This is a genomic window from Olsenella sp. AGMB03486 (genome assembly GCF_040884255.1).
Classification (GTDB): Bacteria; Actinomycetota; Coriobacteriia; order Coriobacteriales; family Atopobiaceae; genus Olsenella_L; species Olsenella_L kribbiana.
The window spans coordinates 1-46233 of sequence record NZ_JBEVTM010000019.1; the positions used below are offsets into that span (position 1 = coordinate 1).

Below are 46233 nucleotides of genomic sequence, written 5' to 3' on the forward strand. Positions count from 1 at the left end.
ATCACGATTGCGCTCGATGAGCGCCTGGCCAATCCCGGCGATTCCGTGCCCCAGGTCGGGCATGTGGATATCGACGGCTATAGCCTGGGCGACCATGACTTCGAGCTGCCGGGCGGCTTCGACTACGATGTCGTGCTGACGAATGCCGGCGAAGGCATACTTCTCACGGGCATCTTGAAGGCTCATGTCGTGGGAACCTGCGACCGCTGCCTCGAGCCTGCTGAGTTCGATGTTGCAGGAGAGGTGGACGAGTACTATCTCTTCAAGGCTCCGGACGATGCGGCCGAGCAGGTGAGCGAGGACGAGGATGGGGAAGAGGCAGGCGTCGACTATGCGCTCGTCTCTGACGATTCCACGGTCGATATCACCGATGCCCTCATGGGCGCGCTTCTGATGGATACGCCCTACGTCGTGCTCTGCAAGCCTGACTGCAAGGGCCTCTGCCCGACGTGCGGCGCCAACCTGAACGAGGGAGACTGCGGCTGCGCGAAGAAGCGCGAAGAGGAAGAGCTTGCGCAGAACCCGTTCGCCGTTCTGAAAGATCTCCATCTGGACAAGTAGCACCGAATAGGTCCAAGATGTAGAATTGCTGTTCGCGCGCATCGATAGCATGTGCGTGGTATAGTGTCTTATTGTGTGTTTCTGAGGCAAGACCGCCGGTATGCACTCCGGCGTCAGAAGGTCAAAGAGAGGTCAAGATGGCAGTACCTAAGCAGAAAAAGGGTCGCGGCGCCACGCACACTCGTCGTTCGGCCAACAGCAAGCTCGCCGCTCCGGCTCGTTCCATTTGCCCACAGTGCGGTGCACCTAAGCTTCCGCATCACGTGTGCCCGAACTGCGGCTACTACAAGGACCGCGAGGTCGTCGTCACCGAGTAGTTCGCGCTATCCAACAGAGACGTGGCCTGGGAGGCCGGCCCTTCTGGGGCCGGCCTCCTTCCTTATGGGGCCAGACAAGAGATGGGAGCAGACATGACAGCCATCTGTGTCGATGTGATGGGCTCAGACAAGGGGCCCGAAGTCGTCCTCGAAGGCGTAGCGCAGGCGCTCGCCGCTGATTCCGATCTGACGGTCCTTGTGGCTGGAGCAGACGAGTATGTCACGCCGTTCTGCGAGAAGCATGAAGGGGCACGTCCGCTGGTGACGACCGAGGTCATCCATATGGACGAGCATCCTGCCAATGCCATCCGCACCAAGAAGGATTCAAGCATCGTGCGCGCATCTGCAGCCGTGCATGCAGGCGAGGCAGAGGGACTCTGCTCCTTCGGCTCCACGGGCGCCGTCCTTACGGCTGCCACCTTTGGTATTGGTCGCATCAAGGGCATCAAGCGCCCGGCGCTCGCATTGCCGTGTCCCGGCGTCGGCGGCCACAAGACCGTGATGCTCGACCTTGGCGCGAACGCTGATGTGAAGCCTGAGGTCATGGTCCAGTTCGCCCATATGGGACGTGCCTATGCAAAGGTGGCGCTCGGCACCGACAATCCGAAGGTGGGCCTCCTCTCGAATGGCTCCGAGGATACGAAGGGCTCCGAGATGGCGCTCGCATACCATGCGGCGCTTGCCGAGGGCAATTGCGGCTTTGTCGGCAATGCCGAGGGCACGGATATCCTGAACGGCACGTTCGATGTGATCGTCACGGATGGCTTCACGGGCAATGTGGCGCTCAAGAGCATCGAGGGCACAGCCAAGTTCCTCGTCGCGCAGATCAAGGAGCAGGCGGGCTCTTCCAAGAAGACAGCCATCGGTGCCCTCCTCATGAAGCCCGCCCTCAAGGCTGTGGCATCGGAGCTTTCCGGTGACCGCTACGGCGGTGCGGTCCTTCTGGGCCTTCGCGCTCCTGTCGTGAAGGGCCATGGCTCCTCGAATGCAGCAGCTGTCAAGGCAGCCACGCTTGCCTGCGCAGAGGTCGTGCGCGCCCGTCTGCCGCTCGAGATCCAGCAATCCTGCAGCCTCACGAATGACCGGGTACAATAGGCCTCGTATATCCAGACAAGAGAAAGGCGGAGCTCATGACCCGCGATGAGATTCTTGCAAAGGTGAAGGACATCGTCGCCGACACGATCGACGGCGCCGATGCTTCGAAGATCACAGAAGCCACGACGTTCGAGGACCTCGGTGCAGATTCCTTCGACCGTCTCGAGCTTGTCACGGCCTTCGAGGAAGAGTTCGACGCAACGCTTCCCGACGAGGTGCTTGCGAGCATCGACTCCGTGAAGGATGCTGTCGACGCGATTGAGAAGGTCCTGTAGGTGCAAGAGAACAATTCAGCTGCATACGTAGACGAGCACGTCGCTGCTGCAGAGAAGATGCTTGGCTACCATTTCGAGAACCGTCAGCTCATCGTCTCTGCCATCACGCATCCATCGGCCGTGGAGAACGAGCCTATCTGGGCCTCGTATGAGCGCCTCGAGTTCCTTGGCGACTCCATCCTCGGCGCGATGGTTGCGACCGACCTCTTCGAGAAGTTCCCGAACATGGACGAGGGACAGCTCACGCGCCTCAAGATCTCGCTTGTCTCGGGAGCGACGCTCTCCGAGGTAGGCGAGGCTTTGGGCATCGGCTCTCTCATCATCTTCGGCGAGTCTGAGAAGGGGACGGGTGCCCGTGGCATGCACTCGGCGCTCGAGAACGTCTACGAGTCCATCGTCGGCGCCCTCTACCTCGATGCAGGGTATGAGCGGACGCACACGTTCGTGCGCGATACGCTTTCGCCCTACATGGTGGCAGAGCGTGCACAGCGCCCGCTCTCTCCGAAGAGCAGGCTCCAGGAGGTCACGCAGAAGGACCTCAAGTGCGCTCCGGTCTACAAGCTCGAGAGCGAGGAAGGGCCTGCACACAATCCGACCTTTACGAGTGTCGTGCTTGTGCAGGGCAACCGCATCGGACGTGGATCCGGCTCCTCGAAGAAGGAGTCCGAGACAGCAGCAGCAGAAGATGCACTGCGCCGTCTCAAAGAGAACTTCCGCAAGCCAATCCAGTAGCAGTCCTTTTCCTCCCGCATCCGAAAGGCTTTCCCACCCGTGTACCTCAAGTCGCTGACCCTCAAGGGCTTCAAATCATTTGCCGACAAGACCAGCATGACATTCGACCCAGGCCTGAATGTCGTGGTGGGACCGAATGGCAGCGGCAAGTCGAATGTCTCCGACTCGATCCTGTGGGTTCTGGGAGAGCAGTCTGCCAAGATGCTCCGTGGCCAGGCTATGGAGGATGTCATCTTCTCCGGCTCCTCGGCCAGGCAGCCCGTGAGCATGGCAGAAGTCACGATCGTGCTCGACAACTCGGACCATACGCTGCCGATCGACTTCGACGAGGTGGGGATCACCCGCCGCATGTATAGGTCGGGCGAGTCCGAGTATCTCATCAACGGAGCTCCGGCACGTCTTCTCGATATCCAGGACATCCTCCATGACTCGGGTCTGGGCAAGGACACCCATTCGATCATCTCCCAGGGAAAGCTCGATTCGGTCCTCGCAAGCAGGCCGGAAGACCGCCGCGAGCTCATCGAGGAAGCAGCCGGCATCTCGAAGCACAGGAGGCGCAAGGAGAGAAGCGAGCGCAAGCTCAAGAGCATGGACCAGAGCCTGACCCGTGCCAAGGATGTGCAGCGCGAGATCTCGCGTCAGCTCCGTCCGCTCGAGCGTCAGGTCACGAAGGCACAGAAGAGCCATGAGATCCAGGACCGTCTCTCCGAAGTCACGCAGATTTTGGCAGTGGACGATCTTCGCCAGCTCCAGGCACAGCATGGAATGCTCCAGCAGCGCCAGAAGGAAGCTGATGCCGCCGTCGACCTCGGCAAGTACCAGCTCCAGAAGAAGACCGACGAGCTCGACCATCTCCAGGCATTGCTCGAGGAGAAGGGCCTTTTCGTAGGCGACCTCGGCGAGCAGCGCCGCCATATGCAGGACATCCAGTCCCATCTCGACTCAGACATCCGCATCCTGGAGGAGAAGGGCAAGAACATGGTCTCCCGCCTCTCCGAGATGAGGTCGAGCCTCTCGTCCATGGAGAAGCAGAAGGCAGATGCCGCACGCGAGCTCTCGGAGATGCAGGGAGACCTCTCCGATGCCCAGGTGCAGACAAACGAGCTCAAGCGTCAGGTACGTGAGCTCACGCCTGAAGTGCAGAACGCAGCCAACAGGCGCCGCGAGCTTGGAAACCGCCAGTCGAAGCTGGTGGGCGAACAGCGCGCAGCGCAGCGGGAATCCGACCAGGAGACCGTCGCCTATGCGCGTCTCAAGGACCAGATCTCGAATGCCGAGGTCGAGGACCAGATGTATGCAAGCAGGATCTCAAGCCTCGAAGAGACGCTCTCCGTCTGCGAAGAGACGCTTGCAGAGAGGCGCGGACGCAAGGCTGAGCTCGAAGAGGCGAGGACCGCTGCACAGGAACGTGCAGATGCAGCCCACGAGACGATCCGAAAGAGCCAGGACGAGGCAGCAGGTGCACGGCGTACCCTCGAGGATGCACGCCGCAAGCTCTCGCAGGCCGAAGCCTCGCTTTCGGCGCTTCGCTCGGTCGATGCTTCGCAGGAAAGTGCAAGCCCGCTTGCAGGTGCTCTTGCCAAGCGCGGCGATGTGAAGGAGAGGATTGTCTGCCGCCTGGGCGATGCGCTCGACGTGCCGCCTGAGCTCGACGACCTCGTGGAGCGCCTTCTGGGCGACGATATGGCAGCCCTTGTCGTGGAGGATGCTGAGGATGCTGCAACGGTAGCGTCGTCGGCTCTCGGGATCCGCGGTGCCAAGGGAACGGCGACGATCGTCTCGAAGAAGGCAGCAGCCACAGAGCTCCCTTCAACAGACGGCGTGGCAGGCACGGCCCTGATCGATTCTGTCCATGCACAGAAGGGTGCAGAGAAGCTGCTCTCCGCTCTTCTCGGCGATGTGCGCATCGTCGACACTGCGCGTGCGGCAATAGAGGCCCACGAGCAGTGGCCTGCCTATACCTTCGTCACGAAGGACGGCGTCACGGTGCTTCCGGACGGACGCTGCGTCGTCGGCTCTGGCCGTGGCGTCGAGCAGGGCGCCCTTGAGCGCAAGCGCCGCATCCGTGCCCTCGAGGACGGCATGGGAGCGCTCGAAGCGGCACAGAAAGAGGCAGAGACCAAGGAACGCTCGCTCGAGAAGGCGCTGTCCGGTGCCCGCGACAGCGAGGCCAAGGCAAAGGGCGAGCTTGCTCAGACCCGTGCCGAGCTCAGCTCCGTGACCTCTGAGATAGGACGCCTCGAGCAGCAGGCACGCCAGGCAGCGTCCGAGAAGGCAGGCGTCGAGAAGCGCCGCGAAGAGGCGAAATCGAAAGTCGAGAAGGCACGCTCCGAGGTGGAGCTCCATCACGGCAAGGCAGACGAGGCAGCTGCCCGCGTGAAGAAGCTCACAGAGGAGCTCGACGACCTCTCGAGCAAGCGCAGCGAGGCATCGCGCGAAGAGTCCGATCTCGAGCGCAAGCTCTCCGACGCGAAGCTCAGGCTCGCGACGGTCACGGAGCGTCTACGTCATCTCGAGACAAGGACGAACGAGCTCGAGAAGAGGGACAAGACGCTCACAGAGCGCATCGATGCCACAAAGAAGGCGGCAGAGGCGCTCGATGTGCTGCGCGATCGCGTGGACCCGCTCCATCAGCGCTACCGTACCCTCATCGAGGCAGCAGACGAGTGGGGACGTCGTCTCTCCGATCAGGCAAGCCTCGCCGAGGCAGACTCTGAAGACCTCAAGAAGACGATCCACGAAGCGAAGGCAGCAGTCGATGAGGCCTCCGCTGCGCTCGAACGCGCAAAGACCACGTCGCAGGACCTCAAGGTCGAAGGCGGCAAGCTCGAGGTGCAGGTCGAGAACGCGATCAATGCGATTGCACAGACAGGCGCCGTGCTCGAGGAAGCGCTCAATCTCCCTGAGCCCGAGGACAGGGGAGCGCTCGAGGAGGAGCGTGACTCCCTCAAAGCGCAGCTTGCCAAGATCGGCCCTGTGAACGAGGTCGCCATGGATGAGTACACGCAGCTCAAGGAGCGCGCAGACTATATCCACGAGCAGGTGGAGGACCTCGAGAGCGCACGGGCCTCGCTTGCGAAGATCACGGCTGCCATAGAGCGGAAGATGAAGAACCGCTTCCTTGCGGTCTTCGACCAGGTGAACACGAACTTCCAGGACATCTTTGCCATGCTTTTCCCCGGAGGCCATGCCCACATCGAGATGACGGACCCGGACCATCTCTCCGAGACCGGCATCGAGGTCGTGGCGCAGCCTGTGGGCAAGAGGATTGCGAAGATGACGCTCATGAGCGGCGGCGAGAAGTCGCTGACGGCCCTTGCCCTCCTCTTTGCGGTCTACAAGACCCGTACCGTCCCCTTCTATGTCTTCGACGAGGTGGAGGCGGCACTCGACGAATCGAATCTCGGGAAGCTGCTGATGGCAATAGATATCCTGAAGGAATCGACGCAGCTCATCGTCATTTCCCACCAGCGGCGTACGATGGAACAGGCGGATGTCCTGTATGGTGTATCCATGCAGGCGGATGGTGTGAGCCATGTCGTGTCGCAGCGGCTGGATCATGCTACAGGAAAGGTGGTCGATGCCTAAGATGGGACTTTTTGACAGGCTGAAGCATGGCCTCTCCCGCTCGCGCGAGGCCATGAACGAGCTCTTCTACATGGGCGGCGAGGTCGACGAGGAGTTCTGGGAGAGCCTCGAAGACACCCTTGTCATGGGCGACATGGGAGCAGAGGTCGCCATGAAGGTCACCGATGACCTGCGCGAGGAAGCGGCACGCAAGAACCTGAAGACAGCGCCTCAGCTGAGGGAAGCCCTCGCCAAGCGCCTTGCCCAGGAGTTTGCTCCTGTGGAGCGCGACCCCTTCACCGATCTTCCGTCCGTCGTCCTCTTCGTCGGCATCAACGGTGCCGGCAAGACCACGACTGTGGGCAAGCTTGCGGGAGATGCCCACAGGCATGGAAAGAGCGTCCTCATCGGCGGCGCCGATACGTTCCGTGCTGCTGCCATCGAGCAGCTTGAGGTCTGGGGCACAAGGGTCGACGTGCCGGTCATCACACGCGAGAGGGGAGCAGACCCGGCGTCTGTCTGCTACGACGTCGTCGATACGGCAGAGAAGATGGGGGCGCAGCTTGTCCTCATCGATACGGCAGGACGTCTCCACACGAGCCCCGAGCTCATGCGCGAGCTTGCCAAGATCGTGAATGTCACGAGGAAGCGGAGCTCCTATCCTGTCTCGGTCGTCCTCGTGATCGATGCCACGACGGGCCAGAACGGCCTTCTCCAGGCCAAGGAATTCAACGATGCCCTCGATGTGGACGGCCTCATCGTCACGAAGCTCGACGGCACGGCAAAGGGCGGCATCGCTGTCGCCATCTCTCATCAGCTGAACCTGCCCATCTACCGCATCGGCGTCGGCGAGGGAGCGGAGGATTTCCAGTCCTTCGATGCCCTGTCGTTCTGTCGTGCGCTTGTGGGAGAGAACGAAGGGAATCGATAGATGTTCAACAGCCTTTCTGACCGCCTGCAGGACACCCTCGACAAGCTGCGCGGCAAGGGCCGCCTGACCGAGGACGACATCAATGTCGCCATGCGCGAGATCCGCATGGCCCTGCTCGAGGCGGATGTCAACTACCGCGTCGTGAAGGACTTCGTTGCCTCCTGCAAGGAGAAGTGCCTCTCGGCCGAGGTCCTGGATTCGCTCACGCCGTCCCAGAACGTCGTGAAGATCGTCCTCGACCAGCTGACCGAGCTTCTCGGCACGACCGAGTCGAAGCTCACGCTTGCACAGAACAGGACGCCCAATGTCATCATGCTCGTCGGCCTCCAGGGCTCCGGCAAGACGACGGCGGCATCGAAGCTTGCCTACCTCTTGAAGGGCCAGGGCCACAAGCCCCTGCTCGCTGCCTGCGATACCCACCGCCCTGCTGCAGCAGACCAGCTCGAGACCTTGGGCAAGGAGATCGGCGTCCCTGTCTATCGCGGTGACGGCAAGGACGCTGTCAAGGTCGCGAAGGAGTCCATCAAGGCTGCTGTCGACGGCATGAACGACATCGTGATCGTCGATACGGCAGGGCGTCTCCAGATCGACGAAGAGATGATGCAGGAGGCTGTCGACATCAAGGACGCGGTCAAGCCCGATCAGATCCTCATGGTCGTCGATGCCATGACCGGCCAGGACATCGTGAACGTCGTCTCGACCTTCGCCGAGCGCGTCGACTTCGACGGTGTCATCATGTCGAAGCTCGACGGCGACGCCCGTGGCGGCGGCGCACTCTCGGTGCGTGCCGTGACCGGCAAGCCCATCAAGTTCGTGTCCATGGGCGAGAAGCCGGACTCCCTCGAGGTCTTCCATCCGGACCGCATGGCAAAGAGGATCCTCGGCATGGGCGATGTCGTGGGCATCATCGAGCAGGCCCAGAAGACGGCTGACGAGCAGTCCATTGCCGATGCCGAGAGGATGCTGCGCGAGGGCTTTACCATGGACGACATGCTGACCCAGATGCAGCAGATCCGCAAGATGGGCGGCGTCAAGAAGATCATCGCATCCCTGCCTGGTGGCGAGCGCATGCTCAAGCAGGCAGGAGACATCGAGGACGAGAAGCAGCTCAAGCGCATCGAGGCCATGATACGGTCGATGACAAAAGAGGAGAGGGCAAGGCCCAAGACCATCAATGGCCAGAGGAGAAAGCGCATTGCTGCCGGTTCCGGCAGGACGGTCCAGGAAGTGAACCAGCTCCTTAAGCAGTGGAGCGAGATGAACAAGATGATGGGCAAGATGCGCCAGATGTCTCAGCAGGCTTCCAAGAACGGCAAGATCTCCAATCGTCAGCTCCAGCAGATGATGAGGCAGGCACAGGGCATGGGCGGCATGCCTGGAATGGGCGGCATGCCCGGCATGGGCCGTGGCGGCAATCGTGCTTCCAGAAGGCGCGGCTGGTAGCTCGTACCTCATGCTCAACTGCATATAAAGCGTTTGGTCAGAGCCTCCCATGCTGGGAGGCTCTTCCTGTTAGATTCCCGACAGCGCGAATACCTATTTCTGTCTGGCTCATGGTTTAGAGTGCTGTATGAAAGCGGGACTCCTATCGATATGCCTACTGCAGCGGGTGATGAGGATGTCGGAAGAAGCAAAGGTACAGCATGTGCTCTCCAAACAGGCACGTTCCCTCTGGGGCAAGACAGGCGAGCCCAATGAAGAGGGCGATCCGACCTGGCTTCCACTTTCTGTCCATCTGAGCGATGCTTCTGGCATTGCAGGCAAGCTTTGGGATCAATGGCTCCCGAAATCGACACGCAAAGTCATTGCTGGGGCATTTGATGGAGACGAGCAGCTTGCGAGGGCTTTCGTCATCTTCATCTGCGGGGCTCATGATGTCGGAAAGGCAACTCCGATCTTCGAGGCGAAAACCGATCTGCGGAGCATGCCGGAAGAGGCTGGCCTGCATGTTCGAGAGACCTTACGAAATGAGAAAGATCCGACACACCCTATAGCCGGCGAGATTATCCTTGCCGATTACCTCGAATCCAAGGTCTTCGGCGAAGAAGAGCAGCAGGATTCCTGGCACTGCAAGAGACAGATAGACGCCATCGCAAGCATCATCGGTGCTCATCATGGCAACTTCCCCAGCCTTTCCCGCATCAGCGATGGAGAAGGCAAGCTGGTGGAGCTTGGATGGACAGAAAGCGCCGGCAATTGGAAGGAAGTCCAGAACGAGCTCATCGATCATGCCCTGAGCATGGCAGGTATCGATGAAGCGCATCTCCGGAGAATTGCCCATCACCATCTGACTGTGGCTACAGAGAGCCTGGTAGACGGTTTCCTCATCATGGCAGACTGGCTGGCAAGCAACCAGGACCTTTTCCCTACCTGCTCTGTCTATGACTCGATTGGCGATGAAAAGCTGAAGGGAAGAGTTGATAGAGCCTGGCAGAACGCATCGATACTTCCGTCATGGAATGAAGAGCCTCCTGTCGTGCAGCCGTTCGAAGAATACTTCGCATCGAGATTCAATCTTCCTGCAGGGGCGCATGCACGGCCTGTGCAGGTCGCTGCTGCAAAGATTGCTTGGGAGACGAAAGATCCCGGACTCCTCATCATCGAAGCTCCTATGGGAGAGGGAAAGACGGAGGCAGCTCTTGCTGCTGCAGAGCTTATGGCATATCGCTGCGGCATGGGCGGCGTCTGCGTGGCTCTGCCGACCATGGCAACGACCGATGCAATGTTTAGTCGTGTCGATGAATGGCTTGACCGTCTTCCTCAAGCAGAAGGAGGGGATGAGAAAAGCATCTATCTGGCACATGGCAAATCGCGGCTGAACGAGCAATTCCAGGGCATCATCAGAGAATCTTGGAGAGCGTCCCGCAAGGTCCATACAGACGATGATGGCAAAGCGGATGGTGTGACAATCTCTGAATGGATGCTGGGACGCAAGCGTGGCATGCTTTCAAACTTTGTGGTCTGCACGGTCGACCAGGTACTCATGGGAGCTCTCTGCATGAGGCATCTGTCCCTTCGCCAGCTTGCCATAACGAACAAGGTCGTCATCATCGACGAGTGTCATGCTTACGACCTCTATATGCGCCAGTATCTCGAACGGCTTCTGGAGTGGCTAGGATTCTGGCACGTGCCAGCAATACTGCTCTCAGCCACATTGCCTATTGGCCAGCAAGAGAGCATGGTCAGATCATATCTTTCTGGCAGAGGGGCAGCTGATGGGCCTGCAGATAACAAGTCCGCAAAACCGTTGCCTCCATATCTCAGGAAGAAATTGGCCTCTGCTGTTTCTGATGAATCAGCCGCTGCGGATGAACCTGCACTCGGCGCATATCCGCTTCTGACCTATACGGAGGGGCTAATAGAGAAGTGGACTGAAGTTCCAGCATCTGGACGCAGTGTCACCGTCAGTGCCGAGTTTATCGGAGACGATATCGAGACTCTTGCAGAGACATTGAAGCAGCTCCTCAAGGATGGAGGCTGCGTGGGCATCATCTGCGATACGGTAGGTCGCGCACAGGCGGCAGAGCGGGTGCTTTCTGGATGCTTCGGACAGGATGCAGTTGTACTGGATCATTCCCGGTTCATGGATATAGATCGTTTTGCAAGAGAGAAGAGCCTGAGGGATAAGCTGGGTCCCGAGGCAACTGTCGAGAATGGCATGAGACCTGCCCTTCTTGTCGTTGTCGGGACACAGGTTCTCGAACAGTCGCTCGATATCGATTTCGATGTGCTCATAAGCGATATTGCACCAATTGACCTGTTGCTGCAGCGCTTGGGCAGAACGCACAGGCATGCAAGAGGAGCTGCAGAATGCAGTCGCCCAGAGCCGCTGAGACGGGCACGGTGCCTCATCAGGGGCATTTCCGAATGGAGCGAGGATGGTCCGAAATTCGCATTGGGGGTAGCAAACGTATATGACCAGGCGACGCTGCTTGAAAGCGTTGCGATGCTGGGGATGGCAGATGAAAGGGCAGACACGGAAATTTCTTTGCCACATGACATACCGCGGCTGGTCAGGACTGCATACTCCGATGCAGTGAAGGCGCTCATCCCAGATGCATGGATGGCGAGGTATGAGAAAGCCTGCAAAGAAAGATCGAAAAAGAACGAGGGAAAGACGGAAAGGGCGCAGACATACCTGCTGCATGATGTTGCTAAAGTTGCAAAAAACGATGGCAGCCTGATCGAGCTTGCCGAATCTCAGCAGGTGCTGGAAGAAGATCCAAGAGACTCCGACAAAGGCCAACGTGCTGTCCGCGATACGCAGGAAACTGTCGAAGTGCTGCTGGTTAGAGAGACAGAGGATGGCGGCATCGCCCTCATGCCCTGGGTTGGCAGCAAGGATGTGCCAAAGGGAGCGCAGCTTCCCTGTGACTGCGAGCCGGAACGTGCAGCGGCATCGCTCTTGCTGCAGTGCGCCGTAAGACTGCCTCTTTCTATCTGCCCGCTCAAGGACATCGACAACGTTATCCATGAGCTAGAAGACAAATCGTGGCCATACGTATCATGCTGGCAGCAGTCTCCATGGCTCGCCGGACAGCTTCTTCTTGTCATGCATCAGGGGGAGAATAGCGAGTATCAGACTGAGCTCAATGGCAAGGTCTTGGAGTATTCCCTTCATAGCGGTTTGGCTACCGTTCGCGGATAGAATTACATTCACATAACAGTTGAGTTTATATTTATAGCTAGCAAAGCGATAACTTCTGATGAGGGGAGGCGGATATGGACTTGTTCCCTTGAGATGCTGGGGATGACCCGTGTTATGTGAAGGGTCGCAAGTGTTCCCCGCATCGGCGGGGTTGATGAGTTAAACGGTCTGAAAGAGAGGAGGAAGTATGACAGACCAGAAGCAAGAGCCATCGTTCGATCTTTGCATGGACGCATGGATGCCAGCGGTGTATCTGGATGGAAGCTTGGGAGAAATCTCGCTCAAAACGGCTTTCGAGGAAGCAGATTCTATCAAAGAGCTGTCAGGCGACATCCCAGAACAAGTCCTGCCTATATACAGAATGATGCTGGCAGTTCTTTACCGTGCCTATCCTTTGCCGGAAGGAGACGATGAAAAAAGTCTTCTGAAGACTTGGGGAGAGATTTGGCAAGCTGGACATTTTGATATGGAGCCCATCTGCCAGTACCTCGACTTTTTCAAGGACAGGTTCGATCTCTTTGACAGCCAGCATCCGTTCTATCAGACTCCCGGTCTTGTCTACTCAGGCAAGGATTCGGACGGGGTCGGAGAGCTGGTTGCAGATGTTCCCAAGGATGACAAGTACCTGTTTTCCATGAGGGATAAGGGCACGCTCGAAAGTCTGAGTTTCGCAGAAGCTGCGAGGTGGCTGATCTTCCAGCAGTCATATGCGACAGCAGGAATCAAGCCTGCTGTTGTTGGCAACACTCATGTGAAGTCAGGAAAGGTCTATGCTCCGAAAGGCTCTGTTGGAACTGGAATGCTGGGGGCAGAAGGCGGCATCTTCCTTGAGGGACATTCGCTCTTTGAGACGCTGATGCTCAATTGGGTGCTCTATGATTCCAACCGGAAGTCCACTCCAATCGTAGGGGATGAAAAGGATATTCCTGCGTGGGAGCTCGATTCACATAGCTTCGATCTCAAAGACGCAAAGCCGGGCGAGCCCTGCGGTCCTGCTCAGGCGTATACCTGGCAGTCGCGAAGGATGCGTCTCATCCCCTCAGCAGACGGAAAACGCGTCACCGGCGTCATCAGCTGCTACGGCGATATTCCAAGCGTTCTGAATGCAGATGCCGCTGAACCTATGACAGCCTGGAGAAGGAGCGAGGCACAGCAGAAGCGTCTTGGCCTTCCCGTTCCTCCTCGCATGCCGCAAGTGCATGATTCTTCGAGATCCATTTGGAGAGGTCTTAGTTCGATTGTCTCTGCTGAAGGAGATGATTTGCGGCCTGGCGTTGTCAGGTGGGCAGAGCTGCTGCGTTCGGTGCATGCAATAGATGACCATGATCTGCCGGTGCTCGCAATACATGCACAGGGGATGACATATGGCACTCAAAGCAGCGTCTTCTCGGATGCCATAGACGATGTGTTCGATATGAGCTCATCCCTGCTGTCTCATGATGCCGCTTCATGCAAGAGAGCTGTAGAGGTGGTGGACCTAGTCGATCAGTCTGTAGGTGCACTGGTAAACTTCGTTTCCAATCTACAGCGTGCAGCGGGCGATAAGGCAGCAAAAGATGTTGCGCGAGCTGAGCGCGAGAAGGTTCGAGAGCTTGCATACAGCGAGCTTGATTCGATATGCCGCAGCCGGCTTGCGCACTTTCCGAGCAACCAGGAAGAAGCCTATGACTTCAGCGAATCCTGGAAGCAGGAAGTTCATTTCAAGCTGCTGAGCATCGCGAATGGCTACGTGCAGTCCTCCCAGCGTTCGTTCTTTGACGAGCATGAGGGCATGACTGCCGGACGGGCTGTTGCCATCCTTCACGGCAGCCTAAACAAGATCCTGGGAAAACCGAACGTCGCTGCGGAAGGCACGAATGCCAACGCGGCTGTTTCGGATGCGAAAGGGGCGTGATGTCATGTTCATATCAACATGTGCAAAGACACTTGGCATATGCGTCAATCGCAAAGTCGGAGGCTTGCAGTCAGCCTATCTGGCAGGCTCCTCTTCGGCGCGTGCGAGCCTGGCGCGTCTCCGCAAGACCGACCAGCAGGGAGGAGCACCCTGGATTGTCGTAGGAGAGGAACTCTTCGAGGATTTGCCTGATTTGGGATACGGACCAGCAGTCGAGCACAAGGAGCTGCTCAGCATACGTGCATCTCTCAGATACTATGCAATGCTCCAGCAATCGAAGAAATATCCTGTTGCTCTGATTGGCTCCAAGGGAAACGAGGGTACTTTCGGTTCGGCATGCGGACGCATTGCATCGGGAGATGACAAAGGCGCTCCCGGCGTCAGGAGACGTATGGCTGTGCTGGAATCAGCAACAGACTTCAATTCTCTCGAGAATGGAATTCGGGCTCTGATACAGCTCATGCATGCGGCAGATAGCCAGATTCAGCTTGATTTCGGCAGGTTGGCCGGCGATTTGCTCAAGCTCCAGTTCGAAGATATGCGGCAGGAAGTCTTCGAGGCATGGGCGAGAGATTATTATCGCGTCGGATCTTCGACGAGCACAAAGAATGACAAAGAAGAATAGCGGGAGGCAACCATGTTTGTTGATATCTATGCAATCCAGAATGTACCGCCCTGTGACATCAATCGCGACGATACCGGTACGCCGAAGACGGCAATCTACGGTGGCTATCTGCGGTCTCGTGTTTCCAGCCAGGCATGGAAGCATGCCATGCGCGAAGAGTTCTCCAAGCACGTGGATGGCTCCCAGCTTGGGGTCAGGTCGAAGCATGCGGTCGCGCTGATTGCGGATGAGATCGTGAAGCAGCGTCCGGAACTTGCCGATCTTGCAGAGTCGATGGCTACTGATGTCCTCAAGATCACAGGGGTGAAGGTTGAGGAGTCAAAGCGCAAGGGCCAGGATCAGGGCACCTCAGTCACGCAGTATCTGATCTTCATCGCCCGTTCGGAGATTAGCAAGCTCGCAGCTATTGCCATCAAGGCGCATGATAGCGGAGATGATCTTACGAAGCCGAGCAAGGAACTGAAGAAGCAGGTGTCGAGCGCTTTCCACGGAGTGCAGGCGCTGGACATCGCGCTCTTCGGCAGGATGCTTGCCGATGCGCCTGACCTGAACACCGATGCTAGCGCGCAGGTTGCCCACGCCATATCGGTGGACAAGATTTCGCAGGAGTTCGATTACTTCACTGCTGTCGATGATATTGCAGCAGAAGACAATGCAGGCGCTGCAATGCTGGATACCATTGGCTTCAATTCCTCTACGCTCTACCGCTACGCAACGGTGAATCTTGACACTCTTGAGCAGCAGCTTGGTGGTGCAGATGCTACCTCTGCAGCAACGAAGGCGTTCCTGGATGCGTTTGTGACCGCTATGCCGACAGGCAAGCAGAATACGTTCGCGAACAGGACGCTTCCAAGCGCTGTTCTCGTTGCGCTGCGCAAGGACCAGCCAGTAAATGGTGTTGCAGCCTTCGAAGAGCCGGTCAGCGCCAAGGAAGGAACTTCAATCTCTAGGCAGGCAGAGGATAAGCTTGCGAAGACGCTCGTGCAGATTTCTGGTGCATACGGAGACGCTCCTGCTGCAGCATGGTGGACTGCCGTGGATGGAGGAACGGAGGCGCTCCAGGACTTCGGGGCTGGTTGTTCGTTCCCTGAGATGCTGGATCAGGTCGAAGCTAGCGTAAAGAACGTGCTGGCTGGTGGTGAAGCATAATGACGGTATTGCTGCTCAGACTTTCTGGGCCAATGCAGTCATGGGGCGATTCTTCGCGCTTTGTGCGCAGGACGACGCGCAATGAACCGACAAAGAGCGGAGTCATCGGATTGATGGCTGCTGCGCTTGGACGGTCAAGGGAAGACAGCGTCGAGGACTTGGCTGCACTCGAATTCGGAGTTCGTGCCGATCAGCCTGGAAACCTGATTGTTGACTTTCAGACCGAGAAGACGCTCGGCGATGCAGGAAAAAGCATGCCGCTTTCGTACAGATATTATCTGTCCGATGCGAAGTTTCTGGCTGCACTGGGCGGAGATGACGAACTGCTCAAGGATATCGATGCGGCATTGAAGCATCCCTGCTGGCCGCTTTACCTTGGCAGGCGCTCTTGTCCTCCTGATGGCCCGGTGTCGCTTGGCCTCCATGAGGAATATGAAGGCGTGAGAGATGCTCTTGGGAAAGCTCCGTGGCTTGCATCTCAGGCTTACAGGAAAAAGCACTCGCGTACACGGGAACTGGAAGCAGTATGCGATGCCAAGACTGATGAGGAAGGAATCAGTCAGGCCGATATTCCGATTACCTTTAGCGGCAGTGGCCGCAAGTATGCAAACAGGAAGACATGGCGCTGCCGGATAGAGATATCCGGCCTCGAGGGCGAAACTGCTCCCCGCAAGGATGGAACAGACAAGCAGCCTATTGAGTTTCACGGCAGCCATGATCCAATGAGCTTCTTCTGAGAGGAGGTGCCAACGTGTATATCTCACGTATGCAGCTGAATATCGCTCGCATGCAGGCCGTACAGCTTGTGAATTCGCCATACAAGATGCACGCCGCCATCGAACAGGCTTTCCCGCCGAATGCGCTTCGCAGCGATGACTCAGGTCGCATTCTTTGGAGAATCGATTCTACGAAGAACGCGAAGGATGGTGTATGGCTCTATGTCGTGAGTCCCTCTAAGCCAGACTTTACGCATATAGTCGAACAGGCTGGCTGGCCTTCTACGACAGGCTGGGAGACGAAGGACTACTCTCCTGTGCTTGATTCCCTTGCTGCAGGACAGGTATGGCAGTTCCGTCTCAAGGCAAACCCTGCGAGAAAGGTCATGCAGAATCAGGGAAGAAGGCCCAACGACAAAGTGGTCGGCACCATCCAAGGCCATGTGACAGTCGAGCAGCAGCTGACCTGGCTGATGGACCGCTGCGAGAAGCATGGCTTCGAAATTGCAACAGACAGCGATGGGAATCGAATCATCACTGTTACCCATCGAAGCATCGAGCGCTACAAGCATCGTGACGGCAAGGTCACAATCAATACAGCGGTATTTGATGGAGTGCTGATAGTGAGGGATTCGGAGCTGTTCCGCAAGTCTCTGTGCTGCGGCATTGGCAGGGCCAAGGGATTTGGATGTGGCCTGATGACAATAGCGCCATTGCACTGAGCGACTGAAACATATTGAAAGACAGGAGGAGCGCCTATGTCTGACGAGAACGCAGGATCGAGGTCGTCGGCGAAAAGAGGTGCTCCTCCTCCTGATATTGCGGACCTTGCAAGAGTCGAGGATCGCATCTCGTTTCTGTATTTCGAGCATTGCAAGATCAACCGAGCAGACAATGCCATTACCGTACGAAATGACCAGGGTACGACATATGTGCCCTCAGCCATTCTCAGCGTCCTCATGCTGGGGCCGGGCACAGATATCACGCATGATGCTATGAAGCTCATAGGGGAGAGCGGCGTGTCAGTGGTATGGGTCGGTGAACGAGGCATCCGGATGTATGCCTTCGGACAGCCTCTGACTCATTCGAGCGCTCTTCTGCAGCAGCAGGCAAAGCTTGTTTCGAATACTCGAACCAGACTTGCTGTGGCACGAAAGATGTACTCCATGCGCTTTGCTGGCGAGGACGTCAGCAAGCTGACTATGGCGCAGCTGAGAGGGCGAGAAGGCGTACGAGTCAGACGAGTGTACAAGAAATGGTCTCAGGAAACTGGCGTGGCATGGGACCAGCGCACCTATAATCCAGTCGATTTCGACGATGCGACAGAGATCAACAAGGCTCTTTCTGCGGCGCATGTCTGTCTGTATGCACTTGCGTATTCGGCCATAGTGGCGCTGGGATGCTCTCCGGGGCTTGGCTTTGTGCATACAGGCCATGAGAAATCATTTGTCTATGACATTGCGGATTTGTACAAGGCTGAAATATCTATTCCTGTTGCCTTCAAGACTGCCGCAGAGCATCCAGACGATATTGGAGCCGAAACGAGGCGCAACATGCGCGATGAAATCTATGACCTGAGCATCCTGTCGAGGATGGTGCACGACATAAAGGGGCTTCTGCTCGCCGGCGATGCTGACGGCAAGGCAGGGGATATCGATCCATCATCCAATCATCTTGGTTTGTGGGATGAAAAGACAGGCGAAGTGCCTGCTGGCAAATCCTATGCGGCATATTCTGCTGATGGATCAGAAGGCGATGACAGATGATCGTTATTGCTCTTACTGCTTGTCCGGTCGGTCTAAGAGGGGATCTGACACGGTGGCTGCTCGAGATATCTCCTGGCGTATTCGTAGGTGACGTTTCGGCACGTGTGAGAGTGGCCTTGTGGGACCGTGTAATTAGCATGGTGAGAAACGGTCGGGCAATTATGGCGTACTCAGCAAGCAACGAGCAGCATCTCGCGTTTGAGACATTTCAGCCTGACTGGGAACCAGTGGATGTGGAAGGAGTTGAGCTCATCAGAAAACCATCCGGAACAGAAGATGCTCCAATGTTTGGCGCACCTCCAAAAGCTTGGAGCAATGCAAGTAAATACCATATGGCACGAAGACATTGAGGGAAGCTGGCTAGTGGTAAAGATAAGACACTAATCAGATTGCCAGGACGTTCCTTGATAATTGAATAGAAATGACTGAGTCATGCTAGAATTACGCAGGTTCTTAAGTGTGCTCCCCGCACGAGCGGGGATGATCCTCCAGTCTGAGCTGGAAGAGCGCAACGGAGCTGGTGCTCCCCGCACGAGCGGGGATGATCCTGGGGCTGGTAGTCCATGAGCAAGACATTTACAGTGCTCCCCGCACGAGCGGGGATGATCCCCGCAGCGCCGAGAACATCAGCTTGCAGACGCTGTGCTCCCCGCACGAGCGGGGATGATCCCCGGTGCGGGGACTACGAGATGACGGATCATGAGTGCTCCCCGCACGAGCGGGGATGATCCCATGAGCAGGAACCCGCTCGTCGAATGCGGATGGTGCTCCCCGCACGAGCGGGGATGATCCTTCGCGAGCCGACAATCTCGCTGGCGGTCTTGAGTGCTCCCCGCACGAGCGGGGATGATCCCTCCGCGAAGGTCACGCTCGGCGTCGCTGACGAGTGCTCCCCGCACGAGCGGGGATGATCCCGCGACTCTGGATATGACCCGCTGATGGCAATCGTGCTCCCCGCACGAGCGGGGATGATCCTAGGTGACGTACCCGAGAAGTGAATCGTCTCCAGTGCTCCCCGCACGAGCGGGGATGATCCCAAGACTTCGAGTGAAATCAGCGAGCTTGATTCGTGCTCCCCGCACGAGCGGGGATGATCCTACAACAAGACCACCGATAGCGCCAACCGCACAGTGCTCCCCGCACGAGCGGGGATGATCCCTTGACCGCTCCTCCGAAACTTGCCATTGTGAAGTGCTCCCCGCACGAGCGGGGATGATCCTTCGCGAGCCGACAATCTCGCTGGCGGTCTTGAGTGCTCCCCGCACGAGCGGGGATGATCCCCTCCCGGAGGTTCTGCGTGATGTTGCGCAGAGGTGCTCCCCGCACGAGCGGGGATGATCCCCTCATTGCCGAAGCAAAAGCGATGAAGGAAGAGTGCTCCCCGCACGAGCGGGGATGATCCCTCTGTCGATGAGCGTTGCCACCTGCCATATAAGTGCTCCCCGCACGAGCGGGGATGATCCTGCCATCCAAAATTCGACTCCTTTCCCTGCTAAGTGCTCCCCGCACGAGCGGGGATGATCCCGGTCGCGTATGATGTCCTCGGCTCAGGTGGATGTGCTCCCCGCACGAGCGGGGATGATCCCTCCACCGTCTGCGCCGCCCTGCCGCGTCCGTCGTGCTCCCCGCACGAGCGGGGATGATCCCTGTCCGGTACTCAGACGGCCAGTCGACGGTCGGTGCTCCCCGCACGAGCGGGGATGATCCCCGGCGGCTCCCACCAGTCCGTCCCGCTCACTAGTGCTCCCCGCACGAGCGGGGATGATCCCCTCCTTCGACGAGATCTTGACGGACGTGCCGGGTGCTCCCCGCACGAGCGGGGATGATCCTGGTCCACGCTGTACGAGCTGATCACGCGGGACGTGCTCCCCGCACGAGCGGGGATGATCCCATCAGCATCGACACGAAGAAGGGCATCGAGGAGTGCTCCCCGCACGAGCGGGGATGATCCTGGCACCTCCCTTCCGCGGTCATGGAGCAAGGAGTGCTCCCCGCACGAGCGGGGATGATCCCCAGCGCTCTATCGGCATCGAGCATGCAGATGAGTGCTCCCCGCACGAGCGGGGATGATCCGGAGCAGATAGCAGGATGCTGATTCGCAAGGAAGTGCTCCCCGCACGAGCGGGGATGATCCCGAGCGCTCCATCGGCATCGAGCACGCAGACGAGTGCTCCCCGCACGAGCGGGGATGATCCCCATCCGGGAGCCATTTCCATCCCCGGATGTTCGTGCTCCCCGCACGAGCGGGGATGATCCTCCCATGCCGTACGATGGCCTCCGCACACGTACGTGCTCCCCGCACGAGCGGGGATGATCCTCGACGAGCGTCTCGGCGGAACCGATTAGGAGGGTGCTCCCCGCACGAGCGGGGATGATCCCATCCACTCTGCCGGATTCGGGTTTTCTACACAGTGCTCCCCGCACGAGCGGGGATGATCCCAGCCCCGACCCGATATGGGCCGGGGCTTCTCTGTGCTCCCCGCACGAGCGGGGATGATCCTTCGGCTGGTGGCAAGACCGCCACGATTGCTGGGTGCTCCCCGCACGAGCGGGGATGATCCTTCGCTCCTGACATGGAGCGAGCCGTCCTTTGCGTGCTCCCCGCACGAGCGGGGATGATCCCTGGTGTAGGAGCAGGAGCCGTGACGCTTGCTGGTGCTCCCCGCACGAGCGGGGATGATCCCGGCAACGGGGTCATGGAGGTCCGCTCGGCTGGGTGCTCCCCGCACGAGCGGGGATGATCTCCCTGAATCGCATTGCTTACAGTGCTCTGCGGGGTGCTCCCCGCACGAGCGGGGATGATCCCGTGTCCCCATCCACAAGCTCGAATGAGGGACCGTGCTCCCCGCACGAGCGGGGATGATCCCGGCATGAGATATCTCGCCGACCTCATAGACCCGTGCTCCCCGCACGAGCGGGGATGATCCCGGTTACGTCAACAGCTCGTTGGCGGTTGGCGGGTGCTCCCCGCACGAGCGGGGATGATCCCCCTGGCCTGTACAGCGTCGTAGAGACCCCCGAGTGCTCCCCGCACGAGCGGGGATGATCCTGTGACTATCGGGAGCCTTCCGGACGGATTGAAGTGCTCCCCGCACGAGCGGGGATGATCCCAGCAGGTCAGATACCCACCCCCCGTATAGGGAGTGCTCCCCGCACGAGCGGGGATGATCCTAGACAGTCATGCACACCTCTCAATGGCTAGAAGTGCTCCCCGCACGAGCGGGGATGATCCTTACCAGCCCTTGCATCATATCTCGCCGCCCTTGTGCTCCCCGCACGAGCGGGGATGATCCTAGGTTGTCCATCTGCCCTCACCGTCCTTGTTCGTGCTCCCCGCACGAGCGGGGATGATCCCTCTGCGAGCGTCCTCTTTTCTTCTTCCATCTGGTGCTCCCCGCACGAGCGGGGATGATCCCGCAGGGAACCTCAGCATCGAGGACTGCTACCGGTGCTCCCCGCACGAGCGGGGATGATCCCGACAATTGACGGCACGAAGGTCGGGAGCATCAGTGCTCCCCGCACGAGCGGGGATGATCCCCCTGCGGAGCGCGTCCAGCTCCGCCTTGAGATGTGCTCCCCGCACGAGCGGGGATGATCCCACGTGCTCGGTGGGAGGTGTCTCGCAGGGCTAGTGCTCCCCGCACGAGCGGGGATGATCCCTCCCTCAGCACCCATGATGCCCGCATTGGATTGTGCTCCCCGCACGAGCGGGGATGATCCCGTCATCGGCATGGGCGGCGGGGGCGGAAGGTGGTGCTCCCCGCACGAGCGGGGATGATCCCGGCATCGCCTTCTCGCGCAACGGAGTCGCTGGGTGCTCCCCGCACGAGCGGGGATGATCCCCAGCGCCACAGCTTTGCCACATCCTACCTCCAGTGCTCCCCGCACGAGCGGGGATGATCCCATGGATCATAGGAACTGGGAGTACTGCAAGCGGTGCTCCCCGCACGAGCGGGGATGATCCCGAGGAAACCTATGCGTGCGCAATCAGGCAGTAGTGCTCCCCGCACGAGCGGGGATGATCCTGCCGTATCCGAATCCATGATATCCCCCAGCTCGTGCTCCCCGCACGAGCGGGGATGATCCCGACGGCAAAAGAAAAGCGCCCGATGCCGAAGCGTGCTCCCCGCACGAGCGGGGATGATCCCCCGCACGAGCTCGAAAGGATCGAGGTGGCAGAGTGCTCCCCGCACGAGCGGGGATGATCCTCAATCACCAATACGCACAACTTATCGCACACAGTGCTCCCCGCACGAGCGGGGATGATCCCCAGTCCAGCGAGGGGTCCGCGCCGCTGTTCGCGTGCTCCCCGCACGAGCGGGGATGATCCCATCGCAACCCTCAACGCACTGAAGAAGGGAAAGTGCTCCCCGCACGAGCGGGGATGATCCTTGCGGGAACGATGAAAAGGGCCACCGTCTTTTGTGCTCCCCGCACGAGCGGGGATGATCCCGGCGCACTGGCACCATCTGACGCTCATGCCCGGTGCTCCCCGCACGAGCGGGGATGATCCCAACCGGCATGGACTCCTTGTCTGCCCTTCGCTGTGCTCCCCGCACGAGCGGGGATGATCCACACCCGTCGGTACTCGCAATCTGGATATAGCTGTGCTCCCCGCACGAGCGGGGATGATCCTGCCATGGTCTCTGGTATCCCGGTGTCCCATGGGTGCTCCCCGCACGAGCGGGGATGATCCTACGAGGAGGAGACGGACGGAGGCAGCTTCATCGTGCTCCCCGCACGAGCGGGGATGATCCCTCATGGCCACATTCCGTGCACTCCCAGAGGATGTGCTCCCCGCACGAGCGGGGATGATCCCTCAAGTTCGGTGTACTTTCCGAGGATGCAGTCAGTGCTCCCCGCACGAGCGGGGATGATCCTAAGGTCGGCAATGGCACAGAGATCCTTGGTCGGTGCTCCCCGCACGAGCGGGGATGATCCTCGGGCGCTGTCCCGCGCTCATGCACTATCTCGGTGCTCCCCGCACGAGCGGGGATGATCCCTCATGGCCGCACTCGGTGCACTCCCACAATATGTGCTCCCCGCACGAGCGGGGATGATCCCACGCTCGCAGGCTACGAGTCGGCGCTGAGGTGGTGCTCCCCGCACGAGCGGGGATGATCCTTGAGTCGTCGGGAGACGGAAGGCGCACGTAGGGTGCTCCCCGCACGAGCGGGGATGATCCCGTCCGGCAGTGGGACGCCAACGACACCGATGCGTGCTCCCCGCACGAGCGGGGATGATCCTGTCTCCGTGTTTCCGCATACGGTCGCCGTGTAGTGCTCCCCGCACGAGCGGGGATGATCCCAACTCGAACAACGTCGGATACGTGAACTCGAGGTGCTCCCCGCACGAGCGGGGATGATCCTTTGCACTCTGCACCTCGCGTGTCGGAAAGTTGGTGCTCCCCGCACGAGCGGGGATGATCCCGCCTCCGAAGATCGAGGACACTGTCGATATCAGTGCTCCCCGCACGAGCGGGGATGATCCCGTGGCTGGCGAGACCACGGAAGACATAGCAGAGTGCTCCCCGCGCGAGCGGGGATGATCCTGCGTCGGGTGCGGATTGCGCGTAAGCAACGCTGTGCTCCCCGCACGAGCGGGGATGATCCAGGGAGCCAATCGGACAGGGCGAGGTCGTATCAGTGCTCCCCGCACGAGCGGGGATGATCCCGATGGGGAGCAATGAGCAGCATCCTAGGGAAGGTGCTCCCCGCACGAGCGGGGATGATCCTGCCTCGCACGAGCAGCCCATATGCGTGGCCGAGTGCTCCCCGCACGAGCGGGGATGATCCCCCCGTTCACGGCGGGACATACGAGATATGGGAGTGCTCCCCGCACGAGCGGGGATGATCCCGAGCTTGGCGTGTGGCATAAGGACATGACTGGGTGCTCCCCGCACGAGCGGGGATGATCCTACGACACGAACAAGAACATGTACGTCCACAAGGTGCTCCCCGCACGAGCGGGAATGATCCCCCTAGGAGCCAAGAAGAACCTGCTAAAAGGCAGTGCTCCCCGCGCGAGCGGGGATGATCCCTGCTGGTAGAGACCTTCCAGCTTCGCGTCGTAGTGCTCCCCGCACGAGCGGGGATGATCCTAGAGAAGAGCTTCTGCCGTGTCCCTTCTGCGGGTGCTCCCCGCACGAGCGGGGATGATCCCAGTAGGTCAGATACCCACCCCCCCGTATTGGGGTGCTCCCCGCACGAGCGGGGATGATCCCTGAGCATCAAGCACGCGCCATGCGCATCCGTAGTGCTCCCCGCACGAGCGGGGATGATCCCGAAGAGATTGCCGATGAAGTTATCAATGGAGCGTGCTCCCCGCACGAGCGGGGATGATCCTCGGGCTGTGCTCGCGCCCATTGCGCGCCCAGAGTGCTCCCCGCACGAGCGGGGATGATCCATGGGCGGCGCTTGCAGAGGAAGGATGCCAGGTGGTGCTCCCCGCACGAGCGGGGATGATCCCACAACTGCATCGTTTCGAGCGTCAGCACAAAGGTGCTCCCCGCACGAGCGGGGATGATTCCGCGTGCGCGTGTGACAACGAGGGTCCCGCGTTGTGCTCCCCGCACGAGCGGGGATGATCCCTAGCAATGGCGAAGATTAGCGACGAGATATACGTGCTCCCCGCACGAGCGGGGATGATCCCCAGACCGACTCTGCCGCATATTTGAAGCCGCAGTGCTCCCCGCACGAGCGGGGATGATCCCAGGTCGGCTGCGTGCGATTCAAGGACAGGGGAGTGCTCCCCGCACGAGCGGGGATGATCCTCCGTCTTCCATGGTCCCGGCCATAGAGGATATGTGCTCCCCGCACGAGCGGGGATGATCCCCTGCCTTCGAGGCGCGTCCACGTGCCGCCGAGGTGCTCCCCGCACGAGCGGGGATGATCCCTGGCAGGGCTGGATGGGCTCCACATACTCGAGGTGCTCCCCGCACGAGCGGGGATGATCCCAGAACCGGGATTCCCGCTTGAAGTCCATAAAGGTGCTCCCCGCACGAGCGGGGATGATCCCAAGAGCTTCCTCAGCGGCAACCTCACGAGAGAGTGCTCCCCGCACGAGCGAGGATGATCCCCTCGATCTCGACAAGGCATATATGGACGCAGCGTGCTCCCCGCACGAGCGGGGATGATCCTGCGGTCGGCCCAGTCCCCGAGCGTCTTTGTGCGTGCTCCCCGCACGAGCGGGGATGATCCCCATTGCACATGAGCCTCTGGGTTTACCTTCGTGTGCTCCCCGCACGAGCGGGGATGATCCTACAACATCCAGAAGCAACGATTAACGAATGCAGTGCTCCCCGCACGAGCGGGGATGATCCTCGGCTTGCGTGGATGCTGGGGAGAACTGGAAGGTGCTCCCCGCACGAGCGGGGATGATCCGAAGATTGCAGAGTCCGACGATCCTGCAGCCATGTGCTCCCCGCACGAGCGGGGATGATCCTAGTGACAGATGATAGTGCTGATAAGTAGTACAGTGCTCCCCGTGAATGCTGGGATAATCCCATCCAACCGCGCTGGCAAGCAGTCGCATCAAGATGATCCCTGTTAACGCAGAAGTGATTCCTGGGGTAGTAGCGCTTCACGAAGGTATCGTCAGCGCTCCCTACGGATGCGGGGATGGCCTGCTAGAACGTTATCAAAGCAGCCAACTTCGTTGTTCCCCACAAGCGCGGGGATAGTTACTATGCGGAATTGCCTTTATGCCGGGATAATAATGTTCCCTGCAAGCTTGGAGGCGATTCTGGGGATGTTTCGTATTGTTCGCTAGATTCGCTGTGTGTTATAAGTTCACGTAATGTTCACAACAAAGGGAGCGTGCAGAGAAAAATAAAATTTTGCTTGCATTGGTCTGTCTACTGCTCAATAATTAACGAGCTGCCTGAGAGGGCATACGAACGAGATGGTGGGTGTAGCTCAGTTGGTAGAGCGACGGACCGTGGCTCCGTAGGTCGAGGGTTCGAGACCCTTCACCCACCCCATTCGCATGATACTAGGCGCCGTTAGCTCAGCTGGCCAGAGCAGGGGACTCTTAATCCCAAGGTCCAGGGTTCGAATCCCTGACGGCGCACCATTTCCTCTTTGCAGCGACATATATTTGCGCCGTTAGCTCAGCTGGCCAGAGCAGGGGACTCTTAATCCCAAGGTCCAGGGTTCGAATCCCTGACGGCGCACCAGAAATTACGAGCCAGGTTTTGCCTGGCTCTTTTCGTATAGAGAGGACCTTCTCGCTATGGATCTTCGTGCAGGAAACCTTGAGACCATCAAGCGCTATCTGGAGCTTGATCCTGCTCTCTACGAGGAGACAGTCGATGACGAGGTCCAGTGGAAAGGCTGCATCTTCTCGGCTGATGTCCTCAAAGTTAAGCTCCCTGACGGCTCTTTCGCCACGCGTGAAATTGCATGGCACCATGGCGGGTGTGGTGTGGCTGCATTTCATGAGGGCAAGCTTTGCCTCGTACGTCAGTATCGGGTTGCTCTTGGACGCATGACGCTCGAGATACCCGCTGGGAAGCTCGAGATGGGGGAGGAACCCGTTGTCTGCGCAGCCCGTGAGCTTACTGAAGAGACAGGCCTTGTAGCTGACGAACTTGTGCCGCTTGCTGTGTCTGCGGGATCGATAGGCTTCACCAATGAAGCAACGAGAGTCTTCCTTGCTCGTGGACTGCATCAATCAGAAGCGCACCCCGATGAAGGCGAATTCGTGGGCGTCGTTTGGCTTCCGCTTGAGGATATCCTTGCCGGAGTGAGAGCAGGTCTCATCCAAGACAGCAAGACAATTATCGCCGCGCAAGCTCTGGCGCTGGGCGAGCGATAGAGACAGAAGAAGAGCCGAGAGGGCAGACCTCCCGGCTCTTGTCATCTCTGGTGCGCCCTATGCGACTCGAACGCATGACCTTGGGATTAGAAGTCCCCTGCTCTATCCAGCTGGGCTAAGGGCGCGGACTTCATATGATAGAGCATCAAACGCAAGCTATCAAAGTATTCATCTTCAATTTCCGTCGAGGCCCAGACCGGCTACGCTTGCCGGACGTTATGAATTGGATAGGGCTTTAACGGTAAAATTACCTTTGTCTTCACAAATCAAATATATGAAACGTGGTGGTGTCGAGAGTTTAGAAATATCGCCGACTTCGTTAGATGATTTTACGGCATAGCACTCAAAGACTTGATGCATTTGCCTATCGGTGACTCAGGATGTTGTATCCTTAGAACCAAAGGTAATTCCTCAGGGATACCGGCAAGCAGCTCATGAGATTTTGGGAAAGGAATCTAAAATGAGTGACATGATCGCATCCACCAACGTTTTCCTGAATGTCGAAGCCAAGAGCGTCGACGACGTGCTCGAGTTCCTGTCTGGCAAGGCTGTTGAGCTCGGTTATGCTGACGACAAGGATGCCGTTCTCGCATCCTTCAAGCATCGTGAGGAGCTCGGCTCCACCGGTATGGCTGACGGCTTTGCTATCCCGCATGCAAAGGACGATGCAATCAAGCACCCTGGCATTCTCGTTGCTAAGCTTGCTGGCGACGTCGCATGGAAGTCCACGGATGATGTCCCTGTGACCACTGCTATCGGCCTTCTTATGCCGGGTGCAGAGGCTGGCACTACGCACCTTCTCGTCCTTGCCAAGGTCTCCAGCATGCTCATGCATGAGGACGCTCGCAAGCGCATCGCAGAGTCCGACGATCCTGCAGCCATCGCTTCCGTGATTGCAGACGCGGTCAAGTAGTTCTTCTCTGAAGAGCAGGCAGGCGGCCTTGGGGGAAGCCGTCTGCATTTCGTGATGGCATTCAGGTGAAAGGAGCCTGTGGTGATTTATACCGTTACCCTCAATCCTGCAATCGACTATGTGATGTACCCTCTGTCTCTCGACATGGGCTTCACTAATAGGTCCAAGCAGGAGGAGATTCATGTAGGCGGCAATGGCATCAACATCTGCTGCCTGCTCAATGAGCTCGATACCCCCAACGTCGCTCTCGGCATTGCTGCCGGCTTTACGGGCGACTACCTGATCAAGAGGCTTCAGGAGAAGGGCGTCAGCTGCAACTTTGTCCGCCTGGACAAGGGCAACACGCGCATCAACGTCAAGCTCAATGGCATTGTCATGACCATGGTCAATGGCATGGGTCCGAAGATTCCGCAGTCCAAGGTCGACGAGCTGCTTGACCGCATCGACTACCTCGGCGAGGGCGACACGATCGTCCTTACCGGCTCGATTCCGGCATCTCTGCCGCGTGACATGTACATGATCATCATGGAGCGTCTGGCCGGCCGTGGCATCCGCTTTGTCGTCGATGCTCCGGGTGAGCTTCTCACGAACGCACTGAAGTCGAAGCCCTTCCTCATCAAGCCGAACAACCATGAGGTTGGCCGCATCTTTGGCATGAAGCCGCTTCCTGAGACTCCTGCTGAGGTCATGCCGCTTGCTCACAAGCTTCATGAGATGGGCGCACAGAACGTCCTCGTCTCCTGCGGCAGCCACGGTGCAGCCCTCGTGGATGAGAATGGCGAGGAGCATGTCGCTCCTTGCGCAAAGATCAAGCTTGTCAACGCCACCGGTGCTGGCGACTCCATGGTCGCAGGCTTCCTGGCCACGTATGACAAGACGCACGACTATGACCGTGCTCTGCTGTTCTCCAGCGCCTGCGGCACTGCAACGGCAGCAAGCAAGGGCATTGCAAAGCGCTCCACTATCGACCGCATCGTTGCCCGCCTGGACAAGATGGTCGCCGACGGCGAAGCCTAATTCCGGAGATTGCGAGCTGCGGTGTGGGGACACCGCAGCTCTTGTCTTGCACCCTTCGGGGTGACGCTATGGGGGAGTTGCAGCGGGCGGATGCCCGCTGCTTCCGAATGGAGGAAACATGTACGAGGGAGTTAACGCATCTGAGGGCATCGGTATCGGCGTTGCACGCGTTGCTGTGGAGCCCGATCTTTCTTTCACGCCGCATAGCCCTGAGGACGCTGGCGCCGAGAAGCAGCGCTACGTCGCAGCCCGCGACAAATTCGTTGCCCAGACGCAGGCTCAGATCGATCGCATGAAGGAGACCGTCGGCGAGGAGACGGCTGCAATCATGCAGGCCCACATCGAGTTCGCCGAGGATGAGGGCATCGTCGATATGGTCAACAGCTCCATCGACGATGGCATGTGTGCTGAGCAGGCTGTGCAGAATGCCTATGACATGTACTACAACATGTTCGCAAACATGGAGGACGAGCTCTTCCGTGAGCGTGCAGCTGACGTTGCCGACGTCAGGACCGGCCTTCTGGCTGACCTCCTCGGCAAGGAGCTTGTGAATCTGGCTGTCCTTCCCGAGAACTCTGTCGTCGTCGTGCACGAGCTCACGCCTTCCATGACGGCTGACATCGACAAGAAGAACATCGTCGGCATCGTCACCGAGACCGGTGGCCGTACGTCCCACTCTGCCATCATTGCACGCCAGCTCGAGATTCCTGCTGTCCTCTCCGTGCCAGATGCAACGACGAACATCAAGACCGGCGATATGTGCGTCGTCGATGGCAACAAGGGCGTTGTCTACGTCGATCCTTCTGCTGACGAGCTCGAGGGCTTCCGTGCAACGGCAAAGAAGCTTGCAGAGGAGAAGCAGGCACTCGAGGCCTTTCGCGGCAAGCCGACGGTCACCGCTGACGGCGAGTCTGTGATGCTCGTTGCCAACATCGGCAACCCGTCTGACGCTGCATCTGCTATCGAGCATGACGCAGAGGGCATCGGCCTCTTCCGCTCCGAGTTCCTGTTCATGGATGCTCAGGAGCTTCCTTCCGAGGAGGAGCAGTTCCAGGCCTACCAGAAGGTCGCCCTTGCCATGAAGGGCAAGCAGGTCATCATCCGTACGCTCGATGTGGGTGGCGACAAGGAGATTCCGTATCTCAACATGCAGAAGGAAGAAAACCCGTTCATGGGCTTCCGTGCTGTCCGCTACTGCCTGTACAACCCGGAGCAGTACAAGGTCCAGCTCAGGGCTCTTCTCCGTGCTTCTGCTTTCGGCGACATCAAGATCATGCTGCCGCTCGTCACGACGCTCGACGAGGTCCGTCAGGCAAAGGCACTCATCGAGGTCTGCAAGAAGGAGCTCGACGCCGAGGGCATCTCCTACAACAAGGACATCCAGGTCGGCACCATGATCGAGACGCCGTCTGCTTCCCTCATCGCTGACCTCCTTGCCAAGGAGTGCGACTTCTTCTCCATCGGCACGAACGACCTCATCGGCTACACGATGTGCGCAGACCGCGGCAACGACCGTGTCGCCTATCTCTACAACGTCTATCAGCCGTCGGTGCTGCGCTCCCTCAAGCGCATCATCGAAGAGGGCAACAAGGCTGGCATCATGGTCGGCATGTGCGGCGAGGTCGCAGCCGATCCTCTGATGGTGCCGGTGCTCCTGTCCTTCGGCCTGAACGAGTTCTCCGTCTCCGCTGGCTCTGTCCTCCGCACCCGCAAGATCATCTCCGAGTGGACGAAGGAAGAGGCTGACGCTCTGACTGAGAAGGTCATGAAGCTCGAGACCTCCAATGAGGTTCGCGCCATGCTCCAGGCTGCTGTCAAGTAGTCAGCGACTCATAGGGAATAAGGAAGGGCGCCCAGCGATGGGCGCCCTTCTTCTTTGGATATGGTGGCTGCGACGCTAAGGGATGAGCACTTCAAGGGCTCCTGGGCAGATCGAGATATCGAAGTGGGTGCCTTCGAGCCTCTCTCCATCTACCTGGCAGGGAGGAGCGCTCTCGAAGTCGATCGTGATGTGCTTCGGCTGGGCGAAGAAGAGATGCTTTGAGTGCGTATGGAGGCCGAAGCGGGCGAGGCAGAAGATGCCCAAGGTCACCGGCACGGCAGGAAGCGTCTTTGAATAGCAGACATCAAGCTTCCCATCGTCGACCACTGCCTTGGGGCATACCCTGAATCCTCCGCCGTAGGTAGGACCTACCTGCACGGCGAAGACGGCTTCGTTGCCCGCAGCCGGGACACCGTCAATCTCTGCCTTGAAGGCATAGCCCTGCTTGGCAGAGGAGAAGATCTTGAAGCCGGAGTCCGCAAAGAGATGGGCGCCACGGCCTGTCGAGCGGTGGCTCATCGTATCGAGGGCGATAGCAGCATCAAGGCCGAAGGAGAGCGTCTGGACAAAGTAGACGCCGTTCACGAGCCCGAGGTCGGCTGCAATCTTTCTGCCGTCCAGAAGCTCTTCCAGAGCTTTCTCGGGCTTGTTTCTCGCGATATGGAGTGTCCTTGCATAATCATTGCCAGAGCCCAAGGGGATGGGCCCCAATGTGGGGCGGGATGCCTTCGGTATCTGTATGAGGCCGTTGGCTGCCTCGTGGATGACGCCGTCTCCGCCGAGGACGAGCACAGTATCGTAGCCCTGCGCATTGGCAGCGACATGCACAGCATCGCCTGGGCCAGCTGTCAGATAGACATCGAAGGTGGGGACTTGCTCAGGCAGCTCCTTGAGCCTGCGCTCGATAGCTGTGGCACCAGCCTTGCCCATGCCGCTTCTGGATACCGGATTGGCAATGAGGAGCGTATGTCCTAGTGTCTGTTGCATGGCTCAGCGCTGCCAGGAGGCACGTATTGCGTCGATGATCTCGGCGCAGCGAAGAGATGCTGCAAGCGGCATGATGGAGCTCTCATGCTTGCCGGCAAGGAGAAGATCCTGGAAATGCTCGATCTGTCCTGAAAAGTCGTCGCGCGCATAGGGAGCGCTCAGCGTCTGGTCAGGCTGGCCGAAGCGATGGATCGTGGCCGTCTGGGGTCTGTGAAGCGTAGGCACATCGACAGAGCCCCACTCGCACTCGATGTGGAGCGTGCTCTTGGGACCACGGTCTGCTGCAACCTCAAGCTGCACCGGAACCGAGCCTATGCTCAGCTGGACATTGTCGTACCAGTCCACACCGCGCAGGAACAGGGCATTCGTGCGGTCGATTTGTACCTTGCCGGGAAGTAGCTCATCGAGCCAGCTTACGCAGTAGATGCCTTCGTCGTAAAGGCAGCCACCCTGGACCGGGTCGATGAAATAGCCTGTGATATCGTCGGGGAACAGGTAGCACTGCGATGCTTCGACGAACTGGATCCGTCCAAGGTCACCTTCATCGAGGAGCTTCATGAGGCGGGCATGGAGCGGCACGAAGCGGGTCTTCATGGCCTCCATGTAGAGCCTGTTCGTGCTGTGGGCACAAGCGATGACACCATGCATCTCCTGGGCTGTAAGCACGGCAGGCTTCTCGCAGAGCACGGCCTTGCCGGCACGGAGTGCCTTGATGGACCAGTCGGCATGCAGGGCATGGGGGAGAGCGATATAGATCGCTTCGACGTTCGGATCCTCGAGAAGGGCATCCAGGCTGTCATAGACCACAGCGACCGGGCATTCATTGGCAAAGGCTTCTGCCTTGTCCGAATTCCTTCCAGCGACTGCATAGGCCAGTCCATGCTCAGAGCCTTTGAGGCTTGCATAGAAGCGTCTGGCAATCCTGCCGCAGCCCAAGATGCCCCAGCGAATAGGTGCGTCCATCTGTGCTGCCCCTTTCTCCTGATACCACTTCCATACATACCAGCTGGTATAGACCGTCAAGGTGTCAATTGCATGTACGGTGCTATCAATCGGCCAGTGGGCATATTCTGGGATAAAGGTGCATGGCTATGCAAGTCTTTCAGCTCAGTGCTGGTGTTTTGTCCTGCTCCATGCATAAGGAGAGGACAGATGCTGACAGATCGACAGCGTGGGAGAGGGGAGTCAGGCATCGAACTCGCTGGCTCGGTGATGCGTAAAGGGCAGTCTGCATGGCGGATGGCAAATCAAAGGGAATTCTCGCTGCATCATCTGTCGAGGGGTCACAGAGCAATAAAGAAGCAGGCCACAGCGTGTGCTGTGGCCTGCTGGTCTCTCATGGAGCGGCGGACGGGACTCGAACCCGCAACAATCAGCTTGGAAGGCTGACGCTCTACCAATTGAACTACCGCCGCATTTCGTGGTCGGGGCGACTGGATTCGAACCAGCGACCCTCTGCTCCCAAAGCAGATGCGCTACCAAGCTGCGCTACGCCCCGAAGTGCGTTGTTTAGTATACGTGAGCGGGCGCCGGATGGCAACGAAAAACTAGAAGGAGTAGGTGCTCTCGACAATTGCTGCAACTTCGTCCACAGACTCGGACGGAGCTTCGGCTGCGACATAGCGGACATTGCCGGAGTCATCGGTGAGCATCCAGCAGATGACCCTTGTGCCATCGCCGTAGGTGATCGTAAGCTTCGTGGCCTCGCGGTTGGCAAGCGTCGTCTGCTCCTGCTGGATGTTGTCATCCGTCACGTCGTATTCCTTCGCGTGATAGATGATGGCCTTGATAGCATCGTCGATCGTCACGGTCTCGCTCTCCGTGCTCGAAGACGAGGTCGAGGACTTTTCTGTGGTGCTGGTCGAAGAGGAATTCGTTCCTGACGAGGAAGTGCCGCTGTTCGCGGAGGAATTGCTGCTCTCCTCTGTCTTGGCAGTGGAGGAGCTCTCGGAGGTGCCGTTCTGCGTCGTAGTGCCAGACGTGGCATTCTCGGTCGTCGTGGAGCCTGTCGTGGTCGAGGTCGCGGCTGACTTCTCGGCATTCTTGGAGTTCACGATATCGACGTCGGTCGAGTCCATGACCTTCATCGTGATGATTTTGGTGGCCGTGATATCGCAGAACTCGATGTCGCCCGAGCCGCTCTTCGTGGCAAGGGAAATCCAGTCGGAAGGAACGGTCACATAGCCGACGCCTACCTTGCCGACGCGACGAGTGGTCTGTTCAGTCGATTCGCTGGTCGTGGTGGTCTGGTCTGCTTCCTGTTCGCTGGTCGTCTGTGCCTTGCAGGCGCTGACAGAAACTGCGCATGCAGCGGCAAGAATCGGGACCAGCACCTTCGTTGAAAGCTTTGGCATCGCGCCTCCCCTGGAGTGACTGTTTGATGAAAACCATAGCCATCTTATGTACCTAACATGCCTTGTTTCCGGCGAATTACCTGTAATTACACGAACGGGCAGGTATTCCTGCAAAAGTTTTGCAAGGTGAACGGAATGTTACGAAACATGGAAGCTGACGTTACCAAATACACACCATTTCAAATGCTTATTATCAAACAATTATATTTTTATCTGCTTTTCAGAGCTTTGCGGTTTGAAGACTCTGCTGCACTTTCCCTGTAACGAACTGCATAGGAAGGAAGCTCATGAACTACTCTGAGCGTGTGGTAAAGGATCTCGAGTCGCGCTATGCTGACCAGCCTGAATTCATCCAGGCGGCCCGCGAGGTGCTCCTCACCCTCCAGCCGGCACTTGATGCCCATCCCGAGTATGAGAAGGAGGGACTGCTCGAGCGCCTGGTAGAGCCTGAGCGTATCGTCATGTTCCGTGTTCCCTGGGTGGACGACGAGGGCAAGGTCCAGGTCAACCGCGGCTATCGCATCCAGTTCAACTCTGCCATCGGGCCCTACAAGGGCGGCATCCGCCTGCATCCTTCCGTGAACCTCTCTATCCTGAAGTTCCTGGGCTTCGAGCAGGTCTTCAAGAACTCGCTCACGACGCTTCCTATGGGCGGTGCAAAGGGCGGCTCTGACTTCGATCCCAAGGGCAAGTCTGACCGCGAGGTCATGCGCTTCTGCCAGTCCTTCATGTTCGAGCTCTATCGTCACGTCGGTCCTGACACGGATGTCCCGGCAGGCGACATCGGCACCGGTGGCCGCGAGATCGGCTACATGTTCGGCGCTTACAAGAAGATCACGAACAGCTGGCAGTCTGTCCTTACCGGCAAGGGCCTCTCGTATGGCGGCTCCCTTGCACGTCCTGAGGCTACAGGCTATGGTGCAGTCTACTTCCTGCTCAATATGCTCAAGCAGAAGGGCGAGTCCATCAAGGGCAAGACGGTCGCTGTCTCTGGTGCCGGCAATGTCGCCCAGTACGCTGTCCAGAAGGCAGAGAGCCTCGGTGCCAAGGTCATCACGGTCTCTGACTCCAACGGCTATGTCTACGATCCTGATGGCATCGACTTCGATACCCTCGTAGATATCAAGCAGGTCCGCCGCGGCCGCATCAAGGAGTATGTCGAGGCACGTCCTTCCGCTGTCTACCATGAGGGAGAGCGTCCTTGGGGCGAGAAGTGCGACATCGCAATGCCGTGCGCCACGCAGAACGAGCTCGATCTCGACGATGCCATCAAGCTGACCGAGAATGGCTGCCGCTATGTGGTCGAGGGTGCGAACATGCCGACGACGACCGATGCTACGCTCTATCTCCAGCAGAATGGCGTCTTCTTCGCTCCTGGCAAGGCTGCCAATGCTGGCGGCGTCGCAACCTCTGGCCTCGAGATGTCCCAGAACCATGAGCACCTGTCCTGGACCTTCGACGAGGTCGACGACAAGCTTCATGGCATCATGGATTCCATCTACAAGGCTGCGTGGGATGCTGCCAAGGAATATGGCCACGAGGGCGATCTGGTCTTCGGCGCCAACATTGCTGGCTTCCTGAAGGTTGCTGACGCAATGATGTCCCAGGGCATCATCTAACGTTCGAAATCAGCTGCATTGAAGAGGGAAGCTCCGGATTGCAAGGTCCGGAGCTTCCCTTTGATGTATCTATGCAGCAATGGGTGGGAGTGCAGCTCATAGCAGAAAGCGATGGCAGTCCAGAAGGGGGTGCCTGCCTATAGGCGGGAAATGCTATGCCTGCTGTACAGCCTGTCCTTTTCCGGTGCTGTCCTCCCTGCCGAACGAGAGGACCTCGTCGATCGTGGACTCGTCGAAGCCGCGGGAGCGGAGGCTGACCGCAAGGCGCCTCCTCTCGAGCTCTGCGCCCTGCTCCAGGCCTTGCCTGCGGCTCTCTTCGCGGGCCTTCTGCTCGCGCTCGGCATACTTCTCGTCCGCTTCGCGCTTCTCTTCGGCATACCGCTCGTCAGCGAACTTCAGTATCTTCACGCCCATGGCTTCTCCGGTCTCCAACGTCCCATGTCATCATCATACAGCCAGCTCATCGCCAGGCTGGATGCTTCAGGCTTGCTGGACATCCGGTCCCTCTCCGCCGTCGTCCTTCCTGCCGAAGGAGAGCACCTCGTCGATCGTGGACTCGTCGAAGCCGCGGGAGCGGAGGCTGTCCGCAAGGCGACGCCTCTCCAGCTCTGCACCCTGCTCCAGTCCCTGCTCTAGCCCCTGCTTGTGGCTCTCTTCGCGGGCCTTCTGCTCGCGCTCGGCATACTTCTCGTCCGCTTCGCGCTTCTCTTCGGCATACCGCTCGTCAGCGAACTTCAGTATCTTCACGCCCATGGCTTCCCTCACCTCTCTCTGCAGGGGCTCATAGCCCCGCAGCAGATGGTCTGATACCTTGATTATAAGCTCCGTCATGCGTCTCTGAAATGTGCTGCTGCCCTCTGCATCCTCTGCGGGGGACTGCTTAGAGGCGTTTGCATGCAGCGCCTCGGCAAAGCGCATCTGCAGGGTTCTGCATTCTGCGAGCAGCTGTTTCGCAAGCACACTGTCGTGTGCTGCTGCCTCGAAACTTCCTTCGTAGCGCATGAACCAGAAGGGGAGGAGGATGAAGAGCCTATGCTCTAGCATCTCCTCCAGATCGATCTGCTTCACCCATATGGCCGCTGTCCTATGCTCCGAGGTTTCTCCGCTAGGCTCTCCGATTTCAATGGAAAGGAAAGGCTGCATACGTTGTGCATCTCTCAGGAAGATAACGCAGGAATGCGGCAGCTTCAGGAAATGGTGCTCATGCTTGGCCTCTGCTTCCTCATGCGCTATCTCTCCGTCATACCTATCCATTCTCATGGCCATATGCGGATCCCAGGAGCTCTGGCATTCGATATGGAAGGCTGTCTCCTCTATTCGAAAGACAGAGTCGGCGATGCGCTTCTTGATCCTGCCTTCATATTCCTCTCCCATGCGAGATATGCGCGCGTCTTCGGGATAGCTTGTTCCGAATGCGTAGTTCGCAAGCGGGATGAGGAGAAAGGGCATCTTCTGCGTCATCGTCTTGAAGACAGAATCGTATATCGAGTCCGTGCTCATGGATGCTTCCCTCCTTTTTCGGCCTGCACCAACAAGATGCGGGAAGCATAGCATGAAACAAGAACAAATGTTCTAACAGCATTCTTGCAGCGCTCTGACAATGTCGGGCAACGCTGCGAAATGAAGAAGACAGGCCAATGAATGACGGCAACACAAGAATGGATGCAGCTTCATGGCAGAGGGCAATCTGGACCGGTTCTAAGACGGGGAAGAATTCACGGACATGAAGAACAAGCATCTGCAAGAGGGTCACAAAGCTGAATGCATGCAGCCTCCATCAACGTTCTGCGGAGACTGCTCAATGGGGCCTGTGCTGTGTGCTCAAGACCTGTGCTGTACGTTGCCCCTGCGCCATCTGTCTGCCGGATGCCATTGCTTTGCTTATGTCCGATAGATCTGAGGCTCTGCAGCGCACCTGATGCCGGGTGCGCTGTTGATGGCGGTGGGCATACATGCATAAAAGTTTGAGTATATGACCGATTGTTAGATGCGTACCTATCCCGTAAAGACAAGAATGGGTCTTCTCTTTGGAAGGACTTGCCGTATAATCCTTGCAAGCCTTTAAAGCGGCACGAGATGCCGGTAAGGAGAATCTGGGTGAGTCCTTCTTCCTCATAGATTCAGGGAGCATTGTCACATGGTGACGTGCTCCCTTTTTTCGTAAATGGGGCCTCTGTGCCCCATGCTGGGGGATTTGGTTTTGCCAACGAAGGAAAGGTGGCCATCTTGAACCTTTTGGTGGACGACGGCAAGCATCCGAAGGCGCTTCTGGCGCTCGAGGACGGGACTGTCTTCGAAGGAAGGTCGTGCGGTGCCCAAGGGGAGACCTTCGGCGAAGTGGTGTTCAACACCTCTATGGTGGGCTATCAGGAGATCGTGAGCGATCCGAGCTATGCTGGCCAGATCGTCACGCTGACGTACCCGCAGATCGGCAACTACGGCATAAACGAGAAGGATATGCAGTCGAGGAAGCTGAACCTGCGCGGCCTCGTGGTGCATGACATGTGCTATGCGCCGAGCAACTGGCAGAGCGTCGAGAGCCTGCCGGACTTCCTTGCAGAGCGTGATATCGTCGCTATCGAGGATGTGGATACGCGTGCGCTCACACTCCATATCCGCGAGTGCGGTGCCATGCGTGCCGCCATCTCGACGGTCGATATCGACCCCGAGAGCCTGGTTGCCCGTGTGAAGGCGTCGCCCAAGATCTCCGAGCACAACTACGTGGCAGATGTCTCGACGCGCGAGCGCTATACGGTGTCGCCTGACAAGGGTCCTGTGAAGCACAACGTCGTCGCCTACGACTGCGGCGAGAAGCTCGGCATCGTAAAGAGGCTCGCAGCTGTCGGCTGCGAGGTCACGGTCGTGCCGTGGGATACGCCGTTCTCCGACGTCGAGGCCATGAATCCGGATGGCGTCTTCTTCTCGAATGGCCCAGGAGATCCTGAGTCCGTACCGTCGACGGTGCGCGCCGTGAAAGCAGCGCTCGGCAAGCTTCCGGTCTTCGGCATCTGCCTTGGCAACCAGGTTATCTCTATGGCAGCAGGAGCTGACATCGAGAAGCTCAAGTATGGCCACCACGGCGGCAACGAGCCGGTCATGAACCTGCTTACGGGCAAGGTCGAGATTACGGCACAGAACCACAACTATGGCCCTGTCTTCCCGACGTTCGGACCGCTCATCCCCGAGCTTTCGGGCGGCATCGCCGACCATGCAGAAGACCTCCGCTTCTGGTCCGAGCGCCATATCGCGCCGGTTGTTCAAACGAAGGAGTATGGACGCGTACGCTTGACGCATGTGAATCTCAATGACGGAACGCCTGAGGGCATCCAGTTCCTCGATATCCCTGCCTTCTCGATGCAGTACCACCCTGAAGCAAAGCCCGGACCGAACGATTCCACCTATGCCTTCGCTGCCTTCGTACGCATGATGGACGGCGTGGAGGACTATCTGGCAATCGACGTCCGCGAAGGGAGGCGCTTCTGATGCCGAAGCGCACTGATATCAAGAAGATCCTCATCATCGGCTCTGGCCCGATCGTGATCGGCCAGGCCTGCGAGTTCGACTATTCCGGCACCCAGGCGTGCAAGGCGCTGCGCGAGGAGGGCTACGAGGTCGTCCTCGTGAACTCGAACCCCGCCACGATCATGACGGACCCGGAGACGGCTGATCGCACCTACATCGAGCCGATCACCGTCGAGTCCGTAGCCAAGGTCATCGAGAAGGAGCGCCCCGATGCGCTGCTTCCGAACATGGGCGGACAGACCGGCCTCAACTGCGCCGTGGCTCTTGCCAAGGCAGGCGTGCTCGACAAGTACGGCGTCGAGGTCATCGGCTGCGACATCGACTCCATCGAGGTCGGCGAGGACCGCGAGCTCTTTGCCAAGGCCATGCGCGAGATTGGTCTCGAGGTCGCAAAGTCCGATGTGGCCCATACGCTCGAAGAGTGCGAGCGCATTGCAGACGATCTCGGCTATCCTGTCGTGATCCGTCCAGCATTCACGCTCGGCGGCGCTGGCGGCGGCATGGCATACAACCACGACGATCTTGTGCGCATCGCACGCGAAGGCCTTGCCCTCTCGCCGGAGACGGAAGTGCTCGTCGAGCAGTCCGTCGAGGGCTGGAAAGAGATCGAGATGGAGGTCATGCGCGACTCTGCCGGCAATGGCATCGTCGTCTGCTCCATCGAGAACCTCGATCCCATGGGCGTCCACACGGGCGACTCCATCACCGTGGCTCCCTGCCAGACCCTGAACGACTACGAGCTCCAGCGCCTGCGCGACTACTCGCTTGCCGTACTGGAAAAGGTCGGCGTTGCCTGCGGCGGCTCGAACGTCCAGTTCGCCGTGAACCCGAAGGATGGCCGTGTCCTCGTCATCGAGATGAACCCGCGTGTGAGCCGCTCCTCGGCTCTTGCCTCCAAGGCAACGGGCTTCCCGATTGCAAAGATGGCAGCGCTCCTCTCCGTCGGCTATTCGCTCGACGAGATCACGAATGATATCACCCGTGCCACCCCTGCCTGCTTCGAGCCTTCGATCGACTACTGCGTCGTGAAGATCCCGCGCTTCGCCTTCGAGAAGTTCAAGGGGACCTCTGAGACCCTGACGACCCGCATGAAGGCCGTGGGCGAGGTCATGGCCATCGGCTCCACGTTCGAAGAAGCGCTCCAGAAGGCCACCCGCTCCCTCGAGAAGGGTCATATGGGCCTCGGCGCTGACGGCAAGACGACCTACGACGAGGAGAACTTCGAGGACCTCGTCACGCGCGCCACGCCGAATCGCATCTTCTATATTGCAGAGGCGCTGCGCCGTGGCTGGACGGTCGAGGACCTGCACAAGCGCACCGGCATCGATGAGTGGTTCCTCTTCCGCATCCAGGATATCGTGAAGGCAGAGCGCGCCATCCACGAGCGTGGCCTTTCCGGCATGGATGCAGAGCACATGCTGGCCGCAAAGCAGATGGGCTTCTCTGACTGCCAGATTGCCTATCTCACGGGCCAGAAGGAAGAGGTCGTACGTGCCCTTCGCGAGGTACTGGGAGTCCGTCCTGTCATAAAGACGGTCGATACCTGCGCAGGCGAGTTTGCTGCCCGCACGAGCTACCACTACTTCACCTATGAGGTAGGAGGGGCATCGGAGTTCCATGAGGCAGAAAAGCCCCGTGTCGTGATCCTCTCTGCAGGACCGAACAGGATTGGCCAGGGCATCGAGTTCGACTACTGCTGCGTGCATGCTGCCTACGCGCTCGAGGCCAAGGGCTATGAGACCGTCATGGTCAACTGCAACCCCGAGACGGTCTCCACGGACTATGACACGTCCGACCGCCTCTACTTCGAGCCGCTTACGTTCGAGGATGTCATGAACGTCGTCGAGGCTGAGCACCCCGAAGGCGTCATCGTCACCCTCGGCGGCCAGACGCCTATCAACCTCGCCAGCCGCCTCAAGGCCGCAGGCGTTCCCATCATGGGCACGCAGCCTGAGGCCATCGACCTCGCTGAGGACAGGGACCGCTTCGCAAGCCTCCTCGACAGGCTCGAGATCTCCTATCCGCCTTCATCCGTCGCCGAGACCCTGGACGAGGCCCGTGCTGTCGCCAAGCACATCGGCTACCCGCTCCTGGTCCGTCCGAGCTATGTCCTGGGCGGCCGCGGCATGGCAATCGTCTACGACGACAACGACCTCAAGACCTATATGGGCGAGGCAACGAAGGTCTCTCCGGACCACCCGGTCTATCTCGACTCCTTCCTCGAGGATGCCATCGAGCTCGATGTCGATGCCCTCTGCGACGGAAACGAGTGCTACGTGGGAGCCGTGCTGGAGCACATCGAGGAGTGCGGCATCCACTCGGGTGACTCTGCCTGCTGCTTCCCGCCGTTCTCGCTCTCTGACAAGATCGTCGCGAACATCCGCGCCATTGCCGCGAAGCTCGCGCTTGCCTGCCACATCAAGGGCCTTCTCAATGTCCAGTTTGCTGTCAAGGACGAGCAGATCTTCGTGATCGAGCTGAACCCGCGTGCATCGCGCACGGTGCCCTTCTCCTCGAAGGCGACGGGCGTGCCTCTGGCAAAGTATGCTGCTCGCATCATGAGCGGAGAGAAGATCTCCGACTTCAGCCTGCCTCCTGTTGATCGCGACCTTGGCTACTACGCTGTCAAGGAAGCTGTCATGCCGTGGAGCCGCTTCCCGGGCGCCGACGTCACGCTCGGACCGGAGATGAAGTCCACGGGCGAGGTCATGGGCATCGATACCACGTTCCCGAAGGCCTATGCGAAGACGCGCGAGGCCATCGAGTACGAGATCCCGATGTCGGGCAATGTCTTCATCAGCGTCTGCGACCGCGACAAGCGCTCCATCGCGCCGGTCGCGATGACGCTGAGGCAGCTCGGGTATGACCTTCTGGCCACCCGCGGCACGGCAAAGACGCTGCGTGCTGCCGGCATCGAGTGCCGCATCGTGAAGCCGGTCCGCGAGGGGCACCCGAATGTGATCGACCTCATGGCAGACGGCGAAATCGCCTTCCTGATCAATACGCCTCATGGCCACAGCTCCCGTGGCGACGGCACGAAGCTCAGGAGCGAGGCCGTGAACAGGGGAATCGACATGGCAACGACGATGTCGGGTGCGACCGCTCTTGTCCAGGCCATCGTGGCCCTGCGCGAGTCCTCGCTTGGCACCTATGCCCTCCAGGACCTCAGCAAGCTTGCTCCTGCAGAGGAGTAGCTAGGGCAATTCAGAACCTCCTTCCCTTCGGGGGAGGAGGTTTTTCTGTGCAGATGGGGCCAACAAGGCTTCTGAGCTATGGAATTGTGGCAAATCAGCGCCAGACACCACAATATTTGCTAACATATAGTGTCCGTGCGACAAATGCGGGCGTGGCGGAATTGGTAGACGCGCTGGATTTAGGTTCCAGTGAGGACACTCGTGAAGGTTCAAGTCCTTTCGCCCGCACCACATCGGTCGGAAAAGAAGGTACGGCCCATCTGCCGTGCCCGAAGCGTATAGAACAGTGGAGGAACCTTGAAGATTACTGTTACCGCAGCTGAGCCCAAGGACAACGAGGTTGCAGCAAAGCTCACCATCTCTCAGCAGGACGTCGACAACGCCGTCAAGGGTGCCTACAAGGACATCGCGAACAAGTACAGCTTCAAGGGCTTCCGCCGTGGCCGTACCCCGCGTCCTGTCATCGACTCCCTCATTGGCCGCGAGGCAGTGCTTGCCCAGGCAACGAACGACCTGCTGAACCAGGCAGAGCCGCTCATGCTCGAGGAGCTTGACATCGTGCCGGTCGAGCAGGCGAACTTCGGCGACGATCCGGACCTTGCCAAGGAGGGCGAGGACTACACGATCGACGTCACGATTCCGGTGCGTCCTGAGGTCGAGCTCGACTCCTACGACGCTCCTGCCATCAACATGCCGCCTGAGGAGGCCACCGAGGCCGAGATCGACCAGCAGGTGAAGCAGCTCCTTTCCTACCACACGACCGTCGAGGACGTCGAGGAGGACCGTGGCGTCCAGCAGGGCGACCTCGTCTCCGTCGATGTGGAAAACAAGGAGAATGCTGATTCCGTTGCCGGCACCGATCGCACGATTGATCTTTCCTCCAAGGCTCTTCCGGCTGAGTTCGTCGACGCTCTCATGGGCATGAAGAAGGGCGAGACGAAGGACGTCGAGTGGACGACCTCCGAGGAGAAGGACGGCGAGACGACTGAGACCAAGCACGCCTGCACCGTCACCCTCAAGGGCATCAAGAAGCAGGTCACGCCTGAGCTCACCGACGAGCTTGCCAAGTCCACGTTCGGCTTCGACACCGTTGCCGACCTCCGTGACGCGGTCAAGGAGGAGATCGAGTCCGACAAGAAGACGAGCCTCCCGAACCTCAAGGAGGACCGTGTCGTCGAGGAGATGGGCAAGCACGTCACCCTCGAGACCATCCCTGAGAACTACGTCAACCAGGTGCTCAACGAGATTGCCCAGGACTTCCTGCAGCAGCTCCAGCGCCAGGGCATGACGCTCGACCTGTACCTGCGCTTCCGCGGCATCACGTCCGACGAGTTCGTTGCTGACCTCCGCGAGCAGGCCAAGGAGCGTGCTCGCCAGTCCCTCGCTCTTGACGCGCTGGCCAAGCACCTCGGCGTCGAGGCAACCGAAGAGGATGTCGAGAACGAGTTCAAGAAGGCCGGCGCCAAGGATGTCAAGGCCCAGATGAAGCAGTTCACGCAGCAGGGCCAGATGCCCGCCATCCGCGAGTCCATCCGCCGCACCAAGGCTCTGAACTGGCTCGTCGAGAACGCACCTGTGACGATCGTCGACGAGATTGCCGAGCAGGCAGCAGCTGACGACAACGCAGAGGATGCCGAGTAGCTCCACAATTCAGACACTTTTGGTATCCCCAGTAATGCAAGCGCGTTACTGGGGATATTCAGTAGGAATCTACTAGCAGTTGGAAGGGGAGAAATGCACAATCCAACGAACATTCCGCTGATACCGTATGTCGTCGAGCAGACGCCGCGTGGCGAGCGCAGCTACGATATCTATTCGAGGCTGCTCAACGATCGTATCGTCTTCCTCGGCGAGGAGGTCACACGCGATAGCGCCAACCTCGTCATTGCCCAGCTCCTGCACCTCGAGAGCCAGGATCCCGACAAGGACATCTCGCTCTACATCGACTCTCCTGGCGGAGATGTCTATGCAGGCCTCGGTATCATCGATACGATGAACTTCATCAAGCCGGACGTCTCCACAATCTGCGTCGGCATGGCTGCCTCCATGGGCGCTGCCATTCTCGCTTCCGGCACGAAGGGCAAGAGAATGGCGCTTCCGAACTCCATGATCTTGATCCATCAGCCGAGCTCCGGTGTCCAGGGCCAGCAGACGGATATCCAGATCGTCGCAGACGAGACGAAGTGGATCCGCCAGCACCTGAACGAGATGCTCGCTGAGGCCACCGGCCAGCCGATCGAGAAGATCAATGCCGACACCGAGCGCGACAACTATATGCGCGCAGAAGAGGCCAAGGAGTACGGCCTCGTCGACAAGGTCATCGGCAGGCGCGTCGACGCCACCGAAGAGGAGTAGTGAATGGCAGACGACGAAATGCGCTGCTCGTTCTGCGGCAAGACGCGGAGCCAGGTGCGCAAGCTCATACAGGGGCCCAACCATGTTTACATCTGCGATGAGTGCGTGAAGACGTGCGAAGACATCATCAAGGAAGCAGACAGGGCAGAGGCTGACTTCAGGGAGGCAGAGGAGCCGCAGTTCGCTCCTGCCGCCCCCATCAAGGAGCTTCCGACCCCTCATGAAATCTACAATGAGCTCTCCCAGTACGTCATGGGCCAGGAAGAGGCAAAGCGCGCCATGTCGGTAGCGGTCTACAACCACTACCGCCGCATCATGGCTGGAAACGAGCCTTCTGCCGAGGGCAACGATGTCGAGCTTGCCAAGAGCAACATCCTGCTGCTCGGCCCCACCGGCACCGGCAAGACGCTTCTTGCGCAGACGCTTGCACGCTTCCTCGAGGTGCCTTTCGCTATTGCTGACGCCACCACGCTTACCGAGGCCGGATATGTCGGCGAGGACGTCGAGAACATCCTCTTGAAGCTCATCACGGCTGCCGACGGTGATGTCGAGCGTGCCCAGGTCGGCATCGTCTACATCGACGAGATCGACAAGATTGCACGCAAGGCAGAGAACCTCTCCATCACGCGTGACGTGTCGGGCGAGGGCGTCCAGCAGGCGCTCCTGAAGATCCTCGAGGGAACGATGGCAAGCGTGCCTCCTCAGGGCGGCAGGAAGCACCCGCAGCAGGAGCTCATCCACATCGACACGACGAACATCCTCTTCATCTGCGGCGGCGCCTTCGTCGGCCTTGACAAGATCGTGGCTGACCGCATCGGCAAGAAGGGCATCGGCTTCAATGCCGAGCTCACGAAGAAGGTCGACGAGGACGAGGACTTCCTCATGTCCAAGGTCATGCCGCAGGACCTGCACAAGTTCGGCATGATTCCTGAGTTCGTGGGCAGGATTCCTGTCATCACGGCGACGCACGAACTCAAGGAGGACGACCTTGTCCGCATCCTCACGGAGCCCAAGAACGCTATCGTGAAGCAGTACAAGCGCATGTTCGAGCTCGAAGGGGTCGATCTCGAATTCGAGCCTGAGTCGCTCCGAGAGATTGCAAGACTCGCTCTCAAGCGCAATACGGGCGCTCGAGGACTCCGTGCTATCTGCGAGGCGACGCTTCAGGATACGATGTTCGATATCCCGAGTGACCTCGATGTGACGAAGGTCACGGTCACGAAGGAAGCGGTCGACGGGACTGAGCCGCCCCGTCTCGGCTATGCAAACGAGAGCAAGCACACGGCATAGCTGAATAGGCAAGAAGCTGCATGCAATGTCCCGTTCTGCCGATGTGCAGAGCGGGACTTTTTTCATA

General features: G+C 58.9%; 31 protein-coding genes, 7 tRNA genes and 1 CRISPR repeat array. Of the genes, 30 read left to right on the top strand and 8 right to left on the bottom strand.

The features are described from left to right. From ABVS03_RS09220 to ABVS03_RS09315, 20 genes are all read left to right on the top strand, one after another. Window positions 1-561, top strand: a 561-nt coding sequence (locus tag ABVS03_RS09220; protein ID WP_368018877.1) for a DUF177 domain-containing protein, incomplete at its 5' end; no start/stop codon positions are given. Between the two features lie 137 nt (window positions 562-698). After that, the gene (rpmF, locus tag ABVS03_RS09225; protein WP_330971750.1) at window positions 699-878 is read left to right on the top strand and encodes a 50S ribosomal protein L32; all 180 of its coding nucleotides are present in this window, start codon (window positions 699-701) and stop codon (window positions 876-878) included. Window positions 879-971: 93 nt separating this feature from the next. Next, a complete protein-coding gene (gene plsX, locus ABVS03_RS09230) occupies window positions 972-1973 on the top strand; it encodes a phosphate acyltransferase PlsX (protein ID WP_330971749.1) in 1002 nt (333 codons plus the stop codon). Between the two features lie 35 nt (window positions 1974-2008). Continuing rightward, window positions 2009-2248 carry an acyl carrier protein gene (locus ABVS03_RS09235; protein ID WP_330971748.1) on the top strand — a complete coding sequence of 80 codons (240 nt, stop codon included), beginning with the start codon at window positions 2009-2011 and terminating at the stop codon, window positions 2246-2248. A 57-nt stretch (window positions 2249-2305) separates the two neighbouring features. Continuing rightward, window positions 2306-2980: a ribonuclease III gene (rnc, locus tag ABVS03_RS09240; RefSeq protein WP_330971877.1), complete on the top strand. Its 675-nt coding sequence runs from the start codon at window positions 2306-2308 to the stop codon at window positions 2978-2980. A 39-nt stretch (window positions 2981-3019) separates the two neighbouring features. Continuing rightward, a complete protein-coding gene (gene smc, locus ABVS03_RS09245; protein WP_368018878.1) occupies window positions 3020-6568 on the top strand; it encodes a chromosome segregation protein SMC in 3549 nt (1182 codons plus the stop codon). A 1-nt stretch (window position 6569) separates the two neighbouring features. Then, a complete protein-coding gene (gene ftsY, locus ABVS03_RS09250) occupies window positions 6570-7478 on the top strand; it encodes a signal recognition particle-docking protein FtsY (RefSeq protein WP_368018897.1) in 909 nt (302 codons plus the stop codon). Next, window positions 7479-8921 carry a signal recognition particle protein gene (ffh, locus tag ABVS03_RS09255; RefSeq protein ID WP_368018879.1) on the top strand — a complete coding sequence of 481 codons (1443 nt, stop codon included), beginning with the start codon at window positions 7479-7481 and terminating at the stop codon, window positions 8919-8921. It begins immediately after the preceding gene. Window positions 8922-9096: 175 nt separating this feature from the next. Continuing rightward, on the top strand, window positions 9097-12126 hold the full coding sequence (cas3, locus tag ABVS03_RS09260; protein ID WP_368018880.1) for a CRISPR-associated helicase Cas3': 3030 nt from the start codon (window positions 9097-9099) through the stop codon (window positions 12124-12126). A gap of 187 nt (window positions 12127-12313) precedes the next feature. Continuing rightward, complete coding sequence (gene casA, locus ABVS03_RS09265; protein ID WP_330971744.1) at window positions 12314-14020, top strand: type I-E CRISPR-associated protein Cse1/CasA; 1707 nt, start codon at window positions 12314-12316, stop codon at window positions 14018-14020. 4 nt (window positions 14021-14024) lie between these two features. Further along, window positions 14025-14645, top strand: coding sequence for a type I-E CRISPR-associated protein Cse2/CasB (gene casB, locus ABVS03_RS09270; protein WP_330971743.1), 621 nt, complete (start codon window positions 14025-14027; stop codon window positions 14643-14645). A 12-nt stretch (window positions 14646-14657) separates the two neighbouring features. Beyond that, the gene (gene cas7e, locus ABVS03_RS09275) at window positions 14658-15794 is read left to right on the top strand and encodes a type I-E CRISPR-associated protein Cas7/Cse4/CasC (RefSeq protein WP_330971742.1); all 1137 of its coding nucleotides are present in this window, start codon (window positions 14658-14660) and stop codon (window positions 15792-15794) included. Continuing rightward, window positions 15794-16531, top strand: coding sequence for a type I-E CRISPR-associated protein Cas5/CasD (gene cas5e, locus ABVS03_RS09280; RefSeq protein ID WP_368018881.1), 738 nt, complete (start codon window positions 15794-15796; stop codon window positions 16529-16531). The genes cas7e and cas5e overlap by 1 nt, the downstream gene beginning before the upstream one ends. A 14-nt stretch (window positions 16532-16545) precedes the next feature. Continuing rightward, window positions 16546-17232 carry a type I-E CRISPR-associated protein Cas6/Cse3/CasE gene (gene cas6e, locus ABVS03_RS09285; protein WP_368018882.1) on the top strand — a complete coding sequence of 229 codons (687 nt, stop codon included), beginning with the start codon at window positions 16546-16548 and terminating at the stop codon, window positions 17230-17232. Window positions 17233-17268: 36 nt separating this feature from the next. Next, entirely contained in the window at window positions 17269-18276 is a 1008-nt protein-coding gene (gene cas1e, locus ABVS03_RS09290) for a type I-E CRISPR-associated endonuclease Cas1e (protein WP_368018883.1), read from the top strand. Then, entirely contained in the window at window positions 18273-18626 is a 354-nt protein-coding gene (gene cas2e, locus ABVS03_RS09295; protein WP_330971738.1) for a type I-E CRISPR-associated endoribonuclease Cas2e, read from the top strand. The genes cas1e and cas2e overlap by 4 nt, the downstream gene beginning before the upstream one ends. Before the next feature lie 109 nt (window positions 18627-18735). Next, a CRISPR array of direct repeats spans window positions 18736-25780; the repeat unit is 28 nt; unit sequence GTGCTCCCCGCACGAGCGGGGATGATCC. 401 nt (window positions 25781-26181) lie between these two features. After that, window positions 26182-26257, top strand: a tRNA-His gene (locus ABVS03_RS09300). Window positions 26258-26272: 15 nt separating this feature from the next. Continuing rightward, a tRNA-Lys gene (locus ABVS03_RS09305) sits at window positions 26273-26349 on the top strand. Window positions 26350-26375: 26 nt separating this feature from the next. Continuing rightward, window positions 26376-26452: transfer RNA gene (locus ABVS03_RS09310), tRNA-Lys, on the top strand. 56 nt (window positions 26453-26508) lie between these two features. Next, complete coding sequence (locus ABVS03_RS09315; protein WP_368018884.1) at window positions 26509-27093, top strand: NUDIX hydrolase; 585 nt, start codon at window positions 26509-26511, stop codon at window positions 27091-27093. Between the two features lie 48 nt (window positions 27094-27141). On the opposite strand, the gene ABVS03_RS09320 is transcribed toward ABVS03_RS09315, so the two are convergent. Beyond that, a tRNA-Arg gene (locus tag ABVS03_RS09320) sits at window positions 27142-27218 on the bottom strand. A 335-nt stretch (window positions 27219-27553) separates the two neighbouring features. Between ABVS03_RS09320 and ABVS03_RS09325 the strand changes: the two genes are divergently transcribed. From ABVS03_RS09325 to ptsP, 3 genes are all read left to right on the top strand, one after another. Continuing rightward, window positions 27554-28006, top strand: coding sequence for a PTS sugar transporter subunit IIA (locus tag ABVS03_RS09325; RefSeq protein ID WP_368018885.1), 453 nt, complete (start codon window positions 27554-27556; stop codon window positions 28004-28006). A gap of 81 nt (window positions 28007-28087) precedes the next feature. Further along, on the top strand, window positions 28088-29023 hold the full coding sequence (locus tag ABVS03_RS09330; protein WP_330971735.1) for a 1-phosphofructokinase family hexose kinase: 936 nt from the start codon (window positions 28088-28090) through the stop codon (window positions 29021-29023). A 118-nt stretch (window positions 29024-29141) separates the two neighbouring features. Beyond that, on the top strand, window positions 29142-30845 hold the full coding sequence (gene ptsP / locus ABVS03_RS09335) for a phosphoenolpyruvate--protein phosphotransferase (protein WP_368018886.1): 1704 nt from the start codon (window positions 29142-29144) through the stop codon (window positions 30843-30845). 75 nt (window positions 30846-30920) lie between these two features. Here ptsP and ABVS03_RS09340 read toward each other — a convergent pair whose 3' ends face one another. The 5 genes from ABVS03_RS09340 to ABVS03_RS09360 form a co-directional block, all read right to left on the bottom strand. After that, window positions 30921-31832 carry a diacylglycerol kinase family protein gene (locus ABVS03_RS09340; RefSeq protein ID WP_368018887.1) on the bottom strand — a complete coding sequence of 304 codons (912 nt, stop codon included), beginning with the start codon at window positions 31830-31832 and terminating at the stop codon, window positions 30921-30923. A 3-nt stretch (window positions 31833-31835) separates the two neighbouring features. Continuing rightward, window positions 31836-32795, bottom strand: a complete 960-nt coding sequence (locus ABVS03_RS09345) for a Gfo/Idh/MocA family protein (protein WP_368018888.1) — start codon at window positions 32793-32795, stop codon at window positions 31836-31838. A gap of 376 nt (window positions 32796-33171) precedes the next feature. Further along, window positions 33172-33247, bottom strand: a tRNA-Gly gene (locus ABVS03_RS09350). 6 nt (window positions 33248-33253) lie between these two features. Next, window positions 33254-33330: transfer RNA gene (locus tag ABVS03_RS09355), tRNA-Pro, on the bottom strand. Window positions 33331-33379: 49 nt separating this feature from the next. Continuing rightward, a complete protein-coding gene (locus tag ABVS03_RS09360; protein ID WP_368018889.1) occupies window positions 33380-34186 on the bottom strand; it encodes a hypothetical protein in 807 nt (268 codons plus the stop codon). A 287-nt stretch (window positions 34187-34473) separates the two neighbouring features. Between ABVS03_RS09360 and gdhA the strand changes: the two genes are divergently transcribed. Beyond that, the gene (gene gdhA / locus ABVS03_RS09365; protein WP_368018890.1) at window positions 34474-35805 is read left to right on the top strand and encodes an NADP-specific glutamate dehydrogenase; all 1332 of its coding nucleotides are present in this window, start codon (window positions 34474-34476) and stop codon (window positions 35803-35805) included. Between the two features lie 153 nt (window positions 35806-35958). Here gdhA and ABVS03_RS09370 read toward each other — a convergent pair whose 3' ends face one another. Continuing rightward, the gene (locus ABVS03_RS09370) at window positions 35959-36213 is read right to left on the bottom strand and encodes a hypothetical protein (RefSeq protein WP_368018891.1); all 255 of its coding nucleotides are present in this window, start codon (window positions 36211-36213) and stop codon (window positions 35959-35961) included. A gap of 72 nt (window positions 36214-36285) precedes the next feature. Next, window positions 36286-36948 carry a hypothetical protein gene (locus tag ABVS03_RS09375; protein WP_368018892.1) on the bottom strand — a complete coding sequence of 221 codons (663 nt, stop codon included), beginning with the start codon at window positions 36946-36948 and terminating at the stop codon, window positions 36286-36288. 1074 nt (window positions 36949-38022) lie between these two features. Here ABVS03_RS09375 and carA point away from each other — a divergent pair. From carA to clpX, 6 genes are all read left to right on the top strand, one after another. Further along, window positions 38023-39288: a glutamine-hydrolyzing carbamoyl-phosphate synthase small subunit gene (gene carA, locus ABVS03_RS09380; RefSeq protein WP_368018893.1), complete on the top strand. Its 1266-nt coding sequence runs from the start codon at window positions 38023-38025 to the stop codon at window positions 39286-39288. Continuing rightward, window positions 39288-42521, top strand: coding sequence for a carbamoyl-phosphate synthase large subunit (gene carB / locus ABVS03_RS09385; protein WP_368018894.1), 3234 nt, complete (start codon window positions 39288-39290; stop codon window positions 42519-42521). The genes carA and carB overlap by 1 nt, the downstream gene beginning before the upstream one ends. Before the next feature lie 146 nt (window positions 42522-42667). Continuing rightward, window positions 42668-42752: transfer RNA gene (locus ABVS03_RS09390), tRNA-Leu, on the top strand. Between the two features lie 66 nt (window positions 42753-42818). Next, window positions 42819-44162 carry a trigger factor gene (gene tig, locus ABVS03_RS09395; protein ID WP_368018895.1) on the top strand — a complete coding sequence of 448 codons (1344 nt, stop codon included), beginning with the start codon at window positions 42819-42821 and terminating at the stop codon, window positions 44160-44162. 93 nt (window positions 44163-44255) lie between these two features. Further along, the gene (locus tag ABVS03_RS09400) at window positions 44256-44876 is read left to right on the top strand and encodes an ATP-dependent Clp protease proteolytic subunit (RefSeq protein ID WP_330971393.1); all 621 of its coding nucleotides are present in this window, start codon (window positions 44256-44258) and stop codon (window positions 44874-44876) included. 3 nt (window positions 44877-44879) lie between these two features. After that, entirely contained in the window at window positions 44880-46166 is a 1287-nt protein-coding gene (clpX, locus tag ABVS03_RS09405) for an ATP-dependent Clp protease ATP-binding subunit ClpX (protein ID WP_368018896.1), read from the top strand. Window positions 46167-46233 lie beyond the last annotated feature (67 nt).

Bases quoted from the DNA above. Each gene is read 5' to 3' on its own strand.
- rpmF (WP_330971750.1), top strand. From the start codon at position 699: ATGGCAGTACCTAAGCAGAAAAAGGGTCGCGGCGCCACGCACACTCGT.
- plsX (WP_330971749.1), top strand. From the start codon at position 972: ATGACAGCCATCTGTGTCGATGTGATGGGCTCAGACAAGGGGCCCGAA.
- ABVS03_RS09235 (WP_330971748.1), top strand. From the start codon at position 2,009: ATGACCCGCGATGAGATTCTTGCAAAGGTGAAGGACATCGTCGCCGAC.
- rnc (WP_330971877.1), top strand. From the start codon at position 2,306: ATGCTTGGCTACCATTTCGAGAACCGTCAGCTCATCGTCTCTGCCATC.
- ftsY (WP_368018897.1), top strand. From the start codon at position 6,570: ATGGGACTTTTTGACAGGCTGAAGCATGGCCTCTCCCGCTCGCGCGAG.
- ffh (WP_368018879.1), top strand. From the start codon at position 7,479: ATGTTCAACAGCCTTTCTGACCGCCTGCAGGACACCCTCGACAAGCTG.
- cas3 (WP_368018880.1), top strand. From the start codon at position 9,097: ATGTCGGAAGAAGCAAAGGTACAGCATGTGCTCTCCAAACAGGCACGT.
- casA (WP_330971744.1), top strand. From the start codon at position 12,314: ATGACAGACCAGAAGCAAGAGCCATCGTTCGATCTTTGCATGGACGCA.
- casB (WP_330971743.1), top strand. From the start codon at position 14,025: ATGTTCATATCAACATGTGCAAAGACACTTGGCATATGCGTCAATCGC.
- cas7e (WP_330971742.1), top strand. From the start codon at position 14,658: ATGTTTGTTGATATCTATGCAATCCAGAATGTACCGCCCTGTGACATC.
- cas5e (WP_368018881.1), top strand. From the start codon at position 15,794: ATGACGGTATTGCTGCTCAGACTTTCTGGGCCAATGCAGTCATGGGGC.
- cas1e (WP_368018883.1), top strand. From the start codon at position 17,269: ATGTCTGACGAGAACGCAGGATCGAGGTCGTCGGCGAAAAGAGGTGCT.
- cas2e (WP_330971738.1), top strand. From the start codon at position 18,273: ATGATCGTTATTGCTCTTACTGCTTGTCCGGTCGGTCTAAGAGGGGAT.
- ABVS03_RS09315 (WP_368018884.1), top strand. From the start codon at position 26,509: ATGGATCTTCGTGCAGGAAACCTTGAGACCATCAAGCGCTATCTGGAG.
- ABVS03_RS09325 (WP_368018885.1), top strand. From the start codon at position 27,554: ATGAGTGACATGATCGCATCCACCAACGTTTTCCTGAATGTCGAAGCC.
- ptsP (WP_368018886.1), top strand. From the start codon at position 29,142: ATGTACGAGGGAGTTAACGCATCTGAGGGCATCGGTATCGGCGTTGCA.
- ABVS03_RS09340 (WP_368018887.1), bottom strand. From the start codon at position 31,832: ATGCAACAGACACTAGGACATACGCTCCTCATTGCCAATCCGGTATCC.
- ABVS03_RS09345 (WP_368018888.1), bottom strand. From the start codon at position 32,795: ATGGACGCACCTATTCGCTGGGGCATCTTGGGCTGCGGCAGGATTGCC.
- ABVS03_RS09360 (WP_368018889.1), bottom strand. From the start codon at position 34,186: ATGCCAAAGCTTTCAACGAAGGTGCTGGTCCCGATTCTTGCCGCTGCA.
- gdhA (WP_368018890.1), top strand. From the start codon at position 34,474: ATGAACTACTCTGAGCGTGTGGTAAAGGATCTCGAGTCGCGCTATGCT.
- ABVS03_RS09375 (WP_368018892.1), bottom strand. From the start codon at position 36,948: ATGCAGCCTTTCCTTTCCATTGAAATCGGAGAGCCTAGCGGAGAAACC.
- carB (WP_368018894.1), top strand. From the start codon at position 39,288: ATGCCGAAGCGCACTGATATCAAGAAGATCCTCATCATCGGCTCTGGC.
- ABVS03_RS09400 (WP_330971393.1), top strand. From the start codon at position 44,256: ATGCACAATCCAACGAACATTCCGCTGATACCGTATGTCGTCGAGCAG.
- clpX (WP_368018896.1), top strand. From the start codon at position 44,880: ATGGCAGACGACGAAATGCGCTGCTCGTTCTGCGGCAAGACGCGGAGC.